This window comes from Sphaerospermopsis aphanizomenoides BCCUSP55 (genome assembly GCF_001586785.1).
In the GTDB taxonomy this organism is placed as follows: domain Bacteria; phylum Cyanobacteriota; class Cyanobacteriia; order Cyanobacteriales; family Nostocaceae; genus Sphaerospermopsis_A; species Sphaerospermopsis_A aphanizomenoides_A.
Genome location: NZ_LUFH02000041.1, coordinates 1 through 48,362, shown reverse-complemented (window position 1 = coordinate 48,362; position 48,362 = coordinate 1). Strand labels below are relative to the sequence as shown.

Genomic DNA, 48,362 nt, shown 5'->3' with positions numbered 1-48,362 from the left:
GAGGCAGGAGGCAGGAGGCAGGGGGCAGGGTGCAGGGTGCAGGGTGCAGGGAGAAAATTCATTCTTTCTCCCATACTTCTTCTTTCTTCTGTAACTCCTGATAGCGAAGCGTGGCGTAAGCCATACTCCTGATAGCGAAGCGTGGCGTAAGCCATACTCCTGAACTCCTTTTAAACGCTTCTAAAACCAAGCAGTAAAGTGCAGTACATACACGATTGGAGTTTAATGGGATCAATCAGTTCTTATTTCCAATTGGAGTATTTTGATTTTGAGTTAAAAAAAATCGTATGATCTGGCTGATTTACCCATTAAACAATGGGCGTTACGTAGTGGCAGTAAATACATACATAATACAAAATATCTTGGGTAACGCCGCTGTTACCAAAAGCAAACTCCCCTTGCTGCTCCTCAAGATATTGCGCTCCTGCCACTGAAGTTTCTGAGGGTGGAGGATTAAGACTCTTAGTTTCTATCAGTATTTGAGCAATTTTTCTCAACCACTGATAACCTGGACTCAGCCATACTCCTGTATCTTTCTGTTCACAACTTTAGATATTAATTTTTGACATTGAGGTTGACCATGAGATATCGCGCTTTAATTGTTGCATTCTTGGCTTTATGCTTAGGGCTAATCACTGCTTGTAGTGATGCTCCCTCTACCAGCAGCAGAGACTTGCTAACTTACGAACAAATTCGAGGCACTGGCTTGGCTAATAAATGCCCTCAGTTGTCAGAAACAAGCCGTGGTTCTATTGCTTTGGATAACAGCAAATCTTATACCATCAAAGAACTTTGCCTAGAACCTACCAATTACTTTGTCAAGGAAGAACCTGCTAACAAACGTCAAGAAGCGGAATTTGTCGCTGGCAGATTGTTGACAAGATATACTTCCACCATTGACCAAGTACAAGGCGACATCAAAATCAATCCAGATAATAGTCTCACCTTTGTAGAAAACGATGGTCTTGATTTCCAAGCCATCACTGTCAAACTTCCTGGTGGTGAGTTAGTTCCTTTCCTGTTTACAATCAAAAACCTGGTTGCACAAACAGAGCCTGGGCTGACCAGCATCAACACCTCTACCGACTTTGAAGGTTCTTTTAAGGTTCCTTCCTATCGTGGTGCTGCTTTCCTCGATCCCAAAGGTCGTGGTGTGGTTTCTGGCTATGATAATGCTGTAGCTCTACCTGCCCAAGCAGATGACGACGAGTTAACTCGTGCTAATGTCAAGCGTGCAGAAATTCTCAGTGGCAAAATTTCTTTACAAATAGCCAAGGTAAATAGTTCTACTGGAGAAATTGCTGGTACTTTCGAGAGCGAACAGCCTTCCGATACTGACTTAGGTGCTGGTGAACCTAAAGAAGTCAAAATTCGCGGTTTATTCTATGGTCGAGTTGAAGCGAATCGCGCCTAACTCCTCTCAATAAACAGTGCTGAGAGAATTTTTTTCTTCCATTCGTAACGACCAGTAACAAGGTCTGTGGGACGTTATTAAATTAACACAATTTAACTCAATTGCCCCTGCTTTTGTCGGCAGGCAATTGGGTTTTTTTGTGGAATGGAAACCCAAACAAGATGATATAGCAGGAGTCATGAGTCAGGAGTAAAACCCTCTTTCTGTCTATATTTCAATTTAGATACTGTACCTCATTGATCTGCAATCTGCTGTATATTATATCTAATTTTTTTCTCTAGCATACCCACAACTACAAGCGATCGCTCTCCCATCATCTCAAAAAAAAGCGATCCCTTGAGCTAATTAATCTTGCCAATTTTGTTTTGCTCTCGTAAAAATTTCATCTATAGTCTGATCTTTACCGATGAGGATGGGTATCGTAATTGCTTACTATTTCAACGTCATAAGCATAGCCAGAAGTATTATAATTGCCGACGAGGGTAGGTGCTGCTGGGTTGCTGATATTGATGATTTGCAGTCCTGAATTACCATCAGCCACATAAGCATAGTTACCGACTATTGTCACATCCTTGGCATAGCTTAAACGATTCCACACACTGACTAATGTGGGTGCAAATACTCCCTGGTAGGCATTGAGGGTGTCTGTATGAAAAACAGTCTCCGACAGATAAGGTAGAGACGTTGCATGAAACCTCTCTACATCTGTAACGGGGAATGTCACCTCTAACTCCCAATTTCCCCCTAATGCTGCATTTCCCGTCTTTGTTACTGACGCGCTAATGGTTGCGTTGGTAATCTCATGGAACTTTTTAATAAACTCTTCCCCTGCATCTCCCGCAGCGACGTTACACCCATAGAGTAAGATATTTTTACGTTGCCAATCTTGCAACAACCTAGTATATTTACTGATATTATCTAAATTTAGTTGACCATTTCCTAAATATAAACACCCTGGAGAACCGTGGGAAACGATGTGAATGGTGGTAATATGGGGATTTTGTTGTAATACTTCCGTAATTTCCACAATACCGTCTCGATGTGGAGAAAGAATAACCGCTTCTACACCTTCAATCACACCTGTTTGTAAGGTTTGGTAGTCATCAACAGCAGCATCAATAAAAATAACGTTGGAAGTCTGATTGAGTAAAGATTTGTTGAACATAATTGTGTTTAATTTACTGACTTGCCAACATGATTACTGGTGCTTGTATTATTTATCAAGATCACTGACTAATTCAAAAAAGTGATCTTGACAAAAAACAAACTTAAATACATGGGACTGAAAGCTTCTGAATACGGAAAGCAAATTATCAAAACCAAGAGAGAAGAATTAGGTTGGACTTATAATAACTCTCGATGGTTAAAAGCCGCAGGTCAACTTCTTGACCCTAACTGGCCAGATGAGTTATTTTTTGAGGCAAAATATCCTCCAGGTATTTCTGAGGGAACATTAAAACGGTTTCAAGGTGGTAAAAAACCAATTGATATTAAAATCTTTAAAGTCTATTGTCAGGTTTTGGAGTTACCTTGGAGGGATATTGCCGAAAGTTGTTTTGTTGGACGTAACCAGATAGTTACAAATTTAATTAATATGTTGCAAGAAAGCCACAGGTTAATTTTATTAACTGGAATAACTGGCACGGGTAAAACGGCTTTAGCTGAAAAAATTATATCAGAACTTCCAGATAGCTATACTGAAAAGTTAAAGTTTTCTTTTGAAGATAGTGAACAAGAACCATTATTTGCTAGTGTTGCCACACAAATTATATCTCAGTTACAAAAATTAATTTTGCCATCAGAAATTAATCAACCAGAGAATATTATGCTCTGCTTAGTTGATTATATATGTAATCATCAATGTGTATTATTAATTGATTCTTTGGAATTAGCTTTACAAGGAGATCAAAACACTGGTTGGAGTAATTTTAAAGATAGCTGGTGGGAAAAATTTTTTCGGGCTTTGATTGCTTCTCCTCGATGTCAAGGTAAAATAATTATTACTTCTCAAGAAATGCCTATCCAACTAGAAGAAATTTTAATAAATTCTCATTATTTATGTTGTCATGAATTAGTTCGCGGTTTTACCGATATAGAAATAAGAGAATTTTTTCAAAGTGAGGGAATAGAATTTGCAGAAAATACAGAAATAGCCAATTATCTCCACCGCATAGGAACAGCTTATGAAGGACATCCACTAGCTTTAAAAACTATTACTGGTGAAATCCTTAATTTTCCTTTTAATGGAGATGTCAACAGATATTGGTGTGAATACAGAAGCGAAATAGAAGCAATAGAGCAAGCTTATAAAGACCTGGATTTAGAATCATTAAATGATAAATTTCAATTAGATTCTTATAGCAAAAAGCTGAATTTAGCATATTGTTATGTCCGCATTAAAAATGCTGAGGCATTAGTCTATATAGATAAAGCATTAAATATTGCTAAACATCTCAAATCATCGGAATTATTAGGTATGGGATTAGCAAGATTAGCTTATTACTATTGGCAACAAGGAAATTATATTTATGCATTGATGTTTATACTCAAAAGTTTTTGGGTATGTCCTCCTTGGAAAAATATGAATAGCATGAGGACTTTTCAAATAGCCATCCAGGTGATTAGGAACTCAGTTAAGCAAGCCATTAAAAAATATATTATTTACTTTAAAAATAATTGCAAGTGATTTATTAAACACCACTACCAAATAAATTATAATAAACACATAATAAACTAATTCGTGTTAACCGAACCACCCAGATTAGGGTTAACCGAATATCTTTATAACTACTTTATCGGTTCGGTAATCATCATTAAATAAGTGCAAAAAACCGAATTTACAACATCCTTGGCAATCACTAATATGGTAATCAAAGAGTTGATTAAACACTCTCACAAACTAAAACCAACAAAAAGATAGAGGAAGAAATATATGACACTAGTTCGTTACAACCCCTGGAAAGAAATCGACACTTTGGAACGCCGCTTTAATCGCTTATTTGATGAATTAATTCCAGCTAATTTAAAAGATTTAACTACTGTTGCTAGAGTTCCTGCTGCTGAACTTACAGAAACTGATGATGCAGTTATTCTCAAACTAGAAGTTCCTGGTATGTCCCCTAAAGATTTGGATGTTCAAGTCACAGAAGATACTGTTTCTATTAGTGGTGAAAGAAAGTCTCAAACCAAATCAGAAGAAAACGGAAAAACCACCAGTGAATTTTACTATGGTCAATTCCACCGTGTAATTCCATTGCCTGTGAAGATTCAAAATGACAAAGTACAAGCTGAATATAAAGATGGGATTTTGAATCTTACTTTGCCCAAGCTGATTGCAGAAAAGAACAAAGTTGTAAAAATCAATCTGGAGCAAAAATAAGATTCATTATCTGTCTCAAGAGTGAAGACAACGAAAAAGTTAACATCTAATTAATTTAGCCTAGTTGTTTGTATCAACTGGGCTTTTTAATTTCATGGATGCTGGATGCTTTTTTCTCTAAGTTATCAAACCCAGCCGCTTAACTATATTGATTCATATTCCCAAGGATTAATAATCTCAATTCCACACCCTTGAAAGTCAGAAACATTGAGTGTTGCTATAGCTGCTTCAGACTTTTTAGGCTTCATCAGTTCTGACAATACATTTGTGTCAAGAATAATCATTCTTCAAAAGTTGATACAGTACGAATAGGTTCTCTCGCTATTTCTGGTAAATCAAAATCTCCAAAATTTGCAAACCGCTGTTCAATCCGAGTTGCTAGATTTAAGGAATTTTCGTTATTTTCTGTCAGAGTCATGTAGAGAATTTCTTTGGCTTCTTCTTCTAAAGAACGTCCGTTTTTTTCTGCTCGTTTTTGCAGACGAGATTTGATTTCATCATCAAGGTTAGAAATAATAATATTTGTCATACCTAAAATAAGCCTCAATCGGATTTACATACCATCTTACTTTATTCGCTTGTATGCCTAACCCACTTGACAAATAAAATAGCCTTACTTGTGCAGAGGGTTAGGGGTGGGGTTTAAAAAAATTGGTTAATTCATCATCTACTTATTAATTGACTGACTTAGTGAAAGCAGGTCTGACAACTTAATCTGTAAAGCCGATATAATTAAAATTACCGTTCTTACCAGATTGTTAAAATTCACCTGCCAACGGGGAAATCCTTTGTACAACATTTCTCGATTCACTTCATACAAATCACCTAACCATTCTTCTCGTCGTTCTGGTGGAAAAAGGTAAGCAATAGGAGAAGCAACCCAGCGACTAGCCCAAGTTTCCGCAGGTTCAAATTTCTTGTATTTGCGTAATTTATTATCTAGCTGAGATAGCTTTTCTAGTTTTTCTACTAATTCTTCTTCTTGGTTTATCAGTTCTTCTGCAACTTTAATAAATTGCTCTGGTTTTAATGATGGAATACCTTGTAAATGCTGCAAATTAATTCGCAGTTCTCTAACAGTCAGTTCCCAATCATGATCTTCAAATTCCACACCTGCTGTTTCCCTAACTAGGTTGCCAGGTAAGTAAATTTGCACGGAAAGACTGGACTGCTTCGAGTGTGGTAACACCGCTACCTGTAAGTTTATAGTAACGTCGTCTTGCGCCACCTCGTTCTTCACGTCCTTCATCTCCCCAACGGGACTCAACCAACCCTTTTTTTTCCAAAGAATGGAGAACAGGGTAAAGTGTACCGATCCCCATTTGACGCTGACCACCACTAGCTTCTTCCATAGCTTGCGGAATTTGCAAACCATAGAGTTCTTTGTCGTAGAGCGCCAGCAGTACCAGTTCTTCGCGGGGCGAAATTTCGACATTTGTGTGTCCTTTATTTAATACTTGTTGGCGGTTTGTCATGGACTCTATATCTCCCGTGATGTGGTCATGAATTGTGGCAACGAGGCTACTCACTGTTTCGACCCCGTGGGCAGTGAGGCTTTTATCTAAAAATGAGTGTATCTTATAAATTTGATAATTGCCAAGAGGTAGGGGTAAAAAGTTTGCTTCAGATCCCCAACTTATAGAAGAGGTAAGGGATTTGGGGGATTGAGATAAAATAAAAGTTGTTGTTATATTCTCTATTATCTAAAGTGTCTGAATCTCTACAAGATAAATACCTAGCATTAATTGATGAAATAGTTGAAACCACCCTGAAAGGGAAAATTAGCTCTGTAGAGCAGGTATATCAAATGTTACTCAAAGGTATCACTTCTGGTACGGGGGAAGTATTTGAGTTAGCATTGAGCGATCGCTTGACAACCCTGCAAACCCAAGTAGACAGCGAAAAAGACGAACTGAAAAAAGCCAAAGCCACCCGTAGTTTAAGAGCAATTAAAACTATTCAAACACAATGGCAACGTTGGCAAGAACAAAACAAAGCCACAGAAGCTTTAGCTTTAGCAGTACGAGAAATTACAATTGCCAGTAATGATGAACGTTTATCCGTATTACTGCGCTACATTGACCCCAATCAAAAATATCCCTTAAACTTATCGCAATTACAACAATTAGCCAAAGGTTTACAACAATTTGGTGCAGCTAACGCAGATTTAATGCAGATATCCACAGGCATTACTCAGGGGATCGCTTCTTGGCAACGCATCCAAGAAAACCTCCTCAGTTGGATGTATGAACAAAAAACTTCTCTCGGTTTTGGTGGAGTACCCGGAGAAAGAGGACCTTGGGCAAGTTGGGCAAAATTAGTCAAAAGTGAAATACCACAATCATTTTTTCAGACTTTAGCAATAGAACAATCAGCAATTGAATTTACCCAAAAACAACAAAACATTACGCTCAGTAATTGGGTAGAATTAACAATAGTTTTACAATTTTTACAACGGGGACTAATTAGCTGGTTTGATCAACAAGCTTATGATATTCAAGCAGGTCCCAAATTATCTATTTCCACATTTTTGACCTTTGCAGTTATTTGGAGTCAATTAGCAACCGGTTTTCAAACCCAAGCAGTAATATATAGTAATGGCGCTTCACAAATCATGCTCCAAATTCTGCGAACCTTTGCCCAGCGTCCTTATTTTCCACTCTACGGTGGAATTTTTGCCTCATTTTCTGGTAGTTATTTACGGGATGCACTCGATTATTTAGACGAACCTCTACGGTATGCGGAAGGAACACAAGAAAAAGCCAGAATTTTAACATTATTAGGTTATTCTCAACGAGCTTTAGGAAATTATCCGCGCTCAATAAATTTCCATCAACAAGCTTTAGAAATTGCGAGAAATGCTAGAGATACAGCTTGTGAAATTGCTAATCTTAATCATCTTAGTCGTACCTATCTACAAGAAAAAAATTATGCTGAAGCCATTCACCATAGTCAAAGAGCATTAATATTAAGTAGACAAACAGGTGACAAAACTGGCGAAACCAACGCGCTGGTGAACTTAGGTTATAGCGAAGTTATTCAAGCACAGCAATTAGAAATCATCGACTCAGAAGTTTATGAAGCCGCAATTAATTATTTAGAACAAGGTTTAAAGTTAGCAGAAAAATTAGGTGATATTCAAACTCAATCTTTATGTTTTAGTAGTTTAGGTATTGCCTATTTAGTAACTGCACAATATCAAACCGCTATCAAATATTTAGAACTCGGTTTTAAAACAGCACAAATTTCAGGAGATTTATATCTTCAAGGCAGAAATTTAGCTTATTTATCAGAAGCTTATTACAACTTACTAAATTTTGAAAAAGCCCTTTATACAGGTAGTTTAGGAATGTATCTATTAGAGCAAATTTCTTCCCAAGATTGGCAACAACCCGCAGAGTTATTGACAACTATAAAACGACAATTGGGAGAAGATAAATTCCAAGTTACACTGCAACTAAATCGCCCCAAAATTATTTCTGTAATTGGTGTAGATGGGTTTGATTATATTCCTCAATTATTGGATAAATATAATAATTCGTAATTCGTAATTCGTAATTCGTAATTCGTAATTCGTAATTCGTAATTCGTAATTCGTAATAGTGCCTCCGGCAAGCTACGCGAACGTAATTATTTATTTTTTCCCCCACACCCTACACCCCACACCCTACACCCCACACCCTATACCCTACACCCTACATCTTCCCCATCACTGTCTTCAACAATTGAGGAATTTGTGCAGGATATTCAGCTATAGGAATTTGTGCAGCTTGGAAAGCCGCTAATTTATTTTGTGTAGTGCCAAAATTGGGGTCACGTTTGACAACGGTTGCTAAATTTCCTGTCTGATGCCAATATTTGCTTGGTGGTGCGTGTCTACCTGCCACATAAGCAATAACTGGTTTATCAATAGCTTCAGCTATGTATCGTGCTGCTGCTTCTTCACTCTCTCCTCCAGGTTGACCGACTAAAACTATCGCTTCTGTAGTTTCATCCTCATCCAGAATTTGCAACCATTGAGGGAAAGATGAACCAACAATCGCATCACTACCAATACTGACACTAATTGACTGACCTAAACCCGCTTTGGTTAATTCCCAGGCTACTTCATAGGTAAGAGTGCTACTGCGACTAACAATTCCCACAGAACCAGGAGTATAAAATTCACTAGGTTGAGTGCCTAAGAGAATTTTACCAGGGACGATAATTCCTGGGCTATTTGGTCCTACTACCAAAATTTCATGAGTTTCTGTTTTGCGGAGTAGTGTCACCATATCCAAAGGTGGCACACCAGCAGAAATAATAATTAACTGTCTGATATTAGAAGCGATCGCTTCCAAAGCCGCATCTAGAACTTGGTAAGGATGGACACAAATAATCGTCGTATCAATTTGCCCAAATTTTGATATTGCTTCTTCTACTAAATCAAACACTGGCAGATCATACTTTTGTTGTCCACCACATCCAGGATCAACACCACCTACCAAATTAGTACCATAAGCTTTCATTTGAGCAACATGAGTTGCCGATATAAATTCACAAAAACCTTGAATTAAAACTTTGCTATCTGGTCTTAAGTTCATAAAATTTAGTGATTAGTTATTAGTCATTGGACATTGGGCATTGGGCAAAATCAAGTCAAAATTCAAAATTCAAAATTCAAAATTCAAAATTCAAAATTAATTAACTTTTTTTTCCCTGCTCCCTGCTTTCTTAACTGTCACCTGTTCCCTGTTCCCTGTTCCCTATTCCCTATTCCCTGTTCCTACTTTTTGTAAGCAGGTAGTTTAGCCAAACGGACTGCTTGTGCCACGGCTTCATCTAAGTTCTCTACTACTATTAGCGTGTCACTTTCAGAGTTGAGTGTAGCTAAATATTTTCTAGCACTCTGGAATTCAGAACCAGCAAGACGGATAACCAACCGAGGCAAGTATCTGGGTTTATTTTTACTGCCATTAGACAGATAAGATTTGAGTTCTTGTGGGTCTAGTTGTATGAAGTTGGCAATGGCTTCTGGCATTTGGGAGACATCAGGAATAGTACCCAAAAAATTAATCAGAATCACTTGAATGCTTTTATCAACAGATAAATTTCTCAGACCTGTTGCCAAGCGATCGCAAAAAGTATTTGGTGTAGTATCAGTTAAGAAAGAATGTCGTAAGTTTAAAGACACACCGGGCTTACCACCAGCATTAAAAACTGCATCCAAGGTGGTTAACAAAGAACCAGTCCCATTAGCTAATATACCGATTTTCCCATTAATTCCTATCCCATTACCATCACCCAAGATACCGTTAGTCTTGCTAACTTTATTACGGTTCATTATTTTTGCCGCCATTTGGGCTATTTCTGGATGACGGTTAATTGCCCTGGGGTTGACTCTAACTTTACCATTGAGTGCCATCACTTGCCCAGAAGCACTGACAGCTAGAGGATTTATCTCTACTAAATCCAGGTCTTTCTGCACAAATAACTGGTACATTTTTTCTATAATGTCACTGACTGACTGCATCAGCGCCCCCTTTAAGCCCATTTTCAATCCCAGTCTTCTGGCATAAAATGGTGAGAATTCTTGTTCTACAACCACATACTGCATTTTCTCCCCTGGAGATTCCCAATCAATATCTGCTTCTTTACAACCCAAAAGTACGGGACGACACAAAGCTGTATCTAAAACAACCGCCAGATAAAATTCATCTTTGGCATCATACTTGGATTCTGCCAATAAAACCTCTGGCAATTCTCCCCAAATTGGTAAATTAAAGATATTTTGGGCAGCTGCGATCGCATCAATAGTTGTTTCCACAATTCTCACACCACCAGCTTTCGCCCGTTCATCTGCGTGTACTTGCGATTTTAGTACAATCGGATAGCAAATTTTTAAGCGTTTTAAATCTGTAGGATGGTCAATTCTTTGGGATGGTAATACAGGAATGCCCATCTTGCCAAACCATTCTTTAACTTGGTACTCCAATAAATCCATTGACACACACCTTGTATTAACAATTTCAAAGCAGGTTTCTAGTTCTGTCTGATCATCTACACAGCACTTAGATTACATAATTACGCTTTGGTTAGATAAAAAATTTATTTAACACGAATCAATTTTATCGAATTCGTCAAGACTAGCAAATTCCTTTCCATAACTCCAACTACTTTGACATACTCCCCGCCCTTCTAGGGTAGAGATTCTGGAACCACACAGCAATTGCAATCAGATCTGCTACTAGCCCCCCTACACCCTAGTTCCAGCAAGGAGGAAACAAAAACCCAGTCACAATTCCCCAAGCCAATTAACAATTTTCAGCTTCACTGCACGGGTAGTATTAGAACCACACCCCTTGAGTCAACTTGCCCGTCTCTAAAATTACCAAATTATTCTTGTATATTTTTCCTTAGATAATTTATACTCGCATTGAAACTGTCAATTCACCTGCTCAAAGATAATAAAAACTATAAAACTATATAGAACATTAGCTGTAAGACCATGATTAAAGTAACATTACAAAAAGAAGATATGCAGGTTTTAGCCAGTACCTTACAAGAACAACTACTGATGGAAATGCCATCTGGGCAGGTTTTTCAGGTTAAGTGCGCTCTCAAAAATGATGAACTGATGGTTTTAACACAACATCCTCCAGGTGTAGCTGTTGATACTGAAAAAGTCTTTGCCGTACTTGAGGAAGCACTCCAGTGGCAATCTCAATATCATGAACAAAGAACACAATTTTATGTGAGGGTTTCTGGAGAAAAGCTTCCTTATGCTAAACATTCCATAATTATCCAAGCCAAGATTATACAGGATCATCCAGAAACTATCTCAGAAGAAGCCAGCAACGGACTATATCAGAGTACAGCAAAAAACCAGTTAATTTTTCCACCGCTGAATATTTCTGAACTGCCCTCTCCTGTCGATGACAATATCTCGGATAATCCATTTAGTTCCCTGACAGATGATAATATCACCGATACGAAATTTAGCTCATTAACAGACGATAATATTTCTGATAATCCGTTTAGCTTACTAACAGACGATAATATTTCTGATACGAAATTTAGCTCATTAACAGATGATAATATCACCGATACGAAATTTAGCTCATTAACAGACGATAGTATCTCCAATACGACATTTGGCTCAGATGCTTCATTTAGCTCAGATACAACCTTTAGCTCAGATACTTCATTTAGCTCAGATACAACCTTTAGCTCAGATACTTCATTTCTTAATGAGAGTGACAATAACGCAGCATACGAAGAAAAGTTTGACCCCTTCACTGATGAAAAAAATTTCTCAAAGCGCAAAAAAAAGGTGTCTCTTCCATCCTTACCCATACTTTTAGGTGGGACATTGGGAGTAGTAGTTATTTTTGGTGGTGGTGCTTTCTTTCTGACTCGTGCTTGTGTGATTGGCGAGTGTAAAGAATTACAAACAGCCGAGCAATTTAAAAGCCAGTCTCAACAATTAATCCGTCAAGCTAAGTCTGAAAAAGAACTAGTAGCAGTACAACAACAAATAGATACGGTTATTTCTGATCTTAAAGTAATTCCTCAATGGTCGCCTCGTTATCAGTCTGCACAGGAAATAACTGCAAATTTTTCTGACCAGTCAGCAAAAATCAACCAGGTGGTCAAAGCTTTAGAGTCTGCATCTGCGGCAGAGCAAAAAACTAAAACTCCCGCAACTAGCCTAGAAGAACTACGCGCCAGACAAACTTTATGGCGACAAGTGATCATACCACTAGAGTCTATTAAACCTGGTAACGAACTATATGGGTTGGTGCGGGTAAATCTGCCCAAGTATCAGAGTAATTTACAAACTCTCAATCAGCAGTTGCTAAATGAAGAATCATGGTTGAAAAAGCTCACCACAGCCAAAACTGTGGCTAATTCAGCCCTCAAGCGTGAAGCTGCTGCTAAATCTGCTAATGACTGGCAACGGGTACAGTTTGCTTGGCAAGAGGTTGTTAATGATTTGAAAAGTATCCCTGCAACCAGCACAGGACATGAGGAAGCAAAAAATCTGTTAGCAGATTATCAGCCGAAACTCATATTGGCACGCAACCGCGCTAAAAGAGAAAATACAGCGGCTCTCAACTTCAAACGAGCAGTTGATATGGCTAGTAAAGCTAAAGCTTATGAAGCACAGAATCAATGGCAAGCAGCAATAGCATCTTGGGAGCAAGCTGAACAGACAGCTAAACAGGTTTCTCAAGATAGCTCTTTCTATAACCAAGCACAATCTCTGATTCAATCTTATTCGACAGCCGCAGCACAGGCAAAAGAAAAACAACAAGTCTATGGAAATTTAGCACAAACTCGTGCTGATTTGGGCAAAACCTGTGTTAATGGGACGCGATTTTGCATTTTTAATATCGAACCTAATAAAATTGTTGTCCGCTTAACCCCGGAGTACGACCAAGCATTACAAACTGCTAACCCTGATATTCAAAGTCATCTACAAACTTTGCAACAAGCTCTAGGAGTAATTGGTGAAAATGCCAACTTACCCATATTTCTCTATAACTCCCAAGGACAGGAAAGGTATATGAAGATGCCTCAATAGGAGTTAGGGGTGTAGGGTGTAGGGTGCAGGGTGTAGGGGCAGGGTGCAGGGTGCAGGGGGTAGGGTGCAGGGGAAAAATTACTTCTTTCTTGTTCTTTCTTCTTCTTCCTGTAACTCCTGAACTCCTGTAACTACTGAACTTCTGTAACTCCTGAACTCCTGTAACTCCTGAACTCCTGTAACTACTGAACTTCTCCTTCCTACAATCCCAAATGATTCTGTAGTGCTTGGCGCATTTCGTCTACCGGTACTGTTTCCTGTTGCAACCAGATTTTTAAGGCTGCTGCACCTTGTTGGACTAACATTTCTAAACCATCAATGGGAATTGCACCTTGTTTTTCTGCTAGTTGTAAAAATTTTGTAGGTTTGGGAATATAGATTAAATCATAAGCAATGACACCTGAAGGTAAATTTGCCATATCATCACTACTTAAAGGTGAGTCATCTATGTGGGGATACATCCCAATGGGAGTTGTATTTACCAACAGGTTCGCTTGGGGAATTAGCTTTGGTAATTCTTCCCAGGAATGTACTTGAAATTTATCTGCAAAGGGTGAATTCTGCCAACTTTGGCGAAAGTCCTTCAATTTATAGATATTTCGCCCTACGAGATGAATTTCTGCCAAACCTAACTGCACACAACCAGCGACAATTGCCCTAGCTGCACCACCATTTCCTAAAATTACCGCTTTTTTTTGACTCCAATCTTGCTGATATGTGGTTTGCAAAGGGGCAATAAATCCTTCTACGTCTGTGTTTGTCCCTACCCATTTGTTACCTTGACGGGTTACGGTATTGACTGCACCTATAGCTTGGGCGATTGGTGAAATTTCTGATAATAAAGGTATTATTGCTTGTTTGTGGGGAATTGTTACACTAAAACCAACAACCCCAATAGTTGCAAAACCTGCGATCGCAGTTGCTAAATTTTCTGGTGCAATAGGAAAAGGTAAATAAACATAATCTAACCCCAACTTTGCCAATGCTACATTGTGCATCACTGGTGACAGAGAATGCTCTACAGGATGTCCAATCACTCCCAACAGTTGAGTTTTGCCGGTGATACTCTGGCAATAATTATAATTTTGGCTATTCATTATTTAAGTCGAGTATTTTTTAGTTATAAATAAAATTATACTTACTGAAGTAAAGGAATAAGGTCATACTACTCGGTTAAGGCTTTTTTGGAAATTATAAATAACGATATTGCAAGGGTTTCAGCATTCTTGATTTTGTTAACCGAGCAGTATTGTAAAACTTCGCCAAATATTGCGACACTAGCTTGATTAGTTCTCAACTTATCTCGTTTCCTGTTCAGTTTCAACTTTGTGCAAGTGAGAAAAATTACGCAGCACTTTCTTCATACTGAGCTAACTTCTCTAATATCTCTACTAGCTGTTCTAAGGTAAACTCACCTTGGGCTTCTTGGCTGTAAGAATTTGTGTAACTAACAGATTGTCTTGAGAACTGGTTGAAGATGGATGTGATGAACTGCATTTTTTGTACCTACTGAATTTGCACATCCTTATCCTAGACTTCAATTGTGTAAAACTTGTGGACAAATGTGGAAAATAACACAGGTGAGTTATAAACCTTAATTTGACTGCTAATCTAAAAATATTAACAATACTTAACATTGATTCAGATTATGCAGACAGCTATAGCACCCTCTACAACTCCAATTCCCGGACAATACTGGCAATGGCGTGGACACAATATTTACTACGTACAAGCAGGAGAGAAACAACCCCAGCGTCCCCCCTTATTATTAGTACATGGTTTTGGTGCTTCCACAGACCACTGGCGAAAAAATATTACAAGACTGTGTGCAGATTTTCAAGTATTCGCCATAGACCTTTTAGGATTTGGACGGTCAGCAAAAGCGAAATTGCAGTATAGTGGAGACTTATGGCGTGACCAATTGCGAGACTTTATTAGTGAAGTCATTGGTGAAAAAACAGTATTAGTCGGTAATTCCCTTGGTGGTTATGCTTGTTTGTGTGTAGGGGCGGAATATCTTGATATTGTGGCTGGGGTAGTATTACTTAATAGTGCGGGGCCTTTTTCTGAACCGGAAGCTATACAAGCGCAAGTTCAACCTCCTAAAAATCCTGTACAACAATTATTAGGTAAAACTGTCAAATGGAGTTTTAAACGACGTTTATTTCAGGCTTTATTATTTCAATATGTGCGTCAACGTTGGGTAATTCGTCGTACCTTAGAAAAGGTTTATTTGGATAAAACTGCAATTACTGATCAATTAGTAGCAGAAATTCAACGTCCGGCTTATGATCAAGGTGCTTTAGATGTCTTTGTCTCAGTTTTTAGCACTCCCCAAGGAAAAAAGGTTGATGTTTTACTTAAACAATTAACTTGTCCTTTATTATTGTTGTGGGGTGAAGCAGATCCTTGGATGAAAGCGCGGGAACGTTCCCAGAAATTTCGTCAATATTATCCCCAATTAACAGAATATTTTCTCTCTGCTGGTCATTGTCCCCATGACGAAGCACCTGAGCAAGTGAACCCGCTTTTACGTGATTGGGTTTTATCTATTACTAATTGATAATTGATAATTGACAATTGATAATTTAACCATTCAAGGTTTAAAGCTTCTCCTTTGTCCGGGTAAAAAGATAAAAGCTTTTCATTTTCCCATTCAATCCTCTTCCTTCCAGCCAGAGGTAATTGTCAATTGTCCATTATCCATTATCCATTGATAAACATCTAAAAACCTGGTCAGAGGTGACCAGGTTCTAGCGGATTGAGAAGTTTCAAATTGTTAAGATTAAGTAAGTAATTGAAAGTCAAAAACTAGGGTGGATACTGAAACTACAAGTTCAGCATTATTCCGTTTTTCCGCTTAGGGATTTGGCGCGACCATCACTAATAGTCGGAATGCCACTTTAGATTTGAAATGCTAAAACTTGTTGGGCTTTTGACAGGGGACACACAGGTCATTGCCCGATTGGTTGGTTGTTTTTCTTCCTGTGTCCTTATGAATATAATCTAGCATTCCCTAGTTAAGATGCGATCGCTTGTTTACTAATCTTGACGTTTTGTTTCAATTAGCAATATTGGTGACAGGTGACAGGTAACAGGTGACAGGTGACAGGGGGAAAATTACCAATCACCAACTATCAACTATCAACTATCAACTATCAACTATCACCATTCCCACATAATTCCTGTATTGTCAAAATGATCGGTAACAATGCGGCCACTTTTGTCTATTTGGGCAATTTCTGTGGCTGAAAGTTGAACTTCTGCGGCTTTGGCATTATCTATTGCTTGTTGAGGATATCTTGCACCAGCGATCGCATTTGTTTGGGGTTGGGCAATTAACCACGCCAATGCTAACTGCGCTAAACTACAATTGTGATTTTCGGCTATAGGTTTGAGTTGGTCTAACGCCTGTTGAGCGCGTTCAAAGTTTTCGTCTTGAAATAACCTATTTTTAGCTCGGTTATCTTCTGGGTCAAATTTATGTCCCGGTGCAAATTTACCAGTTAACAATCCTTGGGCTAGAGGTGAATAAGCCAAAATCGAAATATTGTTTTCAATACAATAGGGCATGGCATCAGTTTCTACATTCCGCCAAAATAACGAATATGGTGGTTGTAAACTATCAATGCGTCCATATTGGGCAGCTTCTACTATTTGTTCACGAGAAAAATTAGAAACACCGATAGCACGAATTTTACCTTGTTCTTTGAGGTGATTTAAGGCACTCATGGTTTCTTCTATAGGGACGATTTCACTTTTGAAAGAACCAGCAGGCCAATGAATTTGGTAAAGGTCGATGTAGTCGGTTTTGAGATTTTTTAGGGAACGTTCACAAGCTTCAATCACTTGTTGATATTTGAGATGATTGGAAAAAACTTTCGTGGCATATTCCACGCGATCGCGCACATCAGACAAAGCTTCAGCTACAATCTGTTCAGAATGCCCATCACCATAAACTTCCGCAGTATCTATGGTTGTAATTCCGGCTTCATAAGCAGCACGAATGGTTTGAATAGAGTCTGCATCTTCTATTCCCACCCACATTCTTTTCCCTGCTTGCCAAGTTCCCATTAGAATAGGTGATATTTGGACGGAGGATGTACCCAGTGTGCGTTTTTCCATAGTTTTGCTCTAAATTTCTGACAACAGCTACAGTAATTAGGAAACCAATAAACTTTTAACCTATTACCTGTCACCTGTCACCTGTCACCTGTCACCTGTCACCTGTCACCTGTCACCTAATATAAAGATGCTCATGGAACTGACTACCACTTTTCATGCTCTCAAAGAATGGTCTGTAGCGGTAAATGCTTTAGAAAGCGGCCAAACGATTATGTTACTTCGTAAAGGCGGTATCCATGAACGGGGAGGACGCTTTCAGGTTGCATATCCACAAGTTCTGCTCTATCCTACTTACGAGCATCAACAATCTTTTATGCTGAAGGCTGAGTATGCTAATCTTGTCTATCCAGTCACTTCAGGATGGCATCCAGAAACTATTCGTATCGGTAGCTGGGCAGAAATTACGGATATTTTACCCGTTGCGGATGAGTCTATTGTCAGTGATTTACTGCCTTTTCATATTTGGAACGAGTATTTTATTAGCGATCGCTTGAAATGGAAAGCGCGTCAGCCTTTATATATTCTTCTGTTAAGGACTTATAAACTACCTCAAGAGCAGTATATTCCTTATTTGCCTGAATATGGTGGTTGTAAATCTTGGATTGATTTAGATCAACAGGTGCGGTTAGAAAGTTCGGAAGCGGTTTTATCTGATGATGTTTATGGTGAGTTAGTTGAGACTATTCGTGGGATTATTGGCGATCGGTTGTATGCGGTATCTTTGTAAGTAGGAGTTGCGGGTATTTGGGGATGGGAGGTTATAGTTTATTGGGCAAATTCTAAGCGTTGTTTAACCTCTTCCCAACTAGAACCACTTGTAGGATTTTTTTTGTAATTTTCTAAACGTCGATCTAGTTCCTGTTGTTGGGCTTCACTCAAGGGTAATTCCTCTTGCTGTTCTAAGATGCTATCCCATAAATCTTCAACTAGTTGGATGCGTTCAGCAATGCTGATTTCAGAAATGTCAACTTTCAAGAGGGGTTGGAGACTCATAAGTAGAGAGTTGGGGTTGAGCTTTCACCTATTTTATAACATTGGGACATTTGTAAAATTAGAGCAAACATTCTCAGTAAATCAGTCTTGAATTCAATCCAACCTACAGCTAACTGAATATGTAACATACTGTAGTACAATGGGTGTGGCTGACATATCCTCGTTACTATTGACCATGATTCGACCGACCACACCAGAAGACACAAACGCACTAATCGCCGTAGCTAAAACTATTGGCTTTCAGCCGCAAGAGCTTGATTATCTGAGAAAAATGCTGTTCAATTACTTGAAAGACGGCGAAACTGAAAGTTTTTGGCTTACCTACGCAGAAAATGAGCCTGTTGGAGTCGCTTACTGCGAACCGGAACGGATGACTCATCAAACGTGGAATCTGCTATTAATCGCCATCAGAGAAGACCTCCAGGGACAAGGACGGGGCGGGAAACTGCTGGACTATGTTGAACAAACATTAATAGAACGTGGTGGACGGATGCTGCTGGTGGAAACTTCAGGACTTCCCGACTTTGAGCGCACACGGTCATTTTACGTGAAATGTGGCTTTCAGCAGGAAGCACGCATCCGAGATTTCTACGCAGAGGGAGATGATAAAATCGTGTTCCGCAAAGTGTTGAATGCAGATTAGACTACGGTTTAGGGTAATGGGCGACAGTGGATTTAATAAGTACCCAAGCAAAATTAATTGTACATATTGATTAAAAACAAAAATGTCTGTATTCCTTACCTATTCCCTATTCCCTCTTCCCTATTCCCTCTCCTAACTATAAAATTTATTTTGCACGACTACTTAACCCTGCTGGAGCAGATTATATATTTTGGGGGAGTGGGATTTCCTGCCGTAGTGCTGAAAGCGATCGCCTATTTTGTAGATTGGTTTAAGGAACGCAACCCAACAGCAATAGTGTTAATGTTGTTGATGTTTATTTGTTAGAGTTCATTTTTAGCTAGATTTATAATGAGTTTAACAAAGTCATTTACCAATCAGTAAAATTTAAATAACCAAAAATCACTCTATGCTTATGAATGAAAAACTCCAAACAGAAACAGACAAAAGCCAGACAAGCACTGATATAGAGAGAAATCAAGAACAAGAAACAGAAAAAGTTTTATGTCCTCACTGTCAGCGCACTGCTACGAACGGTATTAAATGTAAAGGTATTTGTGTGGCTGACAATGACTATTAAGAGTTTTCAATTGGAAAATAGCCATAGGAATCCCATTTGAGTTTTACTCAGTAGACTGAGGTCTTCTAACTCAAGGTACAATTTCCTTGCATTTAATAAATTTTCTGATTTGGTGATGATTCAGGAATTTACTCTCGTCTACCAACCATTACAAAAATCATCCAATCTAATCTCCTTCCAAATCTCAGAAACCTGCCACCCTGTATTGCCAACCGAGTGAACTATAGGATTATCTCGCCCAGGATTGTAGTTATAGTTAGGTTGTTGATTATCTACATTGATTGCTGTTGTTTCCTCAGCTAAGGTTTCTGGAGCGTTATTCATCTCAGTTTGAAGATTTTCTTCTTCTGACTCCATACTCTTGATTTTATTGATAATTAATTGTTCAGATTTTTTAATGAGTCTCATAGTTTATCCCTCAAAGTTTTGAAAAATTGCACATGAAAAAACGAGAATCTTGTTATTGATGTTAAAATAGACTAAGGTAGTCTTTCAATCATCTTCAAAAAGATCCGCAAAAAGATTTGATGAAGTTTATTTGTAGGAAATTGCCTGGAAAAACTAGGATACAACAAATTTGTTACCAATAGAAGTGTTGTACCGAAAAATTGTCAGCATTTAGCTAATGCCTGACGGCAAGCTACTCGAATAGCTTTCAGCAGTCAGCTTTTTAAAGGTTACGCCAAAAATCACGCTAGTGATAATCTAAGGTTTGATTAAATATTCTGACTCCTGACTCCTGAATTCTTACAAATTAATTTTGCTTAGGGTAAGTAGAAAGGCGTAAAAAACCGAAGTATGTAACTAAAAGTAAAGTTACCCCAAACCCTCTTCCCTCCAGCATAGCTGCCTCCTGCCTTGCCCTAACGATAAATATTCATGCCCACCTGCTTACTTATAATTTTGTGCTTTTAAACGAACATAATAAAAAAGGGTAAAGGCTAAAGGTTTTTAACCCTTTTTCCTTACCCTATGAACCGAGTAATGTGGAAATGGTATTCAGAATTAACCAGCGTTCGCTAAAATTAGCTCGCGGGTTTCTGTTTTTCTGACTCTTACCTGTCCATCGTCATCGACATCCACAATGGCTGTATCACCTTCAAGAATGTGACTCGATAAAATAGCTTCAGCCAGAGAATCTTCTAACAGACGCATAATAGCTCGACGTAACGGTCTAGCACCATAACTGGGGTCGTAACCTTCTCTGACAACCAGGTCTTTAAAGCTTTCTGTGACTTGGAGTTTTATTCCCTTCTCCATCAAGCGATTAGCAACATCCCGGAGCAAGATATCAGCAATTTGTTTGACTTCTTCTTTGTTCAACTGAGTGAAGACGATAATTTCATCAACACGGTTGAGGAACTCAGGACGGAAATAATTTTTCAGTTCTTCGTTTACCAAGTTGCGGATACGGTGATAACTGGCATCGGCTTGGTTATCAAATTCAAACCCTAAACTCATACCACCTTTTTCAATTACCTTAGAACCAATATTGGATGTCAAGATAATTAAGGTGTTCTTGAAGTCCACTTTCCGACCTTTAGCATCGGTGAGGTGTCCGTCATCCAAGATTTGCAGCAGCATATTAAATACATCGGGGTGCGCTTTTTCGATTTCGTCGAAAAGTAGCACTGTGTATGGTTTGCGTCGCACTGCTTCTGTCAGTTGTCCGCCTTCGTCGTAGCCTACATAACCTGGAGGAGAACCGATGAGCTTGGAAACGTTATGGCTTTCCATGTATTCGGACATATCCAAGCGAATCATGGAATCTTCAGAACCGAAGAAGTACGCCGCTAAAGCTTTGGCGAGTTCGGTTTTACCAACACCTGTGGGACCAGAGAAGATAAAGCTGGCGATGGGGCGGTTAGGATTCTTTAACCCCACACGGGCGCGACGGATGGAACGAGAAACGGCTGCAACGGCTTGTTCTTGGCCAATGAGGCGTTTGTGTAGGGTTTCTTCTAAATGCAACAATAACTCTGACTCTGATTCAGTGAGTTTGTTAACGGGTACACCTGTCCAAGAACCGACAATCTCGGCGATGTCTTCTTCGTCAACGATCGCTTTAACTGTTTTCAGGTTGTCTTCTAAGTCCAGTTTGGCTTGAATTTCTAGTTCTTCTTGATGGAGTTTACTAGCTTTGCCAAAATCCTGAAGTCGGATGGCTTCGGCTTTGTCTTTGGTGATGTTTTTGAGTTGCAGTTTAATTTCTTTGTTAGTGACGATGCGGGAGTGGCGTAAACGCACACGAGAACCAGCTTCATCAATTAAGTCTATGGCTTTGTCGGGCAGGAAGCGATCGCTAATATATCGATCTGATAACTGTGCTGCTGCTACTACTGCGTCATCAGAAATGGTGACTTTATGGTGTTGTTCATAAGCACCGCGCAAGCCGTAGAGAATTTGGATGGTTTCTTCTACAGATGGTTCTCCCACCAAAATTGGTTGAAAACGCCGTTCTAGGGCTGCATCCCGTTCGATGTGTTTACGGTATTCATCCAAGGTAGTTGCGCCGATACATTGAAGTTCACCCCGTGCTAAGGCTGGTTTGAGGATATTAGCTGCATCCAAACCGCCTTCTGTGCCACCAGCACCGACTAAGGTATGAATTTCGTCAATCACGAGGATGATATTGCCCACTGAGCGAATTTCATCCATGATTTTTTTCAGGCGTTCTTCAAAGTCTCCACGGAAGCGAGTTCCCGCCACTAACAAGCCCATGTCGAGACTGATAACTTGCTTGTCGAGCAAAACTTCCGGTACATCTTGGTTGATAATGCGTTGCGCTAAACCTTCGGCGATCGCTGTTTTACCAACTCCTGGTTCTCCAATTAAAACCGGGTTGTTTTTGGTGCGCCGACCAAGAATTTGTACTGTCCTTTCAATTTCCTTTTGACGACCCACAACAGGGTCAAGCTTGCCTTCTTGTGCCAGTCGGGTGAGATTTCTGCCAAACTCTTCTATACTTAAGTTTTGGTTACGTCTGGTACTATTACCACCAGCAAAAACAGTGACATCTTCACCCAAACGACTAATTACAGCTGCGCGGACAGTTTGCAAATCCACTCCCAGATTATGCAGCACCTTGGCGGCGACTCCTTCACCCGCCTCAGTTAAACCTAACAATAAATGTTCAGTGTTTATGTAGTTATGTCCAAGACTGTGAGCTTCTCTAAAAGATTGCTCAAACAGGCTTTTTACTTTCGGTGTAAAAGGAATTTCCGGCGGAACAAACCCAGAACCCCGACCAATAATTTTTTCTACTTCCCGACGCGCATCTTTGAGGGTAACACCTAACTCAGCCAGCACTTTCGCAGCCACACCAGTTCCTTCTCCCATCAAACCTAGGAGAATTTGTTCTGTTCCTACGAAATTGTGTCCCAGGCGGCGTGCTTCCTCCTGAGCTAACATGATTACCCTAATGGCTTCGGACGTGAAGTGTTCAAACATAGCGGGTTCTTGCTCCCTTGCTGCTTGGACTTTGGGTGAGATAAAGTTCACCCTTATCTAAAGTTTTTTGTATTTTCTTAAAGACAATGTATCTTTATTTAACACTAGATGACAGTGGTGAGAGCCGTATGAGCTAGGGTGTGGTTGCCGTCTTTAGGAGTACCGAGGGCTGAGTACCGAGTACCGAGTGCTGAGTGCTGAGTGCTGAGTACCGAGTATCGAGTAAATTTAAAGTTATGAAGTAGATCATTTTATATTCCGTAGAAGATAACTTTTCTGGAACTGTTCTACTTTCAACTAAACTGAACTTTCAACTAAACTGAGAACTCAGGATGACATTTAGGACTAAGCACTTACTACTCTCTCACTGAAGATGACAGAAACCTCACCAAGTAAAGACCAACAACATCCGCTCTACAACCGCGATCGCCCCCTTATTAATATTTTACTCGCTCAAGAGGCAACAGACTACAATTTAGCAGAATTAGCTAGGCTGAAAATTCGTTATCAAGGCTTCCCAGGCGCACGGGACATTCAAAAAGACCTAGATAAAGTTTTGCAAAGCTGGGGTTTAACGGAAGCTGAACTTTTCGCCAAAACTCGCCAATTACACGAAGTTGGCGGCATTTATAAAAGTCGCGGCAAAAAAGAAGAGGAAGATTGGAATTAGTCAGAAGGAGTTCAGGAGTTCAAGGAGTATGGCTAACGCCACGCTTCGCACTTCAGGAGTATGGCTTGCGCCACGCTTCGCACTTCAGGAGTTCAGGAAGAAGAAGAAAGAAGATTAAAGAAATAATTTTTCCCCTACACCCTACACCCTAAACCCTAAACCCTACACCCTACACCCTACACCCTATTCCTTGCTCCCCTGCTCCCCAGTGTCCTCAATAGCAGTTTGAGGTGGTGTAGATATTTCTGAATCTAGCTGAATTACATCAGGTGTTTGGGTTGGGGTGGGAGTTATAACTTTGGGTTTCTCTTCTGGTGTTTCTGTAATTGGTGTTTGGGTTGGGGTGGGAGTTATAACTTTGAGTTTTTCCACTGATGCTTTTTTTATGGGGGTGGGGATGATATTTTTAGGTTTTTCTACTTGAGGTTTTTCTACATAAGTTTTTACTATTGGCATAGGTACAGGGGTGAGGACTTCTGGCTGATTCATAGACGCTTTGAGAGAGTCTAGGGTAACAGCTACCTTAGTTTGTTGCTGCATATCTTGTGTAGAAGATACCAGTTTGCTCAGACCATTTACCAATTGCAGGAGATTTTGACGGAATTTGGGATCACCTGTTAATTCATCTAAATCAGATGTAATTTTTTGTGTATTTTCAAATGTCACTCTAGCAGCATCTAAAGTTTGTTGTAGGAGAACAATATTTTTAGGATCATTTAAAGTTTTAGAAGCATCCTTTAAATTAACTGAAGCTTCAGCAGCATTAGCAGAAAGCAGTTCTAAATTTTTCAATAATTCCCCTTCAGTTAAACGATTAACCGCAGGTGATAAACTGCTGACTGTCTGACGCAGTTGATTACTAGTTTGGGTAATATTATTTAAAGTTCCAACTAAAGCCGAACGGTTGGTTGTCAATAAATCATCTAGGTTATTGAGCAAACGACTGGCTTGTTTTGCAGTTGTACTAAATTCGCTGGCTGTTTCCCCTAATTGATTTGCCGTTTTAGCGGTAGTGACTGTGAGTTCATTTGTAGCTTTTTGGATGGTGACAGCAGTATTAGAAAATGTTCCGATTTGTCCTTTAAAGCTTTTGCTCACACTTTGGAGTTCTCGACTGAGATTAGCAACATTAGCAGCCGCATCAGCAGAGGTTACTAATAAGCGATTAACGTTTTTATAAAATTCCTCGTTATTATACTGAGCCGCAAAATCTGATGATTGACGAATTAGTTCATCAACGCTGATACCAATTTGACCTTTTAATTTACTAGATTCATGACAAATGATCAGACTGGGATTACAATCTTTATCTAATGGTTTAGCAATATTAGTCTCTGTTGGTAGGTTGGTTTTTGGAGTAATATCAATAATACTTTCGCTAATTAATCCACTTTGATTTGCTTCAATTTTAGAATCAGCAGGAATGAGTAAATTCGGATCATTTATTTCTATTTCCACCGCAACGGCATTTACTCCCGGTTTAACCTTGGAAATACTACCCACTTTCACACCACGATAACGAACTGGTGCGCCCTTTTGCATTCCTCCAGCGTTAGCAAATTCCACCACAGCTTTATAAGAACTGCGTCCGGGAGTGATTCTATTTAACCATAAAAGAATTATTCCAAATGCTCCTAAACCCAGCAAGATTAATAATCCCACTGAGCCTTCTCTCAAAGTTCGTGTAGAAGTGAAGCCGCTAATTAGACTCCGCATTTTTTCGCGCTCCATAAAAATAGCCCTGACTGGTGAGACAAAGTTGAGAAATGACAGCGATAGATGGAAGCATGAAAACTAATACAGTAATTATTTCATAATCCAAAATCCAAAATCCAAAATCCAAAATCCAAAATATTATCAACCTGCTACTTGAATTGGACCATGTATACTCCCACTCATAAATTGTCTAATCAAAGGATCATCAGTTTGATCTATTTCTGTTACTTTACCTTGCCATTGCACTTTACCTTGATAAAGAAATACCAACCTGTCAGCGGTACGGCGAATGGTACTATCTTGGTGGGTAACAATGCAGTATGTACTACAAACGCCTTGTGTACGTTGTAAACTGCGGATTAAATCTTCAATTACCGTGGAAGCGATGGGGTCAAGTCCGGCTGTGGGTTCATCGTATAGTAAAACTTCTGGACTGTCTGCGGGACTCTCAGGGTTAGACATAATCGCACGAGCAAAACTTACCCGTTTTCGCATCCCTCCTGAAAGTTCCGAGGGATAAAGATGACCAATTCCTGGTAAACCAACCATTTCTAATTTTTCATTGACCAGTTGACGAATGCGCGATCGCTCTAATTTTGTGTTCTGATACAATGAGAAGCCCACATTTTCATCTACATTCAACGAGTCAAATAGTGCAGCTTGTTGAAATACCATGCCAATACTCACAGTATCAGTACCATCCTCAATTAAACCATCTCGCTTTTTGCCTTGGATATAAATTTCTCCGGCATCAGGTTGTAATAAACCAGCTATAATTCTTAAAATTGTTGATTTACCAGTTCCTGAAGGGCCAATAATCCCTATAGCTTCCCCTTTGTAAATTTCTAAATCTACATTATCTAAAACCTGATTTTTACCAAAGGCTTTAGAAATACCTCTGAGTTCAATTAATGGTTCTATTCGTGGTTCTATTATAGGTGATGGGTAATTGCTCATTGGTAATTGATGATTGGTGACTAATGACTAATGACTAGTATGGAAAATATTGATGTCATAGTAATTGGTAGCGGAATAGGTGGTTTATCTGCGGCTGGGTTACTTGCGCGTTATGGAAAACGGGTTTTAGTTTGTGAAAGTCACACTATTGCAGGAGGTGCAGCCCATAGTTTTCAAAGACGCGGTTTTGATTTTGATTCTGGTCCCTCCTTTTACTGTGGTCTTAGCGAATCCCAGAGTTTAAATCCCCTTAAACAAGTTCTCGATGTTCTCGGTGAATCTCTCCCAGTTATACCTTACGATCCTTTAGGACATTATCATTTTCCTGAAGGCACTTTTGCAGTGTATAGCAATGCTGAACGCTATCATCAGGAGTTACAAAAAATCACGATTTCTGGTGCTAGGGAATTTAAACTGTTTGAACAGCGTCTACTAGGACTTTACGACGCAATGAAAGGTATTCCCACCTTAGCACTGCGGGCTGATTGGCAAGTTATACCCCTATTGTTACAGCGTTATTTTCTTTCTTTGGGGAAAATGTTGTTAAATTTGCCAATTGTGCAAACTTCTGTTGGTAGTGTTATGGATGCTACCATCAAAGATCCTTGGGTCAGGCGACTGATTGACCTAGAATGCTTTCTTTTATCTGGTTTAAAGGCAGAAGGAACAATTGCCCCTGAAGTAGCTTTTATGCTTGGTGAACGCTCCCGTGCTGGGGTTGAGTATCCTGTGGGGGGTAGTAGGGCGATTGTTGATGCTTTGGTACGGGGTTTGCAACGTTGGGGTGGTGAGTTGCGCTTGGGTTGTCACGTTGAGCAAATTCTGGTGGAAGGGAAAAAAGCGGTTGGTGTGAAATTGCGAAACGGTGAAATTTTGCCAGCACCGATAGTTATTTCTAACGCTACACTTTGGGATACTTGTAATTATTTGCTACGTTCTGAAGATTTACCTGCAAATTATTATCAAGCTGCTTTAGATACACCAGCAGTTGCAAGTTTTATGCACTTACACTTAGGCATAAAAGTAGATGGTTTAGAGAATTTAACAGGACATCATGTGGTAGTTCATGATTCTCATCAAGATATTACTGTTCCTGGTAATACTTGCATGATTTCTATTCCTAGTGTATGGGATGCTTCTTTAGCACCACCAGGACATCATGTAATTCATGCTTACACTTTAGAACCTTATGCGGGATGGGAACGTAATGATGGTTACGAAAATCAGAAACGGGAAAAAGCACAAACTTTATACCGCGCTCTAGAGCGAATTATCCCGGATATTCGGCAGCGTGTGGTGTTGGAACTTATTGGTACACCTTTAACTCATGCTGGTTATTTGCGACGCTATCAGGGTACTTATGGGCCTGCTATTGCTGCGGGTAAGGGGATGTTTCCGGGGACGCATACGCCGATAAAGGGTTTGTATCGGGTAGGAGATAGCACTTTACCAGGAATTGGTGTGCCGGCGGTGGCTGCTTCGGGTATTTTGTGTGCGAATACTTTGGTTGATGTGGGGCAGGTTTTGGAGGTTTTGTAGTTTTTTTAATAAACCACAGAGGACACAGAGGAAAGAGAGTTTTAAAGAGATTTTATGTCAATCTTATTAATAATTCAGGTATTGCCTTTCTCAATTATCTATCTTTTGGCACTACTATTAACAAAAAACCCCTATTATAACATAAAATAAATTCTGAAAGAGGTCTATTCTGTAATTTTCCAGAAAACTATTGTATTTGGGTAAAAATGTCGTTACTTGTAAGTTAGAGGTAAAAATCATGAAATAAATATTTATGCACATTATCACCCGTCGGACACTTTCCGAATTTTGGGAGAAGCACCCTAACTCACAAACTAGCTTGCAATCATGGTATAAGATTACATTAAAAGCTGAATGGCAAAATTTTGTAGAGTTACGTCAAAGTTTTCCTTCTGCTGATCAAGTTGGTAATCTGACTGTTTTTAACATTGGCGGTAATAAATATCGGCTTATTGTGCTGGTAAAGTACAATTCTCAAAAAGTTTTTATCCGTCATGTCCTCACCCATGCAGAATATGATCAGGAGGACTGGAAAAATGACCCTTGGAATACGTAACAACAACGCTTATCTTGAATTACTTAAATCTTTCCCCCCTCGTCCTATTACTTCTGAGGAGGAATTTTTTGCTACACAAAAGGTTATCAATTTTTTGATTGATAAAGGTGAATTAACTCCTGATGAAGAAGATTATTTAGATGTTTTAGGTACTCTAGTTTATGAGTACGAAGAAAAGCAAAATCCCATACCCGATATTTATGGTGTGGAGTTACTACAAGCGTTGATGGATGAATTTAATGTGCAGCAAAATGACTTAGTTCCTATTTTTGAAACTGAGGTAATTTTATCTGAAGTTTTGAGTAAAAAACGCCCTTTAACAGTTGATCATATTCACCAGCTTTCTGAGTTTTTTCATATTTCCCCTGCTGCGTTTTTTGAGTCAGTTCTTTAAGCACAAACTTTAATCTCTAAGCCTTGCCGCAAGAGGGTTTTATTGCACAATCCCGTAATTTTGGCGGTAGTAAGCTTGATATTCCTCAGAAAGTAAAGGTTGCCACCAATCCCGATTTTGCAGATACCATTGCACTGTTAAACGTAAACCTTCAGTAATTGTTACAGCGGGACTCCAACCCAGTTCAGTTTTAATTTTATCAGCGTTAATGGCATATCTTCTATCATGTCCTGGTCTATCTTTGACAAAAGTAATTAAATTTGCTGCTGGTCTGACTGGTAAATCAGGTGCTAACTCATCCATGATTTGGCATAAAGTTTGCACCAACTGAATATTTTCTACTTCATTATTACCGCCAATATTGTAATTTTCTCCGGGCTTACCTTGATGAATAAGCACATCTAAAGCGCGACAATGATCGTTAACGTACAACCAATCTCGGATATTTTTACCATCTCCATAAATTGGTAATGGTTTACCTATTAATATATTGATACAGATAAGAGGAATTAGCTTTTCTGGAAATTGAAAATCACCAGAATAATTAGAACAATTTGTAATAATTGTGGGTAATTGATACGTATGATAATAAGCTCTAACTAAATGATCACTTCCAGCTTTTGAGGCTGAATAGGGACTGTTGGGACTGTATGCTGTAGTTTCCGAAAATGGATGATCATCAGGAGATAAACTACCATAAACTTCATCAGTAGAAACATGAAGAAAAAGATAATTAGCTGGTTGTGCTTTTGTTTCCCAATGTTGTCGAAAAGCTTCTAAGAGGGTGAAAGTTCCTACGACGTTAGTTTGTACAAAAGTCCCAGGACGCAGGATGGAACGGTCTACATGAGATTCAGCCGCAAAATGAACTATGGTATCAATATTTTCTGCTAATAAAATTTTATCCACAAGAGTGCGATCGCAAATATCCCCATGAATAAAGCGAAAATTCTCATGTGCTTCCACTAACTTTAAATTGGGGAGATTTCCAGCATAGGTGAGAGCATCCAAAACCACTACACGGTCATTTGGATAAACCTGACACCAGTGATGGACAAAATTTGCCCCAATAAACCCCGCACCCCCAGTAACTAATAACCGACTCATATTTTAGATTTTAGATTTTGGATTTTGGATTTTTATGTGAATTTTTTTATAAATTTATAAATAGGATTTTTCATGATTTGTGTAGATATTAGACACATAAAATCTCTACTGATTGATTATGAAAAGTATTTCTTTTTTAGCTTATCATATACCTTTTGTAAAAAAAGTTTTGTTAAACGCCATTGAGTGATATTTTCAAGATTACTTTAATAATGATTTTTATGATCAAAAAATTCATTTATTTCTGTCAAAGTGACTGTAAATCTTTTAATTATGTTTTCAGTCCGATGTTCTACCAACACTTCTGGTAGTAAATTCAAATAACCTGGAGATGTTAGAGATTTAAGAATCTGTTGTACATCATATTCTAGAGAATAGCCAGCAATTTTATAACAATTAAATCCAGGATCTAAGTAATCTGAAAGTCCACCGTTAACACTGGAAAAAACTTGACAACCACAAGCAAGAGCTTCCATTGGCTGTAAACCAAAACCTTCACTCACACCCTGTAACGCCCAATATTCAGCAGAGTCATAAAGATAGATTTTAGCTCGGTTAAATAATCCTGGCAAATCTTTGATATAAGAATCAACAACAAAGACATTGCATTTTTGCTGCAATGCAGGAATTAATTTTTTGATTAAATATTCAGAAGATTTTCGCGCCTGCACTAAAACATCAATATCTCGCTCAATGTGTAAGTTTGTAAATTCATCTGCAATTTGATTAGGTAAATAATAAATGAGATTATTTGGTGCTTTTTGTCCCCAATATCCCAATGTATTGCGACTGACTGTAATTATGGGGATACTGGATGGAAGATTGAATCTATAACCTGCACTGTGAGCATGATAAACTACATTGTATTTTTGCAGTTTAGGAGCTAGTTTAGCAATATCAAATCCCCAGCTAATGACAAAAATTACATCATCTAAATTTTGGGTTTGTAGTAAATCATCCAGATAAAGTTGGTTGTTTTCTCTTTGTCGATAAGTGACAACTTCTGCACTGCAAATCTGTTGAGCTAAATTCACTGTTTTTAATTCTGCCCAAAGACCACCACAAGCAAATTTTCCATCTGTTCCCGGAACTAAAAAGTAAAGTTTTCTCATACAGTAATGTAGTTTGATTATTGAAATTACTTGTGTAGATAGGGAATAAGGAATAGGATTATGATAGCGGTTGTCAGTTAGAGGAAAATATACATTCATAATAAAATGTGTCTTACGCCACGCTACCCTACCGACAGCAAAAGACTTTTAACACTGTCACCTATCACCTATCACCTATCACCTGTCACTTGTGATATTTACTCCTGCCATTTTACCTTGATAAAATGTCCTTCACGTCCCCAAGTATCTTGTGTACGGGTAATATTTTCAACCACTAAATTAAAGGGGATAGATGTTGTTACATATCGTTGGGCGACATAACCTACATCTGGTGCGATTTCAGAGGCTGTAATTGCTGCTAATCCTAAGCCTATGAGTTGTTCGATTGAACGAAATGGTAGCATTACATAGGCACCAAGCGCAAATCCCGCAGTTAATAGCATTGCTACAGATAAATTGGTACCACAACGGGGATGAACGGCTAAATCCCATTCCCCATTGGTGAGGCGATTTTGAGCTAATATTACCGCACGTCGCAGGTGACTAATATTAACTTCACCATACAGGTAAAATCCCTGTTCTGTAGATAAACCGCTTAATGATTCATTATCTAACTGCACGTAATTAGGCTGTCTAGGGAGGAAATAAGCATTTCTGGTTTCACTCAAAACCCAAACAGTAGCGTGTTCTAGGGCGTGAACCTGACGCAGCATGAGAAGTTCTTGTAAGCCCGGTATAAATGATAGTTGTTTGAGTAAATCAGTATCTTGACTTGGTGATGGTGCTATCAAGTCAAGGTTAAAGAAGTTAAAAGGAAATGAGTCACCTGAACAAGAAGGAGAAGTATTCATTTTCTAATCCAAAATACAGCAGCAGTCAGCAGTCAATCAGACTGTAACATTCTCTTTGTGTATAGCTTTTGAGTGACGGTTGATTAACTACCAGCTGTGATCAGAGCATACATTTCTTTCTAATCTATCGCTTCTACAACTGGATAGTTGCTAATTTTTGTTGATAATTTGTTGAAAATGATGAAGAACTTCTAGGACTACTTGTTAATGATTGTATAGGGCGGGGAAACCCCACGGGTGGGGAAACCCCTTCCCTACTCTGATACTTACAGTGACTGAAGTTGTGGTAGAGGTTCACACTGAAACAAAGGCGTGAGGAGGAAACTATCAGTAAACCTCAAAATTGACTTTTTGGTATTTCAGAGGAGAACAACAACGCCCGACTAGGAAATGGTTTCATCGCTTGTTTTGGGCAGAGTACAGCAGTTGACATCATTTAAACAAACTTTTCCCCACTGTAAAGCCCAGCGAACCAATGCTACTCGGTTGTCTGTCTTGGTCTTGGTGAGAATGTTGCTGATATGGTTATCAACTGTACGTTTGCTGATTTCCAGTTTGGCTGCAATCTCTTGGTTAGTTAAGCCAGCGGCCACTAAGTCGATAATTTGCAGTTCTCTGTCTGACAGACTAACAGGGGTCCCAGACTCACTAGCAGCCATGACTTATTTATTCCTCCCTTGGTATATGTACTCAATCGCTTTTTCTAATTCTAAAAGATTCTCTCAGAGCTAGACGCTATAAATGTTGCTACTAATACCAAAGTCCATATTTTCTTTGGATTTGCTCTGGATGTTATGGCAAGGTTGAGGGTGTAAGGTGTAGTGAAAATACCATTAAAATTTTGAATGAGAGACTCAAGTCTACCTTAGACAAGAGATAGAGTGATATCCCGTGCTTCGTACTAACATATTCTTAATCCCAAGTCAAAAATCGAAAATGAGATGAGTAATCCCCGTGTTTTGTGTCTTGGCGAAATTCTGTTTGATTGTTTAGCTGATCAACTGGGGCTAACACTGGAAGAAGTTCAATCTTGGACTCCCTATCCAGGGGGAGCGCCGACTAATGTGGCTTGTGCTTTAGTGAAGTTGGGAACACCAGCAGGTTTCATTGGCTGTGTAGGTGAGGATGAACCAGGAAATGCACTGGTACAGCTATTACAAGATTTAGGTGTCGAGACAACGGGTGTGCAACGTCATCCTACGGCACCAACTCGACAAGTTTATGTAGTTAGAGATTTGGCTGGCGATCGCACTTTTGCTGGATTTGGTGAATATGCTACTACAGAATTTGCCGATACACACCTCCAAGCTCAACAATTACCAGAGTCGCTGTTTACAGAAGCAGATTTTTTGGTTTTGGGTACTTTGGAATTAGCCTATCCTGAAAGTGAAGCGGCAATTCACCAGGCATTGAAATTAGCAGAACAGTATGATCTCAAGATTATCCTTGATGTCAATTGGCGGCCTGTATTTTGGCAAGATGAGAATATTGCTAAACAAAAAATCCAAGGTTTATTGAAACGGTGTGATTTCCTCAAACTGACTAAGGAAGAGGCAGAATGGTTATTTGATACTAATGACCCAGGGGCAATTACTTATCGGCTGAATTCAGTTGATGGAGTTTTGGTGACAGATGGAGAAAATGGTTGTGCCTATTGTTTAGGTGAGAACGAGGGCAAATTACCAGCTTTTTCTATGCCTGTGGTTGATACAACGGGTGCAGGAGATAGCTTTTTGGCTGGGTTTATCCATCAGTTGCATCAGTTGGGTATTCAGAGTTTGCAAGATGGAGAAACTGCAAAACGAGTGATCACCTATGCTAGTGCTGTGGGGGCGCTGACTACGATTAAACCAGGTGCGATTGCATCCCAACCTACTGTGGCTGAAGTTGATGCGTTTTTGGCTGCTCATCAACTTTAGAGGATGTTTGAAAAGTCTCTTATGGTGTATCAAATATTTTTAGATCCCCCTAAATCCCCCTTATTAAGGGGGACTTTGAATCTAGTTCCCCCCTTAATAAGGGGGGTTAGGGGGGATATAGAAGTGTTGAAAATAACCATCTCAAACTTTTAAAACAACCTCTTAGGTAGTCACACATTCAGCAGGAATATCAGCTAGAATCGGTTGATATTCCCTGCTAGAAAATGGACTAAAGTCTTCAGGCCATTTTGCGGTCAAATTGCATAACAACCGTAGCTGTAGTGGTGCCGGTACTGGGTTAACGCGCTCAACCTGTACATTTATTTCTGAATTTTTCTCCTTGAGTTTAAAAACATCATCTACAAGATACCGGGGGCAATAACCAACAATATAATGATCTTTTGTACATAATAGCAATGATTTTGAGTCATGAGGATTTTGAAATTCGTTAGCTAAATACAACATTTCTTGGGTTTGTAATTGATGAATTCTTTCAATCGCAGATGGGGGAAAATATGGCAACCCATGAGCAAAAAAATGAATTTTATATAAACCATTTTCATCAGGTTCTGGACATGGGAAAACTTCATAATGATCTGTCACCTTACGTCCTCCAGAACGAGAAAGAATAGAAATTGCATCATCTTCGCTTTCAGGAATATTGAGTAATTTAATATAATTTTTGTAATCCGGTCGGGAGCGTCGCATCACTCTGTTAGAGAACAAAGGGAATAATTCAGCAGATGTATAAACCCTGTTTAAAGCTGGGAAAGAATATAATAATTGAAACCCGAAATTGGCTTGAGCTTCTTTAGCTCCTTGGGTATACACAAATTGATAATATATCCCATCAAAACTTAATCGACCAACGGGAAACCAAGCGCGACTTTTAGGATTTTGCCAAGCTAAAAAAAGTGTCTTCATAATTTAGGTGTTCCGCAACATCAGCAATCTATTTTGATTTAATTCCAATATCTTCTGTGCAAATTCAATTGCTGTTTGTGATATTCGATGAGATGGAATACGCTCAAAAAGGTTTAACGTATCATTGCTTGACACCTTTGCTAAATTATCTAACCACAGATTGCCTGCATTTGGATAGCGGTTTTTAGCTTCACTAAATGCTTCAACAGTTTTGAGGGGTTTGCTGTCACTAACATTAGCATAAAGTACAGAGCTACATTTTTCCACATACCCCATACAAGATTTATTATTAAGCTTCAAATTTCGTTTTTCATCCCGTAGTTCTCGCCCCATACTAGAAGCATGATCATAAGTTGGTGCTAGATAAATCTTCTCCTCCACACTAATAAATGCCCAGTTTTCATGGTGTCTATCACTGTTACCGATCCAAGCATCTAATAACAGATATCCAACAAAAGTCTCGACAGCGGTTGTAATACCATTTGGTGGTGTCCAGTTGATAGGTAAATTTACTGTAGATTCATTAATGGCATTTAACACAATGTCTATTGTGTGTTGAGAAGGGTTCTTCGAGTATCTTGGATAGTCTGACACTATTCGGAATAAAATTTCGTTACCAAGGGTAAGCTTTTCATCTTGGGGGATATTGCCAAATTCTGCTAAACTTGCTTCTTCGGGTATAAATGAGGGTGAAATAATACCATTTTCACCATTAAATGTCGCTAATTCATAATTAGCATGAGGGAGTCCTAATAAATCACACAATTCAGATGCAATTTTTTCTGCCCAATCTTCACCTGTATTTGGTCTAGCTTTCTTGAATAAGCAACGCCCTAATGTTGGCTCGTGAAACCAAAATTTTTCCTTTGTTCCTAAATCCTCAATATCTTGAGAAGCATCTAGTGGAACATCAATGATCGGAAACTGATTTGACATGATTGATCATGACAGCAAACACTTACTATGGTAATCATCCCATTAACTCGCCTAAATTCCTAAAGCCTTTCTAATCTTTCCTACAATTACCTCTGGTGGTTCAGCAACATCAACGCAGATAGCATTATCTGGCTCCTCAAGAGTATCAAATTGACTTTTGAGGAGTTTTTTAGACATAAAATGATTTTGTCGTGTTTTTAGCCTATTTTCAATTAATTCAAAACTACCTTTAAGATAAACTAACTGAACGCGATTATCAACTATCAGTATTTGGCGATAATTATTTTTCAGTGCAGAACAAGCTAAAACCACATTTTTATTTTCTTGCAAACTACTTTTAATATGAGTTTGTAAATCTTCTAACCAAGGCATTCTATCAGCATCATTGAGGGGAATACCAAGGCGCATTTTTTCAATATTTGCTGATGGGTGGAATGTGTCAGCGTCGCTAAATTCCCAGTTAAGAGATGCTGCTAAAAGCTTGCCAATGGTGGTTTTACCAGAACCAGAAACACCCATGATCAAAATAATCATTTATAGCTATTTTACTAATTTAAATGAGCTTACTCAAGTAAAGGTTGTAAGCAATCAGCCGTCAGCAGTCAGCCATCAGCTATGTACCTGAAATATTGAAATACAAAGAATGAAAAAAAACATTTCTAAGATTAAAACGTCTGAATCCTTGCTATTGGCTGATTACTGATTACTGATAGCTGAATACTTACTAAACGTTAAATTATCATGTATTTTCGACATATTTACCCTTTAATGCGGTAATTTACAGAAAATTCCACATTTTTTGTAAAGGGAGAAATCCAAATGAAACGGATTATTGTCTGCTGTGATGGAACTTGGCAAAATCTGGAAACTTCCTATCCAACGAATGTGGTAAAAATGGCTCAAGCTATTAAACCAATTTCTACCAATTCTCATGAGCGCATTTACCAAATATTATTTTACGATGAAGGTCTGGGAACTGGTAACTACTTAATAGATAAAATAGGTGGTGGTGCTTTTGATTGGGGTATTGACCAAGCAATTCAGAGAGCCTACCGTTTTTTGTGCCTCAACTATGAAGAGGGAGATGAAATTTATCTCTTTGGTTTTAGTCGTGGTGCTTATACCGCACGCAGTTTAGCAGGTTTAATTTATTGTTCAGGATTATTGCAAAGACAATATATTCGCAAAATTTCAGAAGCGTATGAACTGTACCGAAATCGAGATGAAAATGCTCGACCTAGTGGTGAAAAAGCAATTAAATTTCGTCAACAATATGGTGAAAGAGTTCCTATTGAAGTATTAGGATGTTGGGATACTGTAGGTTCTTTAGGAATTCCTGATTTAATTCCTTATCTACCTATAGATAACTGGGTAAATGAAAAATACAAGTTTTTTGATACTAGAGTAAATCGCTATATTAAGAAAGCCTTCCATGCGGTAGCAATTGACGAACACCGCAAAGCATTTAATGTCACTCCTATGACCCATCATAGTCCCTATCGAGAAACAAACCAGGTCAAGCAAATATGGTTTCCTGGTGTTCATGGTTGTGTGGGAGGAGGAACTCAATCAATTAGAGGGTTATCAGATGCTACTTTAGATTGGATGATGGATGAAGTATCTGCAATTGGACTAGACCTGGATAAAAGCCGTGTTGAAGACGGGATTCAAGCAGACTATAAAACGATTTTTTATAATGATCAAAAAATATTTAATATTATTATTCCCAGTATCTTACGTGAAGTTGATGGTGAGTTTTCAGATTTACATGAAAGTGTCAAAAGACGTTGGCAAGATGCTTCACTGAATTATCAACCTGAAAATCTCAAGAAATTTGAGCGTCAACTTAATGACTGGAAACCAGAATAATTTGGTTTGGAATATTTACATGAATAGTGGTAGCAACAATAAATTTGGGGAATAATGGTGGGAATATGGTTTTGTAGGGAAAGGTAAGAAAAAGCCTTTAACCTTTTCCCAAACAATCAAGTTTCTATTGAATTACTCTACGAGAAGTTGCTTTGCATCTAAACCTGTTAACTGTGCCACTTGTTCTACAGACATTCCATTTTGTAACAAATTAACTGCAACTTGTCTTAATTGAGATTCAGCTTGATCAGCCCGTTGCTTTTCTTGTTCTGCGCGTTGTTTTTCCTGTTCGGCAATTTCTTGAGAAGTAGGAAATAATTCACCGTCTAAATTTGCCCAACGCAACCAAGTTGCATCAACACCTCTATAATTACCCTGCCAACGCACTAAAGTTAAATCTAAAACTTTACTTACTAATTGATTATTTTCATTAAAAGCAATAGGTTCATATACACCACTATTGATATGAAAACCTGCAAAATCATCTGGGTTAAAAGGATTAAACCAAAAATATTCAGAAACACGCATTTGATTTTGATAAATCAGTTTTTTTTCATTTTTATCATTTTTTGCTGTGCTTTCTGAAAGTAATTCAATGACTACATCTGGTGATTTTCCTTCTTCCCAAACTACCCAGGAAAGTCTTTCTGTTTTGGGGACATCCAAGACTGCAAAAAAATCAGGGCCACGAAAATTTTGATTTTTTAATTGAGCTAAACTGTAGTAGACAAACATATTGCCCCCTACATATCCATCAGTCCTTTGATCTAGCCAGGGCTGAATGGTATCAATTAAAAGATCCATTTGGAATTTATGTCTTTGTGTCTCGATTGGAATACTGTCATCACAAGGAAGTTCTGCCTGGGTAGGTGGCAGTTTAACGCTAGGTTCAGTCACTATAGTTTCTGACATATAGTAATCCGATTTGATTACACAATCTTTTTATTGATATTAACATTTACGTCAGAGGAAGTTGGTTGTGGAATGACTTTAGGTAGGGGTTTGGTAATGCTCAACCCTTACTATTTCCATCCCCTTTCGGGGAAGTTGGTTTGTAAAGAATTGCAGCTACAACAATAATGCTGGCGGTGCTGGAGGGTTTCCATCCCCTTTCGGGGCAGTTGGTTTGTAAAGGATACTATTGCCGCAGTTTGCGAAAAAGTAGGGTTTAAGTTTCCATCCCCTTTCGGGGAAATTGGTTTGTAAAGGAGTCGGGTGGATTATGCCCCGCCCGCAGCCCCCAAGGTTTCCATCCCCTTTCGGGGAAATTGGTTTGTAAAGATTGAATCAAATCCTAAAGGTGCGGCTCAACAATTGTTTCCATCCCCTTTCGGGGAAGTTGGTTTGTAAAGTCCGTTCAAAACGCTAATCCCAAAGTAATTACTGAGGGGTTTCCATCCCCTTTCGGGGGAGTTGGTTTGTAAAGGTGCCCAAAGTGAAACCTTCCATTGCGGACCCAATTTAGGGGGCGTTTCCATCCCCTTTCGGGGGAGTTGGTTTGTAAAGGGAGGGAATCAAATGTATTGTAGTATTTCTTTAGTTTCCATCCCCTTTCGGGGGAGTTGGTTTGTAAAGAATAACTAGTTCCTATAACACCATGCCTGGCTCCTGTGAGTTTCCATCCCCTTTCGGGGGAGTTGGTTTGTAAAGTTTTTTTTAATAACTCTTGCTTTTGGAAAACCACGAGAGTTTCCATCCCCTTTCGGGGGAGTTGGTTTGTAAAGAGTTCACTTCTGGAAACCTTACTGAGCAAGGGTTTCAGATACCCCAATCGACACACCTCTAAAAAACTGCAAAAATTTTCCAGAAAGTGGCTGATTTTGTCGCCTGAAATCCTTACGGTGTCAGCCATCGACACACTTCAACGAAGTTATAGGGTTTTCAAGGTTCGGGCGAGGTGTGTCGAAAAATTTCAACTCACTGGCACAATGATACACAATTCTACTGAAAGTGTCAAAAATTTCTTTACGGTTTGACCGCTGACTGCTGATATAGCAATCGCCCGTGTTAGGGATAATAAAACCCAGATAAAAAAAGACTTTTCACACTGTCACCTGTCACCTGTCACCTGTCACCTGGTTGCTAAATTAAATTTTCAATTCTGCTAAACCTAAATAACGGATACCTTCGGGGGAAATATCAAAGCGACAGGGTAAAACTTCTAAACCTTTTTGAATTGCTTCCCGTAACAATTGACCATATACAGGATCTGTACTATCACCAGGAGCAAACTCAGAACAATCACCTCGATTGATAAAATACAACATTACTGCACGACTTTGGGGTAAAACATCCATTAATTCTCGTAAATGTTTTTGTCCTCTGGTGGTTTCTGTATCGGGAAATAAAGCTAAATTGCCTTGTGTCCAAGTTGTATTTTTAACTTCTACATAAATCGGACGTTGTTCATCACTTCCTGTTAAATAAAAATCTATACGGCTTTTTTTCTCTTTTCCATAAACTACCTCACCTTTTACTTGTGTATATCCACTTAATTGAGGAAATAGATATTTCTCTAAAGCTATTTTGACAATTCGGTTGGGTAAGGCAGTATTCACACCTACCCACGTAGGTTCTTGATCTTGTACTTGAATCAACTCTAGGGTATAAGCTAATTTGCGGTTAGGATTATTACTTTGTGATAACTGTACAGGACTACCGACTGTGGAAACTCCAGTCATGGGTCCTGTGTTGGGACAATGTGCTGTGACAACTTCTCCAGAAACTAGTTGCACATCAGCAAAAAAACGCTTGTAGCGTTTGAGTAAAATACCGGAATATAGTGATGGATAGCGATAAAGCCAATCTGTCATGGTAAGTGTAAATTAGTAGTTTAAACTACTAGTAAATATACGATTAAATGAGCAAAAATAAAATGATATTTATGAATATATAAAACTCCTAAATTCTTTTTGCACAAATCTTTTGTCTTTTGCCTACACCAGTAATTTCCGGAATTAAATCATATTTTCATATAAAATATGTCACAATCATTTTTCAACTTGCTATACTCATATCTTGCACCACAATTGTGTTGCCAAAATCAAAGCCCTGAAACCTTGTGTTTGCTTCAAGAGTACTGAGTACCAAGTACCAAGTACCGAGTAATCCCCGAACTTTAGTTATGGGATTGAAACAAGGAAGCATGATTTCTCGTGAAATCATCTCGTTCGCGCAGTGTGCCGTAGGCATAATAAATATTGTTCCTTCTTCTAGGAATGAATTCAGGGGGTTTATACCTATTTGTGCTGAGTTATAAGTAGGGATTTCACTCATTACTCGTTACTCAGTAATCAGCACTATTTCGGTGCAGGATGTCAATATAAATATAAAAGATGCTTGCTAAAACAATATTATGGCTAGTGAATGTGATTTGCAACTTGCTACTACACAATCTTATTTACATTCCATTGAGCGGCTGGTGATAGTCGTTCAAGAACTTTCTTCAGCACATACTTTGGCAGAGATTACGAAAATTGTATCAGCAGCAGTACGAGAACTGACAAGTTCTGATGGAGCTACTTTTGTGCTGTTAGATAATGGTTTTTGTTATTACATTGATGAGAATGCGATCGCTCCTTTGTGGAAGGGTCAACGTTTTCCTTTGAATACAACTATTAGTGGCTGGGTGATAAAAAACTGTCAACCAGGAATTATCGAAGATGTATCTGCTGACCCAAGAAGTTCCTATTGTTTTTATGAAAGCACTTTTATCAAAAGTATGGCTATGGTTCCCATTGGTACTAAAAAAGGGATTAGTGCTATTGGTGCTATTGGTACTTATTGGGGACACCCGCATCTAGCTACTACAGAAGAGGTGAAGTTGCTGCAATTACTAGCAGAGAGTACAGCAGTGGCCATGGAGAATGTCCAGATATATTCTCACATAGAGCAACAACTACGCGATCGCACCACAGCCCTAGAAAATGTTAACGTTCGTCTACAACAAGAAATACAAGAACGCAAAGCCATTGAAGCCGAAATGCGTCGTCTTTCACTGACAGATGAACTAACTGGACTACATAACCGTCGCGGATTTAACTTATTAGCGGAACAACAACTAAGGTTAGCCAAGAGATCGCCAATTTACACTAGTCTCATGTTCATTGAATTGAACGAATTTGAACAAATTAATCAAACCTTTGGTGAAGAAATGGGACAAGATGCTATTGTTGCTGTAGCTAGATTATTGAAACGAAGTTTTCGCAGTTCTGATACATTAGGAAGAATCGGGGAAGATGAGTTTGCAGTTCTAGTCCAAGGATATGAGCTAACTTGTGAAGTCATACAAAACCGAGTAGCAACTAATATTGACCAATTCAATCAAACTCAACAGTTACCTTTTCTGCTATCTGTGAATATTGGTATTCAATCCTATGATTCTAGTAAGTCTATCTCACTAGATGACTTAATTACATTAGCTCATATTCATATCTATCAAAGAAAGGGAACAGAGAACAGGGAATAGATAGAGGTGTTGTTAAATATCCGTCAGCCGTCAGCCGTCAGCTATGTACCTGGAATATGGAAATACAAAGAAGGAAAAGAAACGGATGCAGATAACATTCCTGAAATTAAAACTTCTGAATCTTTGCTATTGCTACTATTGGCTGATTACTGATAACTGAATACTTACAAATATCCTAGCTTGACATTTTTTGTAGTTAAATTTACTACATTTTCTAAATTCTTGCTTATAATAGATAGTACATACCTCCCACATAAAAAACTGGGAGGATTTGAAAATGCAAGGAAAAAAATCCTATGCAACAAGTATCATCAGCAACAAAGTTAGAATATGCTTTTCTGTTTACTCTCAGAAAAGTAAACTCGATTCATACTGAAGGATTTGAGCGATTTTTTCAAAACTTACCTATAGATCCTTACATTAAAGGTAAATATCGCTCTCGCAGGTTATCACGGGTAATAATTTCGGAGAATAAGTTAATTAAACTTCCCCATGGACATTTATTCCAAAGCCGAGATTATAATCCTTTATTGGGTGATATTAAAAGAGAGTTTGCAGAATTAGAAGACGGACTTGTAGAATTGGATATTTTTAAGAATCTCGTTTTAGCTTTTATTGATTCTTGCAAATTGCATCCAGAAGCAGAAATTGGCATTCATCAAATTAGAACCACCTGCACACCAGATCATTTAGGAAATCCCGCACCTGAAGGTATCCATCAAGATGGTACAGATTTCATTGGCATATTTGCTGTAGGTAGGGACAATATTCAAGGCGGAGAAACACATTTATACACTGCAAAAAAAGAGAAGCCTGTTTTTAATAAAATTCTCCAACCAGGAGAACTGTTGTTAGTTAATGATCATGACTTTTTTCACTTTACAACTCCTATTAAACCGGAGAATCCTGCAACGGGAACGAGGGATGTTTTTGTGCTAACTTCTCCCAGTTTAATTACAGAATAGGTAATTCCTCTGGTAAACCCTTCCCCTACCTCGCCCTAACCCTCTCCTACAAGGAGAGGGAAAACAAGCAACGCCATTGTTGCTATGAGCTACAAAGTTGTATAATTTATTTTTTATTTATTTTTTGGCTGTCTCTATGACTTCAGACTTTTACAATTACGGCTTAGAAAAAGCTAAACAAAAAGACTATGCTGGTGCTATTGAAGATTTTAACCAAGCGATACAGCTAGATCCTTTCTTCAGTGCAGCTTACATGGAACGGGGTTTAGCCTATTATAATTCTGGTACAACTCTGCAAGCAGTCTTTGATTATACTGAAGCTATAAAGCTGGATGGAAAAAATGCGAAAGCTTATTATTTGCGGGCTTTAGCCAAGTTAACTTTAAAAAATATTCCAGGTGCATTGGAAGATGTAGATAAAGCAATTCATCTGCAACTGAATGACGCTGCTGCTTATGATTTACGGGGAATAGTGCAGCGTAAACAAGGAAATATTCAAGATGCGATCGCTAACTTTAAAAAAGCCGCAGCATTATATTTAGAACAAAAAGATAAAGAAAATGCTCGTCTTTGTTTAGATAAGATTACACAGCTACAACCAGCAGTAGAACCTCTAGCAAATCAATCTATTACTAAACCTGTACCAATTATATCTACTCAAGATTATTTTACTCAACTATTAGAAAAAGCCGAACAGGGAGATACAAAAGCAGCACTTGCTGATTTAAACTGGATATTAAAAGCTGATACTAAAGATGCCCAAGCCTATTGCTGTCGTGGAGTGGTATATTGCAAAATGGGCAATTATCGAGATGCAATATCAGATTTTAATCAAGCATTAGCACTCAACTTTCAAGATGCAATAGTTTATCGGAACAGGGGAAAAGCCCGTTCTCAATTAGGAGATCATCAAGGGGGTTTGGCTGATATCAATCAAGCTATGAAAATGCAGCCTGAAGATAGTTTAGCCTATATTGCCAGAGGTAATGTGTATCATTCAATGGGTAATTATTTAGCAGCAATTCAAGATTATTCTCAAGCCATACAAATTAATCCTGAACATCCACTAGCATATTATAATCGGGCTTTATCCTATACTTGTTTAGAGGAAATATCAAACGCTGTTATAGATTATCAAAAAGCAGCTAGTATTTATTGTGAACGAGAAGACTGGGAAAATTATCAACAAGTATTAAATAGCCTCCAAAAAATTCAGTCATCTGTTCCAGAAATCAACAAAGCAAGCTATAACTTATTACGTCAAAGACTCTTACGTATGGTGGGTGGACATTGGGAAATAGCCCAAAGATTAATTGAACAAAAAAAAGATTTTTTCCCAGGGATGTTAGATGAATGGTATTTACAACAAGTTATTAATGATTTGGAAAGAGATCGACCTTAATATGGCAAGGAATAGGAAATAGCCTGAAAAATCAGTCAATTTTTATTACTGAGTAACGCGCCAAATGTTAATTTTATTATTCTCTTCACCACTCACCAAAATTTGACCATCCATACTAAATATCAGCGATGTGACAGTGTTGTTATGTCCTGTCAATGTAGCTATTTTTTCACCTGTATTAATATCCCATAATTTGAGATGGGGATGAACAGAGTAGTCACATTCTTCTGTACAATTGCGATTACCACTGACAAGAGTCTTACCATCTGGGGTAAAAGCTAAAGATGTGATATTATTATCTTCTTCAGAAAAAGTGCGAATTTCTTTACCTGTACCAATATCCCATAATTTAATTTTGCGATCTCTACTAGCACTAGCAAGCATCTTTCCATCTGGGCTAAAAACTAAAGATATCACAGTTTGAGAATTGGGAGTTAATGTATGAATTGGTGTTTCTTGAGTCATATTCCAAAGTTTCAAAGTTTTATCAAAACTACCACTAGCTACAGTGACATTATTGGGACTAATAGCTAGAGAACGAATCCAGTAAGAATGCCCTTTTAGGGTGCGAATCAGTTGTCCAGTTCCTAAATTCCAAACTTTAATAGTTTTGTCATCACTAGCACTTACCAGAGTTTTTCCATCTTTACTAATAGCCACAGCATGAACTGAATCAGTATGGCTTTTTAGGGTATGAATTAACTTTTTAGTGTTTAAATTCCAAACTTTGATTGTATAATCATCACTGCCACTAACTAGAGTTTGACCATCTGCACTAATAGCTACCACATTGACTTTTTGTATATGTCCTTTCAATGCCGTAATTTGCTGACCTGTGCTAATATTCCATAATTTAATCAGACGATTTCCACCACTAGCAATAATTTTACTATCTGGACTAATTGCCACAGATAAAACTGAATCATTTTGTACATCAATGGTCTTCAATAAAGAAATTTTTTCTACAGCTTCCTGTGGTGGTTGTTCGATAATTGTATCACTGCTAACTTTGTTATTTTGCTGTAAATTTAAACTAGAAAAAATAGCAGTTTGTAGCTGATCAAAGTTTCTATAACCGAATTCTCCTAAACCTAAAAATACAATTGTCCCCAGGATTAAAAGTAAATTTCTGATTAAAATATATTTTTGTGGATAAACCTCTGCTTTTTTTATTGATGTCGTTAAAAATGAATTACTAGCTGGTGCTAGTAAATGTGTGAATTGTTTATTCAAATCTCTAATCACTTCATCAGCAGATTGATAGCGATTCTGAATATTTGTTTGCAATAATTTATCAATAATTTGTGCTAATTCCTGACTGACGGGACAGCGTAAATAATCTGGCCAATGTTTTACCCAACTATAACCATGTTCCATCCACAATTGAAAAGGAGAAATTCCTGTGATTAAATGAAAGCAAGTTGCACCTAAACTGAATAAATCACTGGCAGGATAAGCTTTACCATCTCTGATTTGTTCAATGGCAGAATAACCATGTGAACCTATAGAAGTTCCATGTTTTTTCTGTACTTTGGCTGTTAATTGTTTGGAAGAACCAAAATCAATTAGTGTTAATCTGCCATCACTTTTACGTCGGATAATATTTTCTGGTTTGATATCTCGATGAATAACTCCTCGATTATGGATAAACTTAAGAATAGGCAACAAATCTAACAAAATAGATTGAATATCCCAATCTCGATAGCTCTTCCTTAACTGCAATTCTTTTAATAAATTATTGCCATCAATAAATTGTTGTACCAAATACAAGCAGTTATCTTGCTCAAAGTAAGCTAATAGAGTGGGTATTTGAGGATGTTCTCCCAGTTCTCGAAGCAGCTTTGCTTCTTCACTAAACAACTCCATTGCTTTTTTCTGTGACCAAGTTCCTTGAAACTTTGGTGCTAACTGTTTAATGACACAAGATTCATTTAATTTATCTGTATCTTCCGATAGATAGGTTCTGCCAAATCCCCCTTCGTCTGAAAGCACACGAATAACACGGAAACGATTTCTCAATAGTGGAATGAGGGGAGTATTACAACTTTGACAAAACTGTTTTCCATCTGGATTTTGAGGATTTTGGCAATCGGGATTTAAACAGCATATCATGGTCGAAGCGAAGTAACTGCATGGTAAATAATTAAAAATTAGAAATTAAAAATCAAAAACTGTTTTCAGTTTTTTACACAGCAGGGTAATTTAACCCGTAATTAATTGTCTTCTAATTATAGAACAACTTAAATTGAAAAACAGGTCAAATTGCCACGACAAAATTTGATGGATATGTTAAGGATTTAACAATCCACAATATTTATCGAAATCTGGAATTTTAAATAAATATCACCAATAGGTTTTGTTACGAAAAATACTAAAATCATGTGATCAATTTTCAATGGACTGACCAATGACTAATAACTAATGACTAATGTGTTTGAAATGCCTTAAACCATCTATTTAAAACTGTATTAATTGTTTGTTTAATTTGATGCTTCCGATTCCATTTTTGGAAGGCAATTTCATACTCTTCACCTTTATTTTGAAATGTATTCCAGATATCAAGTGCAATTGCTAGTCCGCAGAACAGTAAAATGTATAGCGACCAAGAAATACCTGCTCCAGCAACTAAATCTACAAGTGTAAAAAATGTATTAATAATTGCGTAATTACCTAGACGTTTTTTGAATTTTCCTTGGCGGTAAAGGTCAAACGCTTGACGTTGTTGTACTTCGCTTTTTTGACATATCCAATCTGATTCTGCCTGTTTGACTGCTTCTGGTGATATTTGTAACTCAGCAGCAATTTCAATGATTTGCTGATATGAAAATTCTTGGTCACGTTCATCAGTTTGACGAGCGATCGCTAGTTGCAGTATTTGCTGCACCTCTTCTTGACTATAAGAACGCAAGTTGTTAGATTCAAACGCTGTCATAATCTTTTCTCGGAAAATAATTTTAATAGAGAGCTACAACACAGCCATTTTTGCACTACTTCTACACTAGCAAAACTCTATAGAGGTGGTAATTGGTAATTATTGATTTTCCTATTCCTTACACCCTATTTTGAGCATAATAGCCAAAGAAGTAGCAGCAAGAGGAAAAACCCCAATGGTGGAAGATAATGGATCAGTGCGTACCCTATCTGTAGATATTGGCGGTAGTGGTGTCAAGGTGATGGTTTTGGATATTACTGGCAAACCATTAACAGAAAGGGGAAGGTTAGAAACTCCTCATCCTTCTACACCTGAAGTAGTAATTAATGCCATTGCTGTATTAGCTGCATCTCAAGGTGAGTATCATCGGGTTTCCGTAGGTTTTCCTGGTGTGGTGCGGGGTGGAGTCACAGAAACAGCGGCTAACTTAGATGCTGGCTGGATTCGTTTTGATTTAGCAGCAGCACTAACCGAAAAATTAAATAAACCTGTAAAAGTGATTAATGATGCAGATATGCAAGGATTAGGCGCAATAGCAGGTAAAGGCGTAGAATTAGTTATTACTTTAGGTACTGGTTTTGGTTCAGCTTTGTTTGTAGATGGGAAGTTAGTTCCCAATATGGAAATGGGACATCATCAATTCCGTAAAGGAGAAACCTACGAAGAACAACTAGGACGCAGTGCTTTAGAAAAGATTGGGGACAAGAAATGGAACAGGCGTTTACAAAAAGCGATCGCATCTTTACAGCGTTTGTTTAATTATGATTGTCTTTACATCGGTGGTGGTGAAGCTGTGCGCGTAAATATGAATTTACCTTTAAATGTGAAGCTGATTCCTAATATCACCGGGTTATTAGGTGGTATTGCTTTGTGGAAAGAATGAGGGGGTAGGGTGTAGGGTGTAGGGGGGCAGGGT

45 protein-coding genes, 1 pseudogene and 1 CRISPR repeat array are annotated in these 48,362 nt (G+C 38.4%); of the genes and pseudogenes, 20 read left to right on the top strand and 26 right to left on the bottom strand.

Annotation, left to right across the window (positions count from 1 at the left end):
* The first annotated feature begins 580 nt into the window (after positions 1-580).
* Positions 581-1,414, top strand: coding sequence for a photosystem II manganese-stabilizing polypeptide (gene psbO / locus A0J48_RS12350; RefSeq protein WP_200323445.1), 834 nt, complete (start codon positions 581-583; stop codon positions 1,412-1,414).
* A 400-nt stretch (positions 1,415-1,814) separates the two neighbouring features.
* Here psbO and A0J48_RS12345 read toward each other — a convergent pair whose 3' ends face one another.
* Positions 1,815-2,579: a DUF4347 domain-containing protein gene (locus tag A0J48_RS12345; RefSeq protein WP_200323444.1), complete on the bottom strand. Its 765-nt coding sequence runs from the start codon at positions 2,577-2,579 to the stop codon at positions 1,815-1,817.
* Between the two features lie 87 nt (positions 2,580-2,666).
* On the opposite strand from A0J48_RS12345, the gene A0J48_RS12340 reads away from it, so the two are divergent.
* Both A0J48_RS12340 and A0J48_RS12335 read left to right on the top strand, forming a co-directional pair.
* The gene (locus A0J48_RS12340; protein WP_200323443.1) at positions 2,667-4,100 is read left to right on the top strand and encodes an NACHT domain-containing protein; all 1,434 of its coding nucleotides are present in this window, start codon (positions 2,667-2,669) and stop codon (positions 4,098-4,100) included.
* Positions 4,101-4,346: 246 nt separating this feature from the next.
* Positions 4,347-4,793, top strand: a complete 447-nt coding sequence (locus A0J48_RS12335) for an Hsp20/alpha crystallin family protein (protein WP_200323442.1) — start codon at positions 4,347-4,349, stop codon at positions 4,791-4,793.
* Between the two features lie 280 nt (positions 4,794-5,073).
* Here A0J48_RS12335 and A0J48_RS12330 read toward each other — a convergent pair whose 3' ends face one another.
* The 3 genes from A0J48_RS12330 to A0J48_RS12320 all read right to left on the bottom strand — a co-directional run bounded on the left by A0J48_RS12330 (position 5,074) and on the right by A0J48_RS12320 (position 6,322).
* The gene (locus A0J48_RS12330) at positions 5,074-5,322 is read right to left on the bottom strand and encodes a FitA-like ribbon-helix-helix domain-containing protein (protein ID WP_200323441.1); all 249 of its coding nucleotides are present in this window, start codon (positions 5,320-5,322) and stop codon (positions 5,074-5,076) included.
* A gap of 138 nt (positions 5,323-5,460) precedes the next feature.
* Positions 5,461-5,949, bottom strand: a complete 489-nt coding sequence (locus tag A0J48_RS12325; protein ID WP_200323439.1) for a hypothetical protein — start codon at positions 5,947-5,949, stop codon at positions 5,461-5,463.
* Positions 5,918-6,322 (bottom strand): PadR family transcriptional regulator, encoded by a 405-nt coding sequence (locus A0J48_RS12320; protein ID WP_325078751.1) that lies wholly within the window; start codon positions 6,320-6,322, stop codon positions 5,918-5,920. The genes A0J48_RS12325 and A0J48_RS12320 overlap by 32 nt, the downstream gene beginning before the upstream one ends.
* A gap of 179 nt (positions 6,323-6,501) precedes the next feature.
* Between A0J48_RS12320 and A0J48_RS12315 the strand changes: the two genes are divergently transcribed.
* Entirely contained in the window at positions 6,502-8,337 is a 1,836-nt protein-coding gene (locus A0J48_RS12315) for a tetratricopeptide repeat protein (RefSeq protein ID WP_200323437.1), read from the top strand.
* Positions 8,338-8,488: 151 nt separating this feature from the next.
* On the opposite strand, the gene A0J48_RS12310 is transcribed toward A0J48_RS12315, so the two are convergent.
* Entirely contained in the window at positions 8,489-9,376 is an 888-nt protein-coding gene (locus tag A0J48_RS12310) for a succinate--CoA ligase subunit alpha (protein WP_200323435.1), read from the bottom strand.
* Positions 9,377-9,558: 182 nt separating this feature from the next.
* Complete coding sequence (locus A0J48_RS12305; RefSeq protein ID WP_200323433.1) at positions 9,559-10,776, bottom strand: ATP-grasp domain-containing protein; 1,218 nt, start codon at positions 10,774-10,776, stop codon at positions 9,559-9,561.
* Between the two features lie 504 nt (positions 10,777-11,280).
* Here A0J48_RS12305 and A0J48_RS12300 point away from each other — a divergent pair.
* Positions 11,281-13,359, top strand: coding sequence for a hypothetical protein (locus A0J48_RS12300; protein ID WP_200323431.1), 2,079 nt, complete (start codon positions 11,281-11,283; stop codon positions 13,357-13,359).
* Between the two features lie 200 nt (positions 13,360-13,559).
* On the opposite strand, the gene A0J48_RS12295 is transcribed toward A0J48_RS12300, so the two are convergent.
* Positions 13,560-14,456, bottom strand: coding sequence for a shikimate dehydrogenase (locus A0J48_RS12295; protein WP_200323430.1), 897 nt, complete (start codon positions 14,454-14,456; stop codon positions 13,560-13,562).
* Between the two features lie 247 nt (positions 14,457-14,703).
* Complete coding sequence (locus A0J48_RS12290; protein WP_200323429.1) at positions 14,704-14,856, bottom strand: hypothetical protein; 153 nt, start codon at positions 14,854-14,856, stop codon at positions 14,704-14,706.
* A 151-nt stretch (positions 14,857-15,007) separates the two neighbouring features.
* Here A0J48_RS12290 and A0J48_RS12285 point away from each other — a divergent pair, with 151 nt between their 5' ends.
* On the top strand, positions 15,008-15,922 hold the full coding sequence (locus tag A0J48_RS12285) for an alpha/beta fold hydrolase (RefSeq protein WP_200323428.1): 915 nt from the start codon (positions 15,008-15,010) through the stop codon (positions 15,920-15,922).
* Between the two features lie 602 nt (positions 15,923-16,524).
* On the opposite strand, the gene A0J48_RS12280 is transcribed toward A0J48_RS12285, so the two are convergent.
* Entirely contained in the window at positions 16,525-17,484 is a 960-nt protein-coding gene (locus A0J48_RS12280; RefSeq protein WP_200323427.1) for an aldo/keto reductase, read from the bottom strand.
* Positions 17,485-17,611: 127 nt separating this feature from the next.
* Here A0J48_RS12280 and A0J48_RS12275 point away from each other — a divergent pair, with 127 nt between their 5' ends.
* Positions 17,612-18,211 (top strand): DUF1802 family protein, encoded by a 600-nt coding sequence (locus A0J48_RS12275; RefSeq protein WP_200323426.1) that lies wholly within the window; start codon positions 17,612-17,614, stop codon positions 18,209-18,211.
* Positions 18,212-18,249: 38 nt separating this feature from the next.
* Here the strand turns inward: A0J48_RS12275 and A0J48_RS12270 are convergent, their stop codons facing one another.
* On the bottom strand, positions 18,250-18,477 hold the full coding sequence (locus tag A0J48_RS12270) for an addiction module protein (protein WP_200323425.1): 228 nt from the start codon (positions 18,475-18,477) through the stop codon (positions 18,250-18,252).
* 175 nt (positions 18,478-18,652) lie between these two features.
* Here A0J48_RS12270 and A0J48_RS12265 point away from each other — a divergent pair, with 175 nt between their 5' ends.
* The 3 genes from A0J48_RS12265 to A0J48_RS12255 all read left to right on the top strand — a co-directional run bounded on the left by A0J48_RS12265 (position 18,653) and on the right by A0J48_RS12255 (position 19,679).
* A complete protein-coding gene (locus A0J48_RS12265; RefSeq protein WP_200323424.1) occupies positions 18,653-19,120 on the top strand; it encodes a GNAT family N-acetyltransferase in 468 nt (155 codons plus the stop codon).
* A 150-nt stretch (positions 19,121-19,270) separates the two neighbouring features.
* On the top strand, positions 19,271-19,426 hold the full coding sequence (locus tag A0J48_RS12260) for a hypothetical protein (protein WP_200323423.1): 156 nt from the start codon (positions 19,271-19,273) through the stop codon (positions 19,424-19,426).
* Between the two features lie 88 nt (positions 19,427-19,514).
* A complete protein-coding gene (locus tag A0J48_RS12255; RefSeq protein ID WP_200323422.1) occupies positions 19,515-19,679 on the top strand; it encodes a hypothetical protein in 165 nt (54 codons plus the stop codon).
* A gap of 138 nt (positions 19,680-19,817) precedes the next feature.
* On the opposite strand, the gene A0J48_RS12250 is transcribed toward A0J48_RS12255, so the two are convergent.
* Positions 19,818-20,087 (bottom strand): hypothetical protein, encoded by a 270-nt coding sequence (locus tag A0J48_RS12250; protein WP_200323421.1) that lies wholly within the window; start codon positions 20,085-20,087, stop codon positions 19,818-19,820.
* A gap of 597 nt (positions 20,088-20,684) precedes the next feature.
* Complete coding sequence (locus A0J48_RS12245) at positions 20,685-23,129, bottom strand: ATP-dependent Clp protease ATP-binding subunit (RefSeq protein ID WP_200323454.1); 2,445 nt, start codon at positions 23,127-23,129, stop codon at positions 20,685-20,687.
* 373 nt (positions 23,130-23,502) lie between these two features.
* Here A0J48_RS12245 and A0J48_RS12240 point away from each other — a divergent pair, with 373 nt between their 5' ends.
* Positions 23,503-23,799 (top strand): DUF3288 family protein, encoded by a 297-nt coding sequence (locus tag A0J48_RS12240; protein WP_200323419.1) that lies wholly within the window; start codon positions 23,503-23,505, stop codon positions 23,797-23,799.
* A 183-nt stretch (positions 23,800-23,982) separates the two neighbouring features.
* Here A0J48_RS12240 and A0J48_RS12235 read toward each other — a convergent pair whose 3' ends face one another.
* Together A0J48_RS12235 and A0J48_RS12230 are read right to left on the bottom strand one after the other, a co-directional pair.
* Entirely contained in the window at positions 23,983-25,515 is a 1,533-nt protein-coding gene (locus tag A0J48_RS12235; protein ID WP_200323452.1) for an MlaD family protein, read from the bottom strand.
* Positions 25,516-25,656: 141 nt separating this feature from the next.
* Positions 25,657-26,472 carry an ABC transporter ATP-binding protein gene (locus tag A0J48_RS12230; protein ID WP_200323417.1) on the bottom strand — a complete coding sequence of 272 codons (816 nt, stop codon included), beginning with the start codon at positions 26,470-26,472 and terminating at the stop codon, positions 25,657-25,659.
* Positions 26,473-26,511: 39 nt separating this feature from the next.
* Between A0J48_RS12230 and A0J48_RS12225 the strand changes: the two genes are divergently transcribed.
* From A0J48_RS12225 to A0J48_RS12215, 3 genes are all read left to right on the top strand, one after another.
* Complete coding sequence (locus A0J48_RS12225) at positions 26,512-28,011, top strand: phytoene desaturase family protein (RefSeq protein WP_200323450.1); 1,500 nt, start codon at positions 26,512-26,514, stop codon at positions 28,009-28,011.
* A 253-nt stretch (positions 28,012-28,264) separates the two neighbouring features.
* Positions 28,265-28,567, top strand: a complete 303-nt coding sequence (locus A0J48_RS12220) for a type II toxin-antitoxin system HigB family toxin (RefSeq protein ID WP_200323415.1) — start codon at positions 28,265-28,267, stop codon at positions 28,565-28,567.
* Positions 28,548-28,961, top strand: coding sequence for a helix-turn-helix domain-containing protein (locus tag A0J48_RS12215; protein ID WP_200323413.1), 414 nt, complete (start codon positions 28,548-28,550; stop codon positions 28,959-28,961). The genes A0J48_RS12220 and A0J48_RS12215 overlap by 20 nt, the downstream gene beginning before the upstream one ends.
* Before the next feature lie 39 nt (positions 28,962-29,000).
* Here the strand turns inward: A0J48_RS12215 and rfbB are convergent, their stop codons facing one another.
* The 4 genes and pseudogenes from rfbB to pedR all read right to left on the bottom strand — a co-directional run bounded on the left by rfbB (position 29,001) and on the right by pedR (position 32,690).
* Positions 29,001-30,068 (bottom strand): dTDP-glucose 4,6-dehydratase, encoded by a 1,068-nt coding sequence (gene rfbB / locus A0J48_RS12210; protein WP_200323411.1) that lies wholly within the window; start codon positions 30,066-30,068, stop codon positions 29,001-29,003.
* Positions 30,069-30,184: 116 nt separating this feature from the next.
* Positions 30,185-31,180 (bottom strand): annotated as a pseudogene (locus tag A0J48_RS12205) (glycosyltransferase).
* Between the two features lie 197 nt (positions 31,181-31,377).
* Complete coding sequence (locus tag A0J48_RS12200; protein WP_200323409.1) at positions 31,378-32,031, bottom strand: DUF6391 domain-containing protein; 654 nt, start codon at positions 32,029-32,031, stop codon at positions 31,378-31,380.
* Positions 32,032-32,414: 383 nt separating this feature from the next.
* Positions 32,415-32,690, bottom strand: coding sequence for a photosynthetic electron transport-dependent transcriptional regulator PedR (gene pedR, locus A0J48_RS12195; RefSeq protein WP_200323408.1), 276 nt, complete (start codon positions 32,688-32,690; stop codon positions 32,415-32,417).
* A gap of 282 nt (positions 32,691-32,972) precedes the next feature.
* On the opposite strand from pedR, the gene A0J48_RS12190 reads away from it, so the two are divergent.
* The gene (locus tag A0J48_RS12190) at positions 32,973-33,950 is read left to right on the top strand and encodes a carbohydrate kinase family protein (protein WP_200323407.1); all 978 of its coding nucleotides are present in this window, start codon (positions 32,973-32,975) and stop codon (positions 33,948-33,950) included.
* A 162-nt stretch (positions 33,951-34,112) separates the two neighbouring features.
* Here A0J48_RS12190 and A0J48_RS12185 read toward each other — a convergent pair whose 3' ends face one another.
* The 3 genes from A0J48_RS12185 to A0J48_RS12175 are packed head-to-tail and all read right to left on the bottom strand — an operon-like array spanning position 34,113 to position 36,344.
* Positions 34,113-34,874: an HIRAN domain-containing protein gene (locus A0J48_RS12185; RefSeq protein WP_200323406.1), complete on the bottom strand. Its 762-nt coding sequence runs from the start codon at positions 34,872-34,874 to the stop codon at positions 34,113-34,115.
* A gap of 3 nt (positions 34,875-34,877) precedes the next feature.
* Entirely contained in the window at positions 34,878-35,810 is a 933-nt protein-coding gene (locus A0J48_RS12180) for a HipA domain-containing protein (protein WP_200323405.1), read from the bottom strand.
* 51 nt (positions 35,811-35,861) lie between these two features.
* A complete protein-coding gene (locus A0J48_RS12175; protein WP_200323404.1) occupies positions 35,862-36,344 on the bottom strand; it encodes a gluconokinase in 483 nt (160 codons plus the stop codon).
* A 285-nt stretch (positions 36,345-36,629) separates the two neighbouring features.
* Between A0J48_RS12175 and A0J48_RS12170 the strand changes: the two genes are divergently transcribed.
* Complete coding sequence (locus A0J48_RS12170; protein ID WP_234300878.1) at positions 36,630-37,679, top strand: DUF2235 domain-containing protein; 1,050 nt, start codon at positions 36,630-36,632, stop codon at positions 37,677-37,679.
* A gap of 132 nt (positions 37,680-37,811) precedes the next feature.
* Here the strand turns inward: A0J48_RS12170 and A0J48_RS12165 are convergent, their stop codons facing one another.
* The 3 genes from A0J48_RS12165 to A0J48_RS26950 form a co-directional block, all read right to left on the bottom strand.
* A complete protein-coding gene (locus A0J48_RS12165; protein WP_200323403.1) occupies positions 37,812-38,591 on the bottom strand; it encodes a Uma2 family endonuclease in 780 nt (259 codons plus the stop codon).
* Positions 38,592-38,703: 112 nt separating this feature from the next.
* Positions 38,704-39,403: a CRISPR direct-repeat array (repeat unit 36 nt; unit sequence GTTTCCATCCCCTTTCGGGGGAGTTGGTTTGTAAAG).
* Between the two features lie 363 nt (positions 39,404-39,766).
* Positions 39,767-40,492, bottom strand: coding sequence for a DNA/RNA nuclease SfsA (gene sfsA, locus A0J48_RS12160; RefSeq protein WP_200323402.1), 726 nt, complete (start codon positions 40,490-40,492; stop codon positions 39,767-39,769).
* Between the two features lie 184 nt (positions 40,493-40,676).
* Positions 40,677-40,955, bottom strand: a complete 279-nt coding sequence (locus A0J48_RS26950; RefSeq protein WP_234300877.1) for a hypothetical protein — start codon at positions 40,953-40,955, stop codon at positions 40,677-40,679.
* Between the two features lie 79 nt (positions 40,956-41,034).
* Between A0J48_RS26950 and A0J48_RS12155 the strand changes: the two genes are divergently transcribed.
* The 3 genes from A0J48_RS12155 to A0J48_RS12145 all read left to right on the top strand — a co-directional run bounded on the left by A0J48_RS12155 (position 41,035) and on the right by A0J48_RS12145 (position 44,514).
* Positions 41,035-42,147 carry a sensor domain-containing diguanylate cyclase gene (locus A0J48_RS12155; protein ID WP_200323401.1) on the top strand — a complete coding sequence of 371 codons (1,113 nt, stop codon included), beginning with the start codon at positions 41,035-41,037 and terminating at the stop codon, positions 42,145-42,147.
* 296 nt (positions 42,148-42,443) lie between these two features.
* Entirely contained in the window at positions 42,444-43,112 is a 669-nt protein-coding gene (locus tag A0J48_RS12150; protein WP_200323399.1) for a 2OG-Fe dioxygenase family protein, read from the top strand.
* Between the two features lie 136 nt (positions 43,113-43,248).
* Complete coding sequence (locus A0J48_RS12145) at positions 43,249-44,514, top strand: tetratricopeptide repeat protein (RefSeq protein WP_200323398.1); 1,266 nt, start codon at positions 43,249-43,251, stop codon at positions 44,512-44,514.
* Positions 44,515-44,559: 45 nt separating this feature from the next.
* Here A0J48_RS12145 and A0J48_RS12140 read toward each other — a convergent pair whose 3' ends face one another.
* Positions 44,560-46,626 carry a serine/threonine-protein kinase gene (locus tag A0J48_RS12140; protein WP_200323397.1) on the bottom strand — a complete coding sequence of 689 codons (2,067 nt, stop codon included), beginning with the start codon at positions 46,624-46,626 and terminating at the stop codon, positions 44,560-44,562.
* Positions 46,627-46,939: 313 nt separating this feature from the next.
* Complete coding sequence (locus A0J48_RS12135; RefSeq protein ID WP_200323396.1) at positions 46,940-47,446, bottom strand: 2TM domain-containing protein; 507 nt, start codon at positions 47,444-47,446, stop codon at positions 46,940-46,942.
* Between the two features lie 175 nt (positions 47,447-47,621).
* Here A0J48_RS12135 and A0J48_RS12130 point away from each other — a divergent pair, with 175 nt between their 5' ends.
* The gene (locus tag A0J48_RS12130; RefSeq protein WP_200323447.1) at positions 47,622-48,329 is read left to right on the top strand and encodes an ROK family protein; all 708 of its coding nucleotides are present in this window, start codon (positions 47,622-47,624) and stop codon (positions 48,327-48,329) included.
* Positions 48,330-48,362: the final 33 nt, after the last annotated feature.

What these genes read in the sequence shown, in the direction of transcription:
- A0J48_RS12290 (WP_200323429.1), bottom strand. Translation starts at nt 14,856, where the DNA reads ATGCAGTTCATCACATCCATCTTCAACCAGTTCTCAAGACAATCTGTT.
- A0J48_RS12165 (WP_200323403.1), bottom strand. Translation starts at nt 38,591, where the DNA reads ATGTCAGAAACTATAGTGACTGAACCTAGCGTTAAACTGCCACCTACC.
- A0J48_RS12255 (WP_200323422.1), top strand. Translation starts at nt 19,515, where the DNA reads ATGAATGAAAAACTCCAAACAGAAACAGACAAAAGCCAGACAAGCACT.
- A0J48_RS12145 (WP_200323398.1), top strand. Translation starts at nt 43,249, where the DNA reads ATGACTTCAGACTTTTACAATTACGGCTTAGAAAAAGCTAAACAAAAA.
- A0J48_RS12335 (WP_200323442.1), top strand. Translation starts at nt 4,347, where the DNA reads ATGACACTAGTTCGTTACAACCCCTGGAAAGAAATCGACACTTTGGAA.
- A0J48_RS12150 (WP_200323399.1), top strand. Translation starts at nt 42,444, where the DNA reads ATGCAACAAGTATCATCAGCAACAAAGTTAGAATATGCTTTTCTGTTT.
- A0J48_RS12345 (WP_200323444.1), bottom strand. Translation starts at nt 2,579, where the DNA reads ATGTTCAACAAATCTTTACTCAATCAGACTTCCAACGTTATTTTTATT.
- A0J48_RS12280 (WP_200323427.1), bottom strand. Translation starts at nt 17,484, where the DNA reads ATGGAAAAACGCACACTGGGTACATCCTCCGTCCAAATATCACCTATT.
- A0J48_RS12300 (WP_200323431.1), top strand. Translation starts at nt 11,281, where the DNA reads ATGATTAAAGTAACATTACAAAAAGAAGATATGCAGGTTTTAGCCAGT.
- A0J48_RS12295 (WP_200323430.1), bottom strand. Translation starts at nt 14,456, where the DNA reads ATGAATAGCCAAAATTATAATTATTGCCAGAGTATCACCGGCAAAACT.
- sfsA (WP_200323402.1), bottom strand. Translation starts at nt 40,492, where the DNA reads ATGACAGATTGGCTTTATCGCTATCCATCACTATATTCCGGTATTTTA.
- A0J48_RS12250 (WP_200323421.1), bottom strand. Translation starts at nt 20,087, where the DNA reads ATGAGACTCATTAAAAAATCTGAACAATTAATTATCAATAAAATCAAG.
- A0J48_RS12185 (WP_200323406.1), bottom strand. Translation starts at nt 34,874, where the DNA reads ATGAAGACACTTTTTTTAGCTTGGCAAAATCCTAAAAGTCGCGCTTGG.
- A0J48_RS12225 (WP_200323450.1), top strand. Translation starts at nt 26,512, where the DNA reads ATGGAAAATATTGATGTCATAGTAATTGGTAGCGGAATAGGTGGTTTA.
- A0J48_RS12155 (WP_200323401.1), top strand. Translation starts at nt 41,035, where the DNA reads ATGGCTAGTGAATGTGATTTGCAACTTGCTACTACACAATCTTATTTA.
- A0J48_RS12265 (WP_200323424.1), top strand. Translation starts at nt 18,653, where the DNA reads ATGATTCGACCGACCACACCAGAAGACACAAACGCACTAATCGCCGTA.
- A0J48_RS12270 (WP_200323425.1), bottom strand. Translation starts at nt 18,477, where the DNA reads ATGAGTCTCCAACCCCTCTTGAAAGTTGACATTTCTGAAATCAGCATT.
- A0J48_RS12310 (WP_200323435.1), bottom strand. Translation starts at nt 9,376, where the DNA reads ATGAACTTAAGACCAGATAGCAAAGTTTTAATTCAAGGTTTTTGTGAA.
- A0J48_RS12140 (WP_200323397.1), bottom strand. Translation starts at nt 46,626, where the DNA reads ATGATATGCTGTTTAAATCCCGATTGCCAAAATCCTCAAAATCCAGAT.
- A0J48_RS12285 (WP_200323428.1), top strand. Translation starts at nt 15,008, where the DNA reads ATGCAGACAGCTATAGCACCCTCTACAACTCCAATTCCCGGACAATAC.
- A0J48_RS12200 (WP_200323409.1), bottom strand. Translation starts at nt 32,031, where the DNA reads ATGAATACTTCTCCTTCTTGTTCAGGTGACTCATTTCCTTTTAACTTC.
- rfbB (WP_200323411.1), bottom strand. Translation starts at nt 30,068, where the DNA reads ATGAGTCGGTTATTAGTTACTGGGGGTGCGGGGTTTATTGGGGCAAAT.
- A0J48_RS12135 (WP_200323396.1), bottom strand. Translation starts at nt 47,446, where the DNA reads ATGACAGCGTTTGAATCTAACAACTTGCGTTCTTATAGTCAAGAAGAG.
- pedR (WP_200323408.1), bottom strand. Translation starts at nt 32,690, where the DNA reads ATGGCTGCTAGTGAGTCTGGGACCCCTGTTAGTCTGTCAGACAGAGAA.
- A0J48_RS12305 (WP_200323433.1), bottom strand. Translation starts at nt 10,776, where the DNA reads ATGGATTTATTGGAGTACCAAGTTAAAGAATGGTTTGGCAAGATGGGC.
- A0J48_RS26950 (WP_234300877.1), bottom strand. Translation starts at nt 40,955, where the DNA reads ATGAGTGAAATCCCTACTTATAACTCAGCACAAATAGGTATAAACCCC.
- A0J48_RS12170 (WP_234300878.1), top strand. Translation starts at nt 36,630, where the DNA reads ATGAAACGGATTATTGTCTGCTGTGATGGAACTTGGCAAAATCTGGAA.
- A0J48_RS12220 (WP_200323415.1), top strand. Translation starts at nt 28,265, where the DNA reads ATGCACATTATCACCCGTCGGACACTTTCCGAATTTTGGGAGAAGCAC.
- A0J48_RS12215 (WP_200323413.1), top strand. Translation starts at nt 28,548, where the DNA reads ATGACCCTTGGAATACGTAACAACAACGCTTATCTTGAATTACTTAAA.
- A0J48_RS12245 (WP_200323454.1), bottom strand. Translation starts at nt 23,129, where the DNA reads ATGTTTGAACACTTCACGTCCGAAGCCATTAGGGTAATCATGTTAGCT.
- A0J48_RS12130 (WP_200323447.1), top strand. Translation starts at nt 47,622, where the DNA reads ATGGTGGAAGATAATGGATCAGTGCGTACCCTATCTGTAGATATTGGC.
- A0J48_RS12175 (WP_200323404.1), bottom strand. Translation starts at nt 36,344, where the DNA reads ATGATTATTTTGATCATGGGTGTTTCTGGTTCTGGTAAAACCACCATT.
- A0J48_RS12240 (WP_200323419.1), top strand. Translation starts at nt 23,503, where the DNA reads ATGACAGAAACCTCACCAAGTAAAGACCAACAACATCCGCTCTACAAC.
- A0J48_RS12275 (WP_200323426.1), top strand. Translation starts at nt 17,612, where the DNA reads ATGCTCATGGAACTGACTACCACTTTTCATGCTCTCAAAGAATGGTCT.
- A0J48_RS12230 (WP_200323417.1), bottom strand. Translation starts at nt 26,472, where the DNA reads ATGAGCAATTACCCATCACCTATAATAGAACCACGAATAGAACCATTA.
- A0J48_RS12190 (WP_200323407.1), top strand. Translation starts at nt 32,973, where the DNA reads ATGAGTAATCCCCGTGTTTTGTGTCTTGGCGAAATTCTGTTTGATTGT.
- A0J48_RS12330 (WP_200323441.1), bottom strand. Translation starts at nt 5,322, where the DNA reads ATGACAAATATTATTATTTCTAACCTTGATGATGAAATCAAATCTCGT.
- A0J48_RS12180 (WP_200323405.1), bottom strand. Translation starts at nt 35,810, where the DNA reads ATGTCAAATCAGTTTCCGATCATTGATGTTCCACTAGATGCTTCTCAA.
- psbO (WP_200323445.1), top strand. Translation starts at nt 581, where the DNA reads ATGAGATATCGCGCTTTAATTGTTGCATTCTTGGCTTTATGCTTAGGG.
- A0J48_RS12235 (WP_200323452.1), bottom strand. Translation starts at nt 25,515, where the DNA reads ATGCGGAGTCTAATTAGCGGCTTCACTTCTACACGAACTTTGAGAGAA.